The sequence below is a fragment of the Dactylosporangium sp. CA-233914 genome (assembly GCF_050942935.1).
Taxonomy (GTDB): Bacteria; Actinomycetota; Actinomycetes; order Mycobacteriales; family Micromonosporaceae; genus Dactylosporangium.
In genome coordinates this window covers 11,527,095-11,583,657 of the sequence record NZ_CP192030.1, presented here as the reverse complement: position 1 = coordinate 11,583,657, position 56,563 = coordinate 11,527,095, and the positions used below count along the sequence as shown (strand labels likewise).

Here is a 56,563-nt window from a genome sequence, read left to right as displayed (position 1 = left end):
TGGGCCGGCGGCTCGACCTCAGGGTGGACGTTCCCGGCTACGGCGCCGGCAAGATCTCGATCGCCCTCGCCGGCTGACGTGGCGGCCCGGGAAATTCGCGCATTTTCCGGGCACCGCGCCGGTCGTGCGCCGGCAAGATCCAGTGTCGAATCGTTGCGTGGGCGACATCGTGCAAAAAATTGCGTAGTCATGCACTACGCTTGCGGGCATGACTCGACGACTCGCTGAGGTGGCGAAGTACGCCGGCGTGAGCGAGGCGACCGTGAGTCGGGTGCTCAACGGCAAGCCAGGCATCTCCGACGCGACCCGCACGGCGGTGCTCACCGCGCTCGACGTGCTCGGCTACGAGCGGCCGACCAAGCTTCGCGGCGAGCGGGCCCGCCTGGTCGGCCTGGTGCTGCCGGAGCTGCAGAACCCGATCTTCCCGGCCTTCGCCGAAGTGGTCGCCGGGGCGCTGTCCAAGCGCGGCTTCACCCCGGTGCTGTGCACCCGGACCGCGGACGGCGTCTCCGAGGCCGACTATGTCGAGATGCTGCTGGACCAGCACGTCTCCGGCATCATCTTCTGCGGCGGCCTCTATCACCAGGCGGCCGCCGAGCACGAGCACTACCACCGCCTGCACGACCGCGGCCTGCCCGCGGTGCTGGTCAACGCCGCGATCGACGACCTGGGCTTCCCGCGCGTGTCGGTCGACGACGGCCACGCGGTGGACCAGGCCTTCAACCACCTCAGCTCGCTGGGCCACAAGCGGATCGGGCTGATCCTCGGCCCGGCCGACCACGCGCCGTCCAACCGCAAGCTGGCCGCCTTCAAGGCCGCCGCGGCGGACTCGAGCACCGTCAACGAGGACGACGTCGAGCGCGTCATCTTCTCGATGGAGGGCGGCCGCGCGGGCGCCACCCGGCTCGTCAAGCACGGCGTCACCGGCATCATCTGCGCCTCCGACGTCCAGGCGCTCGGCGCGATCCGGGCCGCCCGCCGGCTCGGCCGCGAGGTGCCCGACGACGTGTCGGTGGTGGGCTTCGACGACTCGCTGTTCATGAACTGCACCGACCCGCCGCTGACCACGGTCCGCCAGCCCATCCAGGCGATGGGGCAGGCTGCGGTGACCCTGCTCGTCAGCCAGGTCGCCGGCACGCTCGTGCCGAGCGAGGAGATGCTCTTCGAGCCCGAGCTCGTCGTGCGCGGCTCCACGGGTGCCCTGCAGGAGGCCCGGGCCACGACGGCCGCATAGACGCCCCCACCGCATCGCCGAAAACCGGATAGTCCGGGCATATCTACCGAGCGCCACGACTCCTGCGGGAGTTGTGGCGCTCTTTGCAACTTCCGCGTAGGCCGATTGCCGGACATGGCGCTGCGCAACGTGGGATCGACTCGGGTTCGCCGACCCGGCCGCTGCGCGGTTTCGGCCGGTTCTGTGCAAGTTGTGGGCTCCTGGGAGCGCGCCTGTGCAAACAGGTAGCCGTTGATCATTAAAATTTTGCAACGAGCCATGGACTTCTTGTGCGGCGTGAGCCTAATCTCTTGCCTACGCCAGGCCGAAACCCTGACGCGATGCGATGGAAATCGATCAGTAACGCGCCTAAAGCACCCCCGGCGGACACCGCCGTCCGGCTCCCGCTCTGACGGCCGGCTCCTCGCCCCGGCGATTCCCCCATCCGATCCGCACCACGCGGGGCCGGATGCCTACACCCCCAACAAGGAGCGACGATGAAGTACTCACGTACCACGCTGGCATTCGCCATCGTGGGTACGCTCGCGCTGGGCAGCACGCTCGTCGCGTGCTCCTCGAGCGACAGCGGCAGCGGCGGAGACTCGAGTTCGACGACGCTCGACCCGAACACCAAGGTCACGCTCAACGTCGTGGGTCTGCTCCCCGGGGCCAAGCCCGAGGCGCAGCAGGCACTCGCCCAGGAAGTGACGGACTTCCAGAAGGAAAACCCGAACATCACGGTCAAGACGCACGACTATGAGTGGAAGGCCACCACGTTCGCGGCCGACCTCGCGGGCGGCACGCTGCCGACGGTGTTCGAGATCCCCTTCACCGACGCCAAGACGCTGATCGCCAACCAGCAGATCGTCGACATGCAGGCCTACCTCGGCCAGCTCTCGTACGCGTCGAACTTCAACAAGAACCTGCTGCAGTACGGCCAGGGCCAGGACGGTCACGTCTACGCCATTCCGGCGAAGAGCATCTACGCGGTCGGCCTGCACTACAACCGGGACCTGTTCACCAAGGCCGGCCTCGACCCGGACAAGCCGCCGACCACCTGGGACGAGGTCCGCGCGGACGCCAAGGCCATCGCGGAGAAGACCGGCCAGGCCGGGTTCGCCCAGATGGCCAAGGACGGCACCGGCGGCTGGCAGCTGACGGTCGACACCTACGCCCGCGGCGGCCGGATGGAGGACGGCAAGAAGGCGACGGTCACCAACGGGCAGACCAAGGCCGCGCTGCAGTTCCTCAAGGACCTGCGCTGGAGCGACAACTCCATGGGCGCGAACTTCGACTACGACTGGTCGAGCATCAACCAGGCGTTCGCCGCCGGCAAGATCGGCATGTACACCTCGGGCCAGGACGTCTACACGAGCCTGGTGCAGACGAACAACATCGACGCGAAGATGTACGGCCTGACGATGATCCCGCTCTCCGGCGGTGACTCCGGCGTGCTCGGTGGCGGCACCATGGCGGCCGTGTCCAGCAAGGCCACGAACAACGAGAAGGCCGCGGCGATCAAGTGGATCGACTTCCACTACCTGCGTAAGTACACCAACCAGGCCGCCGCCGCGAAGAGCGCCGAGACCCAGGTGGCGAGCAAGCAGCCCGTGGGCACCCCCGAGCTGCCGATCTTCTCCCAGTCGCAGTACCAGCAGTACCAGGAGTGGATCAAGTCCTACGTCAACGTGCCGCTGAACCAGATGACCACGTTCACCAGCAAGGTCTTCGACGCCAAGCTCGTCAACGAGCCGGCCGTGGCCACCCAGGACGTCTACAAGTCGCTCGACACGGTGGTGCAGTCCGTCCTGACGAACAAGGACGCCAACATCGACCAGCTGCTCACCGAAGCCAACGCGAAGGCGCAGCGCGCCATCGACGCGGCCGGCTGACGCTCACCTCGCCATCGACAACCCGCAAGGTGTGGGCCGCCGGGTGGACCGGCGGCCCACACCTGGGGCCGCTGCCAGAACCAGAACGACGAGGAGTGATGTGTGGTGAGTGCTCCGGGCACCCTGCGGCAGGCCGGCGACCAGGGCGGGCGGGTCCGCCGGCGCAACCCGGTGACCTGGGTCCAGCGCGGCGGGCTGAGCTCGATCGTGTTCGCGCTGCCGCTCCTGGTCATCTTCGGCGTCTTCTCGTGGTGGCCGATCGTGCGGTCGGTCATCATGAGCTTCCAGAAGACCAACCTCGTCGGGACGCCGAGGTGGGTCGGCTGGCACAACTTCCAATACGTGCTCACCGATCCCGACCTGCCCACGGCGATCGGCAACACCCTCTACTTCGCGCTGCTCGCCCTCGTGATCGGCTTCCCGGTCCCGCTGGCGACGGCGGTGCTCATCAGCTCGGTCCGGCGGCGCAAGGGCCTGTACTCCGTGCTCGCCTACCTCCCGGTGGTCGTGCCGCCCGTCGTCGCCGTGCTGCTGTGGAAGTTCTTCTACGACGGCGCCGCGGACGGCGTGTTCAACACGATCCTGGGCTGGGTCGGGCTCGGCCCGTACACCTGGCTGTCGAGCCCGGCCCTGGCCATGCCGTCCCTGGTCGTCGAGGCGACGTGGGCCGCGGCCGGCGGGACCGTGATCATCTACCTGGCCGCGCTCATCGGCGTTCCGGACGAGCTGTACGACGCCGCCGAGGTCGACGGCGCCGGCATCTGGCGCAAGGTGTGGCACGTGACCATGCCGCAGCTGCGCGGCGTCCTGCTCATCACCTTCATCCTGCAGATCATCGGTACTGTCCAGGTGTTCCTGGAGCCCTACCTGTTCACCGGCGGCGGCCCGGCGAACGCCACGCTGACGATCCTGCTGATGATCTACAACTACGGGTTCGGCAGCTCCCTGGGCGCGAACTACGGTGCGGCGACGGCCCTTTCCGTCATGCTCGCCGCGTTCCTGGCGATCCTGTCGCTGGTGTACTTCAAGCTCACGTCCCGCTGGAGCAAGCAGTGACCGGCCAGCACAGTGTGACCGGCCGGCACGTCCCCGAGGGGGAGAGGACCACCATGGCTGTCATCGATCCCACCAGACAGCGGCCGGACGACGGGCGCGTCGCGACTCCGGCCGGTGCGGCCACGGTTGTCCGCCCGGCCCGCAAGCGCCGGGAATCCCAGTTCGAGGGCGCCCGCGGCTACGTCTCCGTCCAGGACTGGCGCAATCCCCGGGTCGGCGCGGTCATGAAGACCCTGCACACGATGCTGCTGGTGCTGCTGGTCGTGGTCGGCGTCGGGCCGGTGCTGCTGCTCGCGAAATACGCGATCACTCCCACGCAGGACATCATCCGCTCGCCACTGGCGATCTTCCCGCACGGCGTGCGCTGGCAGAACCTCAGCGAGGCGTGGAACGACGTCCAGATCAGCAAGTACTTCCTCAACACGATCTGGCTCGCGGCCGGCTCGTGGTTCGTGCAGCTGCTCGTCGCGACCACGGGCGGCTACGTGCTGTCCGTCCTGCGGCCGGCCTGGGGCAAGATCGTCAACGGCCTGGTGATCGCGACCCTGTTCGTGCCGAGCGTCGTGCTCCTCGTGCCGCTGTACCTCACGATCCTCAACCCGCCGCTCGTCGGTACGTCGCTCGTCAACAACTTCTTCGCCGTTTGGCTGCCGGCGGGCGCGAGCGCGTTCAACGTGGTGCTCGTGACCCGATTCTTCGACAGCCTCCCGCGCGAGGTGTTCGAGGCGGCCAAGGTCGACGGCGCCAGCTCGTTGCGGCTGTTCTGGTCGGTCGTCCTACCGATGTCCAAGCCGATCCTCGGCGTCGTGTCGGTGTTCGCGGCCATCGCGAGCTGGAAGGACTTCCTGTGGCCGATGCTCGTGCTCAAGGACCCGTCCAAGCAGCCGCTGTCGGTGCGCCTGCCCGCGATCGCATCGCAGACGGACCTGGGCGTGTTCCTCGCGTCCCTGGCGATCTCGACGCTGATCCCGGTCGTGTTCTTCCTCATCTTCCAGCGCATGTTCCTCTCGAGCGCCGGATTGGGCGGGGCCGTCAAGGGCTGAGCTCACACCCCTTTGCCAGATCGGGCCCGGGTCTCACCCACAGCCCGCGCCCCGACAGTCACCAACGCGTTCAATCCGAGTGCGAGAAAGCAGGTTCCACGTGGCCGACCAACACCACCAAGCTTGGTGGCGCAGCGCCGCTATCTACCAGGTGTACTTGCGAAGCTTTGCCGACGGCAACGGCGACGGCGTCGGGGACCTGGCGGGCCTGCGCTCGCGCCTGCCGTACCTGGCCGGCCTGGGCATCGACGCGATCTGGATCGTGCCGTGGTACCCCTCGCCGCTCGCCGACGGCGGCTACGACGTCGCCGACTTCCGGGCCATCGACCCGATCTTCGGCACCCTCGCCGAGGCCGAGAAGCTCATCGAGGAGGCCCACGCCGCCGGCATCCGGGTGATCTGCGACATCGTGCCGAACCACTGCTCCGACCAGCACGCCTGGTTCCGGCGCGCGCTCGCCGCCGCGCCCGGCTCGCCCGAGCGGGACCTGTTCTGGTTCCGCAAGGGCCGCGGCGAGCACGGCGAGCTGCCACCGACCGGCCTGCAGTCCATCTTCGGCGGCCCGGCCTGGACCCGGGTCGCCGACGGGGAGTGGTACCTGCACCTGTTCGCGCCCGAGCAGCCCGACTTCAACTGGGACCACCCGGCCGTGCGTGAGGAGTTCGAGGAGATCCTGCGGTTCTGGTTCGACCGCGGCATCGACGGCATTCGCATCGACTCGGCCGCCGTGCTCATCAAGGACCCGCTCGTCAGCGACACGTACGAGGACAACGACGGCATCCACGAGGTGTACCGGTCGTGGCGGAGCATCGCCGACGCGTACACCCCGCCGCGGGCGCTGATCGGCGAGGTCTGGCTGCCCGACCACGAGGCGTTCGCGCGCTACCTGCGCCCGGACGAGCTGCACACGGCGTTCAACTTCGCGTTTCTGGGCGCGCCGTGGGAGGCCGGCGAGCTGCGGTACGAGATCGACATGACCCTCGAGGTGCACGCCCCGGTCGCCGCGCCCGCCACCTGGGTGCTGAGCAACCACGACGTGACCCGCGAGGTGACCCGCTTCGGCCGCGAGGTCACGAACTTCGCCTTCGCCGACAAGCGTCGCGACGTGCCGTCGGACCTGGCGCTGGGCACCCGGCGGGCCCGGGCGGCCGCGCTGCTGACCATGTCGCTGCCGGGCGCCTACTACCTCTACCAGGGCGAGGAGCTCGGCTTGGAGGAGGTCGAGGACCTCGACGACGCCCTGCGCGAGGACCCCATGTTCCACCGCTCCGGGGGTGTCAACCCCGGCCGGGACGGCTGCCGCGTGCCGCTGCCCTGGTCGGGGACCTCCGCCCCGTTCGGCTTCAGCCCGGCCGATGCCGCCGGCGAGCCGTGGCTGCCGCAGCCGGCGCACTGGGCCGGGCTCTCCGTCGCCGCCCAGCAGGGCGTGCCGGGTTCGGTCCTGCAGTTGTACTGCGATGCGCTGCGCATCCGCCGCCAGGAGCCCGCGCTCGGCGACGGGCCGATGCGCTGGCTCGAGTCCGCGCCGCAGGTGCTCGCCTTCGCCCGCGGCGACTCGTTCGCCAGCGTGACGAACCTGGGCATCGAGCCGGCCGCCCTCCCGCCACACCGCGAGGTGCTGCTCAGCAGCGTCCCGCTCGACGAGGACGGCACGCTGCCGCCCGACGCCTCGGCCTGGCTGCGCCTGGCCTGACGGCACGCATTCACGGGGACCAAGACGCCGGACGGTCGCACAAGTTGGCGGGTGCGACCGTCCGGCCTTTTCTTACTCTTAACTGTTAATGACGGCCGATCCCCAGAGCGTTAACTGTTAAGGCGATCCACAATCTTGAGGCGGCGCGCGTCGGCCAATAGGTTCCTCCACAAGGAAAATGACTTCCTTGTGGAGGCGGTACATGCGTTCCACCCTGACCGTCGCGGCGACATCCCAGCCGTTCCGATGGTGACGCCGGGTTGCACCGGGAACAGAGGCGGGGCGCTGGCCACACCGGCGCCCCGTTGTTCTTCCCGGCCGTCCAAGCTGTTGCGATCGACGCTTTCGAAGGTGTTGTAGAGATGCCGTCGAAAATCTTGTGAGCAGCGCGAACTACTCCCAGTCCCAGCGCAGGCCATAGCGTCCGGGGCCGTAGTCGAGTGCGATCGCGTGGACCGAGTGGCCCACGTCGACCTCCATTGACACGACCTGTTCCGCCTGGCCGTCCATCTGCTGGTACTGATACACGGCCCGCGGTAACGCGGCGGGGTCGAAACACACCTCGACCACGTATTCGCGGACCGGAAGCCGGAACTTGCGCTCGTACTGTGTCGCCAGCGGAAACGGCGGATAATTGTGCAGCGCGTGCTCGGTGATCACCGTCTCACCCTTGGCGAGCGGCCGGTCGAACAACAATTCGGCCAGCAGCAGGCCGCTCTCCGGGTGCTCCACCACCCGGCCCAGGCGGCAGTTGCGCACGGGGGTCAGCAGCGGCAGCGGGTTGCCCGGCACGTCGAGGCGGATGATCGCGACCCAGCGGTCGGGCCCGTCGGCCTCGGCCCGCAGCACCTGCCGGACGAGAAACGACACCTCGCCGCGGTCCGGCCCCACGTTGACCCGGTCGTGCTGGCTGAGCCGGGTCAGCCGCTCGTCCCACCGGGTGTCGATGCCCTGGGCCAGGTCGACGATGAGGTCGCGCTCGGACCAGAACGCGCCCAGGTCCAGCGTGTCCGGGCTCTTGTGCAGGTGGCGGCCGCGCGGGCGCGGCGGGCCCACCAGCGCCGCCAGCGACCCCGGCTCGACCTCCAGGATCTTCTCGAGTTCGGCCAGCGCCGCGAGCGACTCGCGCCGCTCCGGCCGGCTGCGCCCGGTCTGCCAGTAACTGAGTGTGGCGAGGCTGACCGAGTAACCCTCCGCGCGCAACCGCTCCTGGATGCGTTCCAGCCCCAGGCCACGTGCCTGGATTGCATCTCGTAGCGCGCCAGCGAAGTCGACCATCAGCCCCCCGGAAGCCATCCTCGCGGTCGGGGCCGTAGACATGCAAGCGCGCGTTTGAGTGGAAGCCGTTTCGGTCACCCGGACCACATGGGCGAGCGGTGGTACACCGAGAGTGTCATCTATTGCCTGGACGTCGGGACGTTCCCGGACTCCAACGGCGACGGCATCGGCGAATTCCAATGTCGTATCGGCCTTCTGGACTATCTGACCAGGCTCGGAGTCAACTGCCTGTGGCTCAGTCCGATCCATCCGACCCCGGGCGGGACGACGGCTACGATGCCACGGACCGCTCCGGCGTCGATCCGCGGCTGGGCACCCTGGGTGACTTCGCGGAGTTGCCGCACCAGGCGGCCGGCCGCGGGATCAAGGTCATGATCGATCTTGTGGTGAACCACACGTCCGCGGGGCGCGGCCGGCCGTTCGGCGACAAGGAGTATCCGGACTGGATCAGGCTGAAGCGGCAGACCGGCCGGCGGGGATGTGGTGCGGGGCCACGGGCCGGCCGAAGTGCCAGCCCTGGCCCAGGTCGCAGCCCAGCGCGGCCAGGCGCGCGGCCTGGTCCGCGGTCTCGATCCCCTCGGCGGTGACCGTCATCTGCAGCGTGTGCGCGAGGCGGATGACGGTCTCGACGATCTGCTCGTCGACGTGGTCGCTTTCGAGTTTGCGGATGCCCGCCATGAACGCGCCGGCCAGCTTCAGCCCGTGCACCGGCAGGTGGCGCAGGTAGGCCAGGTTGGAGTAGCCGATGCCGAAGTCGTCGATGACGATCCGCACGCCCAGGTCGGCGATCGTGCGCAGGGTCTGCACCGGGCGCCCGGTCGACTGCATGAGCACCGTCTCGGTCAGCTCCAGCTGCAGGTTGGCCGGATCCAGCCCGGAATCGGCCAGGGCCTCGCGCACGTCGTCGAGCAGCCGCGGGTCGGTGCACTGCCGCGGCGAGACGTTGACGCTGATCAGCAGCGGGTCGCCGGGGTGGTCGCGCTGCCACGCGGCGGCGGCCAGGCACGACTCGCGCAGCACCCACCGCCCCAGCGGGAGGATCATGCCGGACTGCTCGGCGACCGGGATGAACGTGTTCGGCGACACCGTGCCGAGCTCGGGGTGCTGCCAGCGCAGCAGCGCCTCGGCCCCGCGCAGCCGGTTGTCGGCCAGCCCCACCAGCGGCTGGTAGACCAGCTCGAACTCGCCGCGGTCGAGGGCGCCCGCGAGCCTTCCCGTGAGGCCGTACTGCAGCAGCTGCTGGGCGTTACGCTGCTCGTCGAAGACCGCGTAGCGGGCCCGCCCGTCGGCCTTGGCCAGGTAGAGCGTGGCGTCGGCGGCCCGCAGCAGCTCCTGCGGCTCCGCGCCGCGCGCGGCCCGCTCGACGATGCCGATGCTGGCCGACACCGTCAGCTCGTGGCCGTCCAGCCGCACCGGCTTGGCCAGCGCCGCCAGCATCGCCTCGGCGAGCTCGGTCAGCTCGTCGGGCCCCTTGGCGTCACGCACGACGATCACGAACTCGTCGCCGCCGACCCGCGCCACGAAGTGCCCAGCCGCGTTGACGCAGCCGCGCAGCCGGTCGGCGAGCGCGACGAGCAACTGGTCGCCGTAACCGTGCCCGAGCGTGTCGTTGATGGTCTTGAACTCGTCCAGGTCGAGGAAGCACACGCCGATGCGCCGGCCGTCCTCGGCGTCGCGCAGCGCCTCGGCGAGGTGGTTGTAGAGCAGCACCCGGTTGGGCAGCCCGGTCAGCGGGTCGTGGTGGGCCTGGTGGTGCAGCTCGCGCTGGAGGCTGTGCTCGGCGTCGGTCAGCGCCCGGGTCCAGGCCCGCCGGATGCGCTCCTGGTCGTCGAGGATCTTCTGCCGGTGGGCCCGCGCGAAGCCGGCCGCGAAGCCGCCCAGCACCTCGCCGGTCGGGTCCGGCGGCTCGTCCGGCGAGGCCGGCGCCCCGCCCGTGGCGATCGGCATCAGGACGGTGATCGAGCGCTGGAGGGCCTCGGGGTTGTTGAGGCCGACCCCGACCAGCGCGGCCCCGACCTCGGCGGCCGCGGCGGCGTCGCCCTGCCGCAGGGCGCCGGTCAGCCGGACGGTCTGCTCCTCGAAGAAGCGCTGGAGGGCATCGGCGGTGAGATCGAGGTAGCTGGTCTGCCGCACCGCGGCGAGCCACTGGCGGGCGAGCTGCGAGAGCGCAGGGTCGATGGCAGCATCGCCCTGGCCGTCCGAGCCCGCCACTGCATCACCCCCGGCGCAGATTACTGCACCGCGGCGCCGCATTGAATCGACGCTCAGTGCCGCTGTCCCGCCGTTTCCGTGAGCCACCGCGTCTAGCTGGGCTTTTGCCTCGCCTCCGGCCCCGTCTCGGCGAGCCCGTCGACAAATCTTGTCAGCAGCCGGGCGAACGCGGCGCGCTCCTGGGCGCTCCAGCCCGCGGTGGCGCGCGCGAATCGCCCTCGCCGCGACTCGTGGACGCGCTCGCAGAGCTCGCGGCCGGCCGCCGTGCGGACCAGCAACGCCCGGCGCCCGTCCGACTGGTCCGCCTCCCGCCGCACCAGGCCGCCGCCGACGGCCGCTGCGACGAGCTTGCTGGCCCGCGGCTGCGCCACGTCGAGCGCGGCCGCGATCTCGGTCACCGTCACGGGCTGCCCGGCCAGCTCGCCGGCCTCGACGGCGTCCACGACGTCGAACAGCGCGGGGTCGACCCCGCTTCCGCGCGCCAGCGCCCGCCGGGTCTGCCGGCGCCGGATGGCGACCATGGCCGACTCAATCGCGGCCAGCACCTTGTCGTGCTCGTCCTCGAAGTGCATAATTTTTGTTATCTACATTCTCTCGATATGTACTTGGAGTGTGTCATGCGCCCGGAAGAGCGTCCCATCGGGTACTGGCTGCGCGAGCTGGACCGGCGGCTGGAGGCGACCTTCGCCGCGGCCCTGGCGGGTCACGACGTCACGCGGCGGGACTGGCAGGTCCTCAACGGGCTCGGCCCGGACGATCCGTTCTGGGGGCCGGGGGAGCGGTCCTATGCCGAGGTGGTCGCGACGCTGGCCGCCCGGGGCTGGCTGCGGCCGGACGGTTCCGTCACCGCGGACGGCGAGGCGGCGCGGGCGTCCATCGCCGCCTCGGTGGCCGTGATCCGGCGGCGGTCCACGGCGGGGGTGGGCGACGACGCGTACCTCACGACCGTCCGGACTCTGGCCGCGATGGTGTCCAATCTGGACGGTGCCTGACTTTTCCGGATTTATGCCTTGTATCGCAGCGTCGCGCGGGCGACGGCGGCCAGGGTGTGCGCCGTCAGGCGGCCGTCGCCCAGGCCCAGCTCGATCAGGTCGTCGAAGACCCGCTGGTCGCGCTCGGCGGCCCGGACGGCCGCGTCGACGATCCACCGCCGCTGGCTCAGGCCCGCCGCGACCCGCGAGTGGCGCAGGTGAGCGCCCAGGCGGGTGCGCAGGGCCGCCCGGTAGCGGCGGGCCGGGTCCTCCCGGTGGGCGGCGGCCGCTCCCGCCAGGGCACCGGACAGGACCGCGTAGAAGATGCCCTCGCCGGTGAACGGGTTGATCAGCGACAGGGCGTCGCCGGCCAGCAGGAGGCGGCCGTGCCCCGGGGGCGGGCGGTGCGTGGACAGCGGCAGGTGGTGGGCGCGCAGGTCCGTGGCCGCGGCCGTGTCCACGTCCGGCAGCAGCTCGGCGAGGCGGTCGAGCAGGCGGGCGCGGGTCAGGGCCGGGCCGCGTAGGACCTCGCCGTAGCCGATGTTGGCGCGGCCGTCGCCGATCGGGAACGCCCAGGCGTACGCGGGCCAGCCCGACTCCGTCGTGACGATCCGCTGCTCCGGGGCGAGATCCGGGGCGTTCGCGTAGCCGCGGATCGCCAGCGCCAGGTGACCCGGGCCGTTGGGGGCGTGGCCCAGGGCCTTGCGGACGAGGGAGTACGCCCCGTCGGCGCCGACGACGGCGCCCGCCCGGATCTCGCCGTCGAGCACGACGTGGTCGCCCCGGTCCTCGACGCGCCGGACATGGTGGTGGCGCAGCACGGCGCCCGCGCCCACGGCGGCCTCGACGAGGCGATGGTCGAAGACCAGACGCGGGATCGTGTACGCCGGGCGGGCGTGCCCTCGCGCCACCGCCCCGCCGCCGGGGCCGACGAGGCGGAGGGCGGGCACCGGGGCGTACCCCGTGCGGAGATCGGCGACGCCCAGCCCGGCGGCGACGTCCAGTGCGTGGGGCGCGATCCCGTCGCCGCACGCCTTGTCGCGCGGGAACCGGGCCTTGTCCAGCAGCAGCACGCCGGCCCCGGCGCGCCGGGCGGCCAGCGCGGCCGCGGCGCCGGCCGGCCCCGCCCCGACCACCACGACGTCGTACCGGTCGCCATCGCCATCCATGAACCCGAGCCTGCCACCGCGAGCGCCCACCCGCATCGCCTCGCCCGCGTGGCGCGGCTGTGCCACGCTGTCCGGGGCGGCGATGTGGCGGAGCCGTCCGGCCGTCCGTCGGGCCGGGATCGCCCGCCCGGGGGACAGGACCGGCCGGAAGCCGTCGATGCGGGACGGCATGGCGGGTTTCCCGCGGTTGCCGCCGGTCGATACGCTCTGCCGCATGCCCTGCCCGACCTGTTTCTATCCGGGCAACGACCCCGCCGCGACGCAGTGCTCGCAGTGTGGCCACTCGTTGCCGCCCGCGGCGGGCGTATACCCGGGCTCGCCGGTGGCGTACGAGGTGAACCCGATGTCGGGCCCGGGGGTCATGCCGGGCCAGCCGGTCATGCCGGGCCAGCCGGTCATGCCGCCTCCGCCGGTCGCGCCGCCGATGGGCCCGCCGGTGCAGTATCCGCCCGGGCCGTATCCGCAGTATCCGACCGGCGGGCCGCAGCTGCCGCCGGTGTCGGGCGCGCCCTACCCGGGCGGGGTGCCGGTCTCGCCGACGCCGATCTCGGTCACGCCGATCTCCGGGTCGCCGCAGCCCGGGTACTACCAGCCGCTGAAGCCGAACCGGTCGCGGGTGCTGCTGCCGCTGACGGTCATCGTGGTCGTCCTGGTCATCGCCAGCACGGTCATCGCCGTGGTGAAGCTGACCGGGAACGGCTCGCCCGCCGCGGGCCCGACGGCGGCGGCGAGGGGTGGCCGGGACGGCGGGCCGGGGCCGGATGCGACCTCGGGCAAGCCGGCGGACGCCACCGCGACCGCGACGGCGGGGGCGGCCGGCGCCGATCCCAAGGCGCAGGCGGCGGCCGTCGACGCACTGCTGGACGCGAGCATCTCCAGCCGCACGAAGCTCAACGCCGCGATCGACCTCGTGAACAAGTGCACGCTGATCGACAAGGCCGTCGCCGACATGCAGACCGTCGGGACCGAGCGGCAGTCGCAGATCGACAGCGTGAGCCGGTTCGACCTCTCGGCGATCCCCGAGGGCGAGCAGGTGCGCGCGACGCTCAAGGAGTCGCTGGGCTTCTCGCTGGCCGCCGACCGCAGCTTCGTGCCGTGGGGGCAGGCGCAGCAGGCCAGCGGGTGCTCCGGCGGCGGGCAGAGCGACTACGACGAGGCGCAGCGGCAGTCCAAGAACGCCAGCGACGCCAAGGGCCGCTTCCTGGGCGTGTGGAACGTGGTCGCGAGCCGATACGGGCTGCGCACCCGGTCGTCCAACGACATCTGAGACCCGCTGCGCCTGGCGGTCTCAGGTGTCGCCGGCCCGTCGCTGGGGGAAGGGCTCACCGGCCACCGCCTCGGCGCGCAGCGGCTCCTCGCCGTCCTGCGCCTCCTCGCCCTCGCCCGAGGCCCGGCGCCGGGCGGGTTCGTCGGGCTTCTTGCCGTACCCCCGTGTGATCATGCGAAGGACGGCCAGCATGATCGCGGCCACCGGGACCGCGATGAGCAGGCGCAGCAGCGCGGTCCGGACGGGCAGTTCGTGGGTGACGAACCCGGCGTAGAGCGCCGGGGACGCGATCAGCAACGCCAGGAACAGCGTCGAGAACCGCGCCATCCCCAGCATCTCAGCCACCCACCAGGCTCAGCCGCTCGCAGAGCATCGCGGCCCACTGGAACGGGGTCGACGGGCGGCCGTCGAGCAGCGCCACCGGCACCCGCAGCGACAGCGGGCTCGCCGGGTCGCCGCTGGAGCCCGTGCCCCGCAGGCAGATCGCGTCCACGCGGCGCAGGCCCTGCAGGTGGTGCGCGACGTCCGAGGTCTTGCGGCTGGCGTCGACGACGACCCAGACCGCGACCGGGCGTACGGCCTCGACGATCGCCGCCGCCCAGCTCACCTCGTCCAGCGCCGCCTCGACCGCGACCACGCTCGGCGCGTCGGACTTGCGCAGCTTCTTGGCCCACAGGCGCGCGTCGTGCGGCCCGGTGATCCGCCGCTTCCCGTCGACGCCCGCGGCCGCGGCGTTGCGCCCGGCGAACAGGATCTGGTCCGCGTCGAGGCGCTGCGCCTCGGCGACGTACCGCGCCACCTCGACCGCGTGCGTCGACTCGCCGACCACGATCAGCGTCTCGCCCGGGGCGTCCGGGGCCGGCTCGGCGACGGGCAGCGCGGTGAAGGCCTCGACGATCGAGCCGTAGGTGTCGCCGTCGCTGGCCCGGACCGCGATGTCCGTGGGCACGCCGAGCGACTGCAGCTTGATCGACAGACCGGGCGCGGCCGGCGCGTGGTCCGGCTCCGCCCCTCCGGAGCGGTCCTGCCGCTCGGCGGCGGCCATTTCGGCCATGGCCGCTTGGTGCGCGTACGCGCCGGCGAGGCGTTCGCTCGCGGGAGGGGTACGCGGCTTCTCCACCGTGGCGGTCGCTTCAACGGGCATCTGGGACTCCTGCGGGGAATCGGTCGGCCGGAACTGGGCCGGCTCGCAACGGTTAGGTCCTGGTGGCGCGGGATCGGCGGGCACGTACGGCGATTCGCCGGGTCCGGGCGGGCCGGTGGTCCACCACGCCCCGCCGGCCCACGCCGGTGGCGGGGGCACCGGCCCTCGCGGGAACGCCCCGCCCAGCCGCCCGGGCGACGCTGCCCGGACCGCGCCGTGCGCCCCGTCGTGCGAGGCCGGCGCGGCCTCGAAGCCGCGCGGGGACCCGGTTCGTCCCCGCCGGCCGCGGCCTGGCTGGGCAGAGGCGCGGCGCAGGGCTTCGCCGGTGGGCATCGGGACACCGGCGGGCGGCGGCGGCCCCCAGCCGACGACGGTCCGCTGCCCCCAGGCAGCCGCCGACAATGGCGCCCCCAGCCGCACGCCAGCCCCGGCGTACGGGTGTGCCGCCGCCTGGTTCTCCATGGCAAACGGGTGGGCCGTTGCCTGGTTCTGCGTGGCGTATGGGTGTGCCGCCGGCTGGTTCTGCTTGGTGAACGGGTGTGCCGCGTTGAACGGGGACACTGGTGGCGGGGCTGCCGCGGCGAACGGGAATGCCGACCGGGCTGCCCTGGTGAACGGGGACGCGGAAGGCGGGTTGTCGCCGGTGAACGGGGAGGCCGACTGGGCCGTCCTGGTGAGTGGGGACGCGGAAGGCGGGTTGTCGGTGGTGAAAGGGGAGGCCGAACGCTGGACTGCCCCAGTGAAGGGCGACGCCGGTGGCGGGGCCGCTGCGGTGAACTGGGACGCCGTCGATTGGGCTGCCGCAGTGAACGGAAGCGCTGGCGGTGGGTTTTCGGCGGCGAATCTCGACGCCGTAGCGAACGGGGGCGGCGGTGGGTTTTCGGCGGCGTATTTGGTCGTCGCGGGGAACGGGGGTGCGGGCGGCGGAGGCCATGCGGTTGGAGTCGCCGATGGCGAGGATTCGGCCGACTCTTTGACGTCCGTCGATGGTGAGGTCGTCTCGTGTGGCGAACCGGGGAGTGCACCCCGTTGCGCGGCCCGCGGGTGGTCCGACGGCCATGTCTCTGCGGTGGCGGCGCGGGCGGCCCAGCGCTGGGCCTCGGCCCAGGCGTCCTCCGGAGACCAGCCGTCTTCGGCTCGGGGCGGCGGGGACCACTCGGAGCCGGACGGTACGTCCCAGTCCTGGGCCTCCAGCCGGCTCCAGTCCACGTCGCCGGCCGGTGGCTCGGGTGGCGATGGAGGCTTCGGGGTCGCCGAGCGGATGGTCGGCGGGTTGGCCGGGGTCCAGCCCGCCGGTGCTGACGTCGGCATGGCAGGGAACGCCGGCTCGGCGGCCGGGGTCGGCGGCTTCTCGGTGGCGGGCCGGATCGACGCGGGAGACTTGGCTCCGGTCTTCGCCGGGGGCTTGGCGGCGGGCGGTGACGAGAGCGCGGTCGTTGCGGACGATTCGGCCTTGGCCGGGGGCGGGGTCGAGGCCCGGAGCGCGGTGGTTCTGGTGGGGCCCGGGGAGCCGGTGCCGGAAGAGCCGGCGGCCTGCGCGGCGGCAGCTGCTCGGGAAGCGGCCACCGAGGCGGCGGTCGATGCGGCGGCAGCCGCTCGGGAGGCGGCCGACGACACGGTGCCCGGGCCGACGGTGGCTGGTGGGGCGGCTGCGGTGCGTGCGGCGGTGGTTGGGACGTCGGTTGGTGGTGGGGTTGCCGGGGTGCGCGTGGCGGTGGCTGGGGTGCCGGCTGGAGGCGGGGCAGCTGCAGTGCGTGCGGCGGTGGCCGGGACGCTGGATGGAGGTGCGGCGGCTACGGGGCGTGCGGGGGTGCTGGCTGGGGGCTGAGGAGCCGTGGTGTGTGCGGCGGTGGCTGGGGTGCGTTCGGCGGTGGGGGGTGGGGATGACGCGGCTGCGGCCTGGGCTGCGGCTGGTGGTGGGGGCTGGCGTTGGCCTAGTTTGGCCACTGGCTGGTCGGCGCCGGGGCGGATTGGGCGGACCGAGGGTGGCTCGGAATTGAAATCTTTCGGGGCCGAATTGTTGGTGCCCAGGAGATGGTGCAGGGCGTCGGCGGCGGTTGTGGGGCGCTCTGGGCGTACGGCTGCGGCGGTTTTCTGTTCTTGTTGTGCGGCCTCCGCGAGCAGGTCGGCGAAGGCCGACGCCGCCGTGGGGTTTTCGCCGCGGCGCTCCGCCTCGTCGGCCAACGCGGCCAGATCTTCGATCGTGATCTGGCGTTTCGGCGTGTCGGCTTGGTCGGCCTGGGGTGGCGGTGGTTCAGTGTTCTCAGCGGGGGATACGGCGTCCGGAATCTCGACCGTCAGCTCATATTTTTGGGTGCCGAAAAGGCCGCCGACACCGCCGGCCCGGACCTTTTCGGCCGAGATGATGACAGCGTCGGGACCGTGCTCGTCGCGCACCTGCGCGAGCAGTTCATCGAGGTCACGACCCTCAAGCAGCAACCGGGTAGGCACCGTTCACCACCCCAATAGTCTCAATTCGCAGCGTACTCCCGGCGATCTCTGAGTACGACAAAACCGGCAAACGCGGAAGCGCCATCTGCACCAGGCGCCGCAATGCGTTGCGCAGTTGTGGCGAGCAGACCAGCACCGGGCTCACGCCGTGTTCCTCGCCCTGTTCGGTGAGGCGCGTGAGGTCGGCGAGCATCGATTCCGCGCGACCGGTGTCGATGAGCAGCTGCAGTCCGTTGTCGGTCGGGCGCATCGATTCCAGCAGCTGCTGTTCCAGCCTCGGCTCCAGCGTGATGGCGGTGAGCGTGCCGTCGTGGGAATAACGGTTCGCGATCGCGGGGCCGAGGGAGGCGCGGGCCGCCTCCAGCAGCGCGTCGGGATCGGTGGACTGCTTCGCCTGCAGCGACAGCGACTCGAAGATGCGCACCAGGTCGCGGATCGGCACGCCCTCGTCGAGCATCGCCTGCAGGACCTGCTGGACCTGGCCGAGGCTGAGCGCCGCCGGGGTGAGCTCCTCCACGACGACCGGGTGGGTGCGCTTGACGACCTCGGCGAGCGCCCGCACGTCCTCGCGGCCGAGCAGGCGGCTGGCGTGGACGCGGACGATCTCGGCCAGGTGCGTGATGATGACCGACGCGCGGTCGACGACCGTGGCGCCGGTGAGGTCGGCCTGGTGGCGCAGCTCGGCCGGGACCCACTTGCCGGCCAGGCCGAAGACCGGCTCGACGCCCGCGCGGCCGGGCAGGAAGTCCAGGCCGTCGCCGATGGCCAGGACGGTGCCGGGCGGGGCCTGGCCGCGGCCGACCTCGACGCCGCTGATCCGCACGACGTACGTCGAAAGGGGCAGGTCCAGGTCGTCGCGCGTGCGCACGGGCGGCATCACGATGCCCAGCTCCAGGGCGACCTTACGGCGCAGGGCGCGCACCCGCTCCAGCAGGTCGCCGCCGCTGGCCTCGACCAGGTCGACGAGGTCCGGGGCGAGCGCCAGCTCCAGCGGGTCGACGCGCATCTCGCCCAGCAGCGCCTCGGTCGGGTCCGGCGGGGGCGGCTCGGCCTCGGCCGCGGCCAGGGCGGCCTGCTCCTCCGGGGTTGGTTCGGTCGTCTTCGGCAGCCGCGAGGCGATGAGCAGCACCCCGCCGCCGGAGATGAGGAACGGCAGCTTCGGCAGGCCGGGAACCAGGCACAGCGCGAGCACCGCCCCGCCGCCGATCAGCAGGGCATTGCGGTGCTGGCTGAGCTGCTTGCTCACCGTCGAGCCCATGTCGCCGTCGTTGGCCGAGCGGGTGACGATGAGGCCGGTGGCCACCGACAGCAGCAGCGCCGGGATCTGGGAGACCAGGCCGTCGCCGACCGACAGCAGGGAGTACGTCGAGATCGAGTCCTGCGGCGACAGCCCCCGCTGCAGCATGCCGATCGCGAAGCCACCGATCAGGTTGACCATCGTGATGATGATGGCCGCGATCGCGTCGCCCTTGACGAACTTCGAGGCACCGTCCATCGCGCCGTAGAAGCTCGCCTCGGCGGTGATCTCGTTGCGCCGCTTGCGCGCGGTCGCCTCGTCGATCAGGCCGGCGTTGAGGTCGGCGTCGATCGCCATCTGCTTGCCGGGCATCGCGTCGAGGGTGAACCGGGCCCCGACCTCGGCGACCCGCTCGGCGCCCTTGGTGATGACGATGAACTGGATGATGAACAGGATCAGGAAGATGACCAGGCCGACGATGAGCGAGCCGCCGACGACGAAGTGGCCGAACGCGTCGATCACGTGACCGGCGAAGCCGTTGGTCAGCACCAGGCGGGTCGCGCTGATGTTCAGGGCCAGGCGGAACAGCGTCGCGACGAGCAGCAGCGACGGGAACGACGAGAAGTCGAGGGCGCGCTTGACGTACATGCTGACGAGCACGATGACGAGCGCGAGGGTGATGTTGGCGGCGATGAGCGCGTCGAGGACGAACGAGGGCAGCGGCACGACCATCATGAGGATGATCAGCACGATGCCGATCGGCACTATGTACTGCGAAAGCCGCTTCGGCACCCCGTGCAGTTCCTTCCCACCTTCGTCGTTGTCCCCCTGATCGGTGCTGAACGGGTACTTCTGAGGGTTTTCCTTGGGTTGCGGCGCCCCGTGCCGATCGTTGTTGTGTGCAGCCCGCCGCAGCCTCCTCCCGCGCCGACTCCACCCAGCTCGTGCACATCGGCCGTCAGCCCATCTACGACTGGGGTGGCCACGTCGTGGGCTACGAGCTGCTCTTCCGCGGGGCCGCGGAGGACATCGAGGCCACCCGGCGCAGCTCGTACGCGACCAGCCAGGTCATCGTCAACGCGTTCACCGAGTTCGGGTTGGAGCAGCTCGTCGGCGGCCGCAAGTGCTTCATCAACCTGACCCGGGAGTTTCTCGTCGGGGACCTGCCGCTGCCGTTCGACCCGGACCACGCGATCCTGGAGATCCTCGAGACCGTCGAGATCGACAACGCGGTGCTGTCCGGGACCGCTCGCCTCGTCGAGCAGGGGTACGAGATCGCGCTCGACGACTTCGTGTTCGGGCTGGGGCACGAGCGGCTGCTGGGGCTGGCCGCGTACGTCAAGCTCGACCTGCTGATCCGGGAGCCCGACGAGCTGGCCGAGGTCGTGGAGCAGTGCCGGCGGTACCCGGGCGTGAAGCTCGTCGCGGAGCGGCTCGAGACCGAGGAGCACATCCTGCTCGCCAAGCGGTTCGGGTTCGAGCTGCTGCAGGGGTACGCCGTGGGGCGCCCGCAGGTCCTCAGCGCGGTCGCGCTCTCGCCCTCCCGGCTGCGCCGCCTCGAACTGCTCGGGGCCGTGACCGCCGAGGAAGCCGACCTGACCAAGGTCGTCTCGATCGTGCAGAGCGACCCCGCCTTGTCGTACCGCGTGCTGCGCGCCACCAACTCGGCGGCCACCGGCCTGCCGCGCAAGGTGGCCTCGGTGCGCGACGCCGTGGTGCTGCTCGGCTCGGCGAAGATCCGGCAGTGGGCCGCCCTCATGCTCGTGTCCGACGTCGCCGAGTCGGCCAGCGAGGAGCAGCTGTCCAGCACCATGGCCCGGGCGCGCCTGTGCCAGACCGTGGCCGAGCGGCTGGGGCTCTCGGGCGAGGCCGCCTTCACCGTCGGACTGCTGGCCGGGGTGGCCGAGCTCATCTCCGAGCCGATCGCGGAGATCGCCGCGCGGCTGCCGCTCGCGCTGGAGATCGTCGAGGCACTGGTCGACGGGCACGGGCGGCTGGGGCAGGTGCTGGCCACGGTCCGGGCCTATGAGCTGGCCGACGAGCAGGCGTTGGCGGCCTCGCCGGTTTCGTCCGGCGAGTTGGCCAAGGCGTACCTGTCCGCGGTCGGCTGGTCGATGAAGACGATCGAGGGTGCGTTGGGTACGAGCGCGGGGTAATCGGTGGCCGGCGAGAAGACCGAGCAGCCTACTGAGCAGAAAAAGCGGCAGGCGCGGCGGGAGGGCACCCGGGCCCGCACCCCCGACCTGGGCGCGTGGGGCGGCGTGCTCGTGGCGAGCCTGCTCATCCCGGCGATGGCCCGCGAGATCATGAGCCGTACGCAGGCCCTGTTCATGCGGGGCACGCAGGCGTTCACCGACCCGGAGCCCCAGGTGGCCCTGCAGCTGGCGAAGTCCGCGGCCAAGGACATGATCGTGATCGCCGCTCCGATCACGGTGGGGCTGTTCGCGTTCGCGATCCTCGCCGCCGCGGTGCAGGGCGGGCTGCGGCCGGCCACGAAGCTCTTCAAGCCGGACTTCAAGCGGCTCAACCCGATCAAGGGCCTGAAGAGGACGTTCGGCGGCCAGGCCGTGTGGGAGTCGGCGAAGTCGGTGGCGAAGGTCCTCGTGCTGGCGCTGGTCGTGTGGAACACGATGAGCAGCCTGGTGCCGGCGCTGCTGTCGGCCAACGTGATCCCGCTGCAGACCGTCATCGGCATGGTCGCGGGCACTGTGCTGCGCGTGGTGCAGATCGCTGCCGCGACCGGGCTCGTGCTCGCGTTCGCCGACTACTTCGTGGCCCGGCGGCGGGTCAACAAGCAGCTGAGGATGTCCAAGGAGGAGATCAAGGAGGAGCACCGCAAGTCCGAGGGCGACCCGCACGTCAAGGGCCAGATCCGGGCCCGGCAGCACCAGATGGCCCGCAGTCGCATGATGGCCGACGTGTCGAAGGCCGACGTCGTGGTGGTGAACCCGACCCACGTCGCGGTGGCGCTGCGGTACGAGCCGGAGAAGGGCGCGCCCCGCGTCGTGGCGAAGGGCACCGGCCTGATCGCGGCGAAGATCCGCGAGGTGGCGACCGAGCACCGGGTGCCGATGGTGCAGGACGTGCCGCTGGCCCGCGCCCTCTACGCCGCCTGCGAGATCGGCGACGAGATCCCGGCCGAGCTCTTCGGCGCCGTCGCCCGCGTGCTCGCGTTCATCATGCTGCTCAAGGCGAAGGGCTCGGCGGCCGGCCTGCACACCAACGTCCTCGGCGCCGCTCCCGAATAGGCCGGCCAGGCACGGATCGGCCGGCGGCGTGCCGTCCAGCGCCACGACCTGTCCGCGGTCACGCCCCGGCCCGGCGGGTGCGCACGACGACGAACGGGATCACGGCGAGGGCGAGCAGGCCGCCGGTGATGGCGAGGGCGGCATAGCTGGTGGCGGTCATGACCAGGCCGCTGGCGATGCCCCCGCCGGCGCCGGCGAGCGCGATGCACAGGTCGACGTTGCCCTGGATCTTGGCGCGCCGTTCGACCGGCGCGGCGTCGGTGATCATGGCGGTGCCGGAGACGAGGCCGAGGTTCCAGCCGAGGCCCAGCAGGATCAGGGCGAGGGCGAGCAGTGGTACGGAGCCGTCAGGGGCGATGGCCGAGACGATGCCGGCGGCGAGCAGGGTGACACCGGAGGCGAGGGCAACCGGCACGCGGCCGATGCGGTCGACGAGGATGCCGGTGACCAGCGACGGCAGGTACATGGCGGCGATGTGCAGGGAGATGACCAGGCCGGTGGCGGCCAGGTCGTGGCCATGGGCCCGCATGTGGACCGGGGTCATGGTCATCACCGCGACCATGACGAGCTGGGTGAGGATCATGGTCGCGGCGCCGGCGGTCACGCCGGCGGACACCGGCCGCGCCCGCGGCGCCCCGGTGGCCGCGGCGGCCGGTGATGCGTGGGCCCGCAGGGCGCGGGAAACCTGGAGCGGGTCCGGGCGTAGCAGCAGGAACAGCATGATGCCGGCGACCGCGTAGGCGATGGTGGCCAGCGCGAACGGTCCGGCCAGGGCGGGCAGGCCGAAATGCCCGGCCATCCGGCCGGTGGTCGCGACGAGGTTGGGGCCGATGACGGCGCCGACGGAGGTGGTGACGAGCACGGAGCTGACGGCGCGACCCCGGCGGCTCGGCCCGCTGAGGTCGGCGCCGGCGTAGCGGGCCTGCAGGTTGGTGGCGGTGCCGGCGCCGTAGCCGAGCAGGGAGATCAGCAGCAGGGCGACGTTGTCGAGGGCCGCGGCGGCGACGACGCCGGCGCCGCCGAGCGCACCGGCCGCGTATCCGGCGCTCAGGCCGGCACGGCGGCCGAGGCGCTGCGACAGGCGCCCGACGGTGAGGGCGGCGACGGCGGATCCGCCGGTGTACAGGGCCGCCGGCAGGCCGGACAGTGCGCCGGCGCCGAGCATCTGCTCGGCGAGCAGGGCGCCGACGGTCACGCCGGCGGCCAGGCCGGCACCGCTGAACACCTGCGAGGCCATCACCACGCTCAACGTCCGGTGGTGCAACGCCTGCCGGGCCTCGGGGTTGTCGACGTATCCGGTGAGGGTCACGGCGTATTGTATACATCATGTATCCTAGCGGCGTGAAGCGTTCGAAACGATCGGTCCGAATCCAGCCGGCGAAGCGGCGCCGTAACCGGCGCATCGCGGTCGCGGCCGGCGCGGTCGTGGCCTTCCTCGGCGTGGTCCTGGCCGCTCACCTCACCGAAGGGCGGGGCGGCCCGGTCGCCGCCCCGTCGACCTCGGCGAGCGCGGGCGGTGCCAGAACCGGCGAGTTCGCCTTCGTGCGCCGCCGGCCGAGCGACCCGATGGCGGTCGGTGCCGTGGACGCGCCCGTGGTCCTGGTGCAGTGGACCGACATGCGCTGCCCGTTCTGCGCCGTGTTCAACCGCGAGACGCTGCCCGTGCTTCAGCGCGAGTATGTGGAAACGGGAAAGGTCCGCATCGAGGTACACGACGTCGCGTTCTTCGGGGAGCAGTCCGAAAACGGCGCCGTCGCCGCGCGAGCCGCGGCACAGCAGGGCCGGTTCTTCGAGTTCCTCAGCGCGGTGTACAAGGAGGCTCCCGAGAAGGGGCACCCCGATCTGCCGCGGGAACGCCTGATCGCGTTCGCCGAGAAGGCCGGCGTACCCGACATCCAGCGGTTCACCACGGACCTGGACGACGCCGGCTTGCGCGCCGCGGCGCGGGCCGGCAACAGCGAGGCCGAGCGGTTGGGCGTCACCACCGTCCCGTTCTTCGTCGCCGGTAACAGCACGCTGTCCGGCGCGCAGCCGACCTCGGTGTTCCGCCAGTACCTGGATGCGGCGATCGCCAAGGCCGGCTGACCGTGGACGTCGGCCTTCTCGGTGCGTTGCTCGGGGGCGTGCTGACCCTGCTCAGCCCCTGTTCGGCGATGCTGCTCCCGGCGTTCTTCTCGTACGCCTTCACCAGTGCGAGCCTGCTGATCAGCCGCACCGCGGTGTTCTACCTGGGGCTGATCACGACCCTCGTGCCGTTGGGCGTGCTCGCCGGGACGGTGGGAGCGTTCGTCAACCAGCACCGGTACGTGTTCGTCACGGTCGCGGCGGTCGTCGTGATCATGCTCGGGCTGATCATGCTGGCCAACGTTCCGATCCCGGGCCTGTCGCGCGGCGGGGCGGAGGGCACCTCGGCGGCCTCCGTCTACGCGCTCGGCACGATCTACGGCCTCGCCGGGGTCTGCGCCGGCCCGCTGCTCGGCGCGGTGCTGACCGTCGCCGCCGTCGGTGGCAACGCCCTCTACGGCGGCATCGTGCTGCTCGTCTTCGCCGCCGGCATGACCCTTCCGCTGCTGGTCCTGGCCCTGCTGTGGGGACGGCTGCCGTTCGTGCGCGGGCTGGTCCGCCCCCGGGGGATCCGCCTCGGGCGATGGAGCAACACCTGGACCGGAGTCGTCGGCGGCGCACTGACCGTGGCGATCGGGGTCCTGCTGCTGGCCACCGACGGCACCACGGCGCTGAACGGCATGCTCGGCGCCTCCGACCAGGCCGCGCTCGAGGACCGGGTACGGCGGGCCACCGACGGCGTGCCTGACCTTCTCGTGGCCGCGATCGTGATCGGCGGCGCCGTCGTGGCTTGGCTGTTCATCCGCGTCCGCGCGGCCCGCCGGTGATCGCGTCGCGGCGGGCCGGATGGATACTTGGTGGGGCGTACGTCGCCTCACCTGGAGAGAGAGTCGTTGGACGGTAGCGCAAGCGCGGCGGAACGGGCCTATCAGGCCATCCGTGACGGCATCCTCAACGGTGTCCACCCGGCGGGCACCATGCTGGGCGAGGAGGCCTTGGCCACCGAGATCGGGGTCAGCCGCACGCCGGTGCGCTCCGCGCTCAGCCGGCTGCAGGACGAGGGGTGGATCGTCATCTACCCCAAGCGTGGCGCGCTCGTGCAGGGGCTCAGCGAGCGGGCGGTGGCCGATCTCGAGGATGCCCGCCTGATGCTGGAGTCGACCGGGGCGAGCCGGGCGAGTCCCGAGGTCCGGGACGAGCTCGCCGAACGGCTGCGCAACTCGATCGCGGCGCAACGCGAGGCCTTCCGGACCCGCGATGTCCGGCGTTTCATCGAACTGACGATCGGCTTCCACCGCGCCTTCGTGGAAGCCGCGGGCAACGCCATCCTGCTCGAGCTGAACGATCGACTCGCCGACCGGCAGCGGTTCCTGCTGTTCAGTAAGGGCGACCGTCTCCTCGCCCGGTGCGATGACATCGTCGCCGAGCACGAGGAACTCGTCGAGCGCCTGCGCACCGGTGACGCTGCCGGATTCACGGACGCGCTTCGACAGCATCTGGCCGACAACTACGCCCCGCCGACCGCGACCATGGGCCGGAGCTGAGGGCGACCCGGCCTCGATCGAGCGCTATCCGTTGTACAGCTGCAGGACCAGGTTGATCGCGCGGGTTGTCAGGTTGGCCATCGCGTTGGGGAGCAGCATCATGGCCGTGCCGGCGATCGACAGTGTCAGGAAGATCTTGGCGGGGTAGCCGAAGGAGAACGGGTTCAGGGCCGGGGCCGCTCGGGTGAGCAGGCCCAGCGCGACGTCCACGGCCAGCATGATGGCGATCAAGGGCGCCGCGATCTGCAGGCCCGCCAGGAACATCTGGCCGGCGCCCGTCGTCACGATCTGGGTGAAGTGGGCCATCGACATCGTGCCGTTGAGGGGGATGGCCCGGAACGAGCTGGTGAAGCCGCGCAGGATCAGTTGGTGGGCGTCGGTGGCGTACATGATCGCCATCGTGATGAGGCCGTAGAAGCGGCCGAAGACCGCGTTGCCCTGCAGGGAGAACGGGTCCATCGCGAAGGCCAGGGTGAAGCCGCCGACCAGGTCGATGAGGTTGCCGGCGATCTGGGTCGCGGCGAAGATCAGCATCGTCAGGAAGGCCAGTGCGGCGCCGACCGCGGCCTGTTCGACCGCGTTGGCGATCAGGAAGCCGGTGGACATCTCCGGCGGGACCTGCAGGGCGAGCTTCGGTGCCAGCGGCAGGGCGATCGCGATCGACAGCAGGCCCTTGACCGTCGCCGGGGTGCCGCGGTTGTTGAACGGCGGGCACAGCGCGAGCCAGACGCCGGCGCGGATCGAGGCCAGCAGGATCGCCATGACCGTGCTGAGCGACAGGTCAAGCGCCATTGATCAGGTCGGGGATCGAGGCGTAGAGCTGCTGGGTGTACGCCACCATCTCGTGCAGCATCCAGTTGCCCGCGATGACCAGGGCGGCGCCGATCGCGGCGGCCTTCGGCACGAAGCTCAGCGTGCTCTCCTGGATCTGGGTGACGGACTGGAACAGGCTGACGGCGAAGCCGACGATCAGCGACGTGAGCAGGATCGGGGCTCCGAGCTTGGCGGCGATCGTCATCGCCTGCAGGCTGAGTTCGATGATCTTCGTGTCGGTCATGGCAGAGGTACCTCGGATCAGCTGCGGTAGCTGGCCACCAGCGCGGTGAGGATCAGCCCCCACCCGTTGACGAGCACGAACAGCAGCAGTTTGAAGGGCAGGGCGATCGTGACCGGGGGCAGCATCATCATGCCCAGGCTCATCAGGGCGGCCGAGACCACCATGTCGATCACCAGGAACGGGATGTAGATGACGAAGCCGATGAGGAACGCGGCCCGCAGTTCGGAGAGCACGAACGCGGGGATGAGCGTCGTCATCGGCACGTCGTTCTTGTTCTTCGGCGCGGGCCGGTCCGCGATCTTGGTGAAGAGGGCGATCTCGTCCTTGCGCGTCTGCTTGAGCATGAAGTCCCGCAGCGGCGCCGAGCCCTCCTTGAACGCCACGGCCTGCGTCTTCTCGCCCTTGAGGTAGGGCTGCACGCCGTCTTTGTTCACGTCGGAGAGCACCGGCGACATGATGAACAGGCTGATGAACAGCGCCAGGCCGGCGATGACCTGGTTGGGCGGGACGTTGCTCAGCCCCAGGGCGTTGCGGGTGATGCTCAGGACCACGAAGACCTTCGTGAACGAGGTCATTGTGAGTAGGAGGGCGGGCGCGACGGACAGCAGTGTCAGGGCGACCAGGATGGTGATCGACTGGCTGGGCTTGACGCCGTTGACGTCGATGTTGACGGTGCCGTCCGGGTTTCCGTCGATCACCGGCGCGCTCGGGGGAGCCGGCGGCTTGGGCGTCGGCACAGCCTCCGCCACGCCGGGGGACGCCAGCAGCGCCAGGGCGAGCATCAGCAGTACCAACGCGAAGGCCCGCCTCATCCGGCACCCTTGCGGAACAGTCTCATCGCCTGCCCGACGACCGGGTTGTCGACCGGCTGCGGCTCGGGGAACAGGGCGGCGTCCGCGTCGGCCAGCAGTGACACGCCCTGGTCGCTGACGCCGAGCACGAGCGCGCGGTCGGCGACCTTCACGACCGCGACCGACGCTCCCCGGCTGAGCTGCTGGCGTGCCACCACGGTGACGGGTCCTCCGCTGCGGCCGCCGAGCGGGCGTCGGGCGAGCCGCATCAGCGCCCACAGTATCGCGAACACTACGGACAGTGAGCACAAAACGCGCAGTACGAGTTCCATCGTTCTTCGCCCGTGCCGCCGCTACGCCCGGTCGCCCGGGCCGACGATCTCGGTGATGCGGATGCCGAAGTTCTCGTCGATGACGACCACCTCGCCGCGGGCGATGAGCCGGCCGTTGACGAGCAGGTCGGCCGGGCCGCCGGCGGCGCGGTCGAGCTCGATGACCGCCCCCGGGGCCAGCGAGAGCAGCTCGCGCACGCTCATCCGGGTCCGCCCGAGCTCGGCGGTGACCTCCATCTCGACGTCGTGCAGCAGGTCGAACGCGGGCGGCGCGCCGCGGCCGCGCTCCGCGGGGCGGCTCGGCTCCGCCTCGTCGCCGCCGGTCACCTCGGCCGCGACCGAGAGGCCGACGAGGGCCTGCACGCCGAGGGGGTTGGCGATCAGTGGTACGAGCACACCGCCGGCCCCGGCGATCTCCTCCAGCACCTGCGGCGGTTCGAGCAGCTCGCCCGGGTCGACCACGACGGGACCGAGCACGGCGGCGGCCGCCTCGAGCGCGGGGCGGACGGCCTGGCTGAGATCCAGGCTGCCCATGGGCGAGTTGGCCAGCGCCTCGACGAGGTCCCGCGTGACGATGATCGCGACCTCGCCCTGGGCCGCCCCGGCGAAGCGGGCCCGCACGGCCTGGCCGGCGATGGCGACGTCGTCGACGTTCTGCGTGGGCGCGCCGACCGACAGCGGGGAGCTGGCGGGCAGCAGCGCCACGGCGGCCTGGGCGGCCGCCTCGGCCCGGGCCAGCGAGGCCTCGTTGGTACCGATCGTCATCGGCTGGTCTCCTCAGCGCGGTTCTTCATGCCGAGTTGTCCGGCGGGGGCGGGCCGGTGGGTGGGGCCTTGGCCCGGCTGGGGGCTCGGCACCACCAGGCAGGCCATGCGGTTGCCCTGTGCGCCGGGCACGGCGTAGGCGAACGTGATGTCCGCGGTGACGACGGCCAGCGGCGTCGAGGTCGAGTGGGCCAGCGGGACCACGTCGCCCGGCTGCAGCCCGATCAGGTCGGCCGGGTGCATGCGGACCGGCTGGAAGCGCACGGAGACCTCGATCGGGGCGCTCTCCAGGCCGGCGACGACATTGCGGTACGCGGCCTCGCGCGCCGCCCGCTGCGCCTCGGTCAGCACTCCCTCGCCCCGCTCGCCCTGCAGCTTCGCGAAGATCGACCCGAAGGGCAGGCAGATCGTGGCCATGCACTCCTCGGCACCCACCTTCATCTCGAACGACGACACGATCATCGGGTCCGAGGCGGCCCCGGCCTGGGCGAACTGGGGGTTGTACTCGATCGTCGTCATCTGCGGCCGCAGCGCCACGATGCCCTCGAACGCGTAACGCAGCTCGCCGAGCGTGCGCTCGATGAGGCTGTGCAGCAGTGGCGTCTCGATGTCGCTCAGGGCGCGCTGCGGCTGGGGGCCGCCGGGGCCGCCCAGCATGTGGTCGATGCAGGCCATGGCGGTGCTCAGGGAGAACTCCAGGATGGCGGTACCGGGCAGGGGGTCGAGGGTGAACATCGCGACGATCGTCGGGCTCGACAGGCCGCTGATGTACTCGTCGTAGGTGAGCTGTTCGATGGAGACCAGGCTGATCGACGACACCGCGCGCAGGCTCGAGGTCAGCAGCGTGGAGTACTGGCGGGCAAAGGTCTCGTAGGCGATCTGGAGCGTGCGGACGTGTTCGCGGGACAGCTTGGTCGGGCGACGGAAGTCATACGGTTCGGGACCGGAGCTCTTGTTGCCGCGCCGGTGCATCTTGCCCGGCGTGCGGCCGCTGCCGGTCGCGGACGTTGACTGCGTCACTCTCTTACCATCGGTCTTTTCGGGTGCAGGTTGACGTAAAACGGCCGAAACGGACCCGAAGGTTTCCTCACAAACCCCTCAGGCCCGCCCGGCGTCGGTGTCCCTTACTGAATCACAAAGGTGGTGAAGTAGATGTCCATTACCTCTTTCTTCTTGTCGACCGTGTACGCCGTGACGACCTTCGCGACCAGGTCCTGCTTGGCCTTCTCGCGCCCGTCGGTGCTCAGCAGCGTGTCCGGGCTCTGGTTGCTGAACAGCTCGATGGCGATGTCGAGGGCCTTGCTGCCGTCCGGGGGCTCGGCGGCCTCGGTGGTGGCCTGGAGGGTCATCTTGAGTTTCAGGTAGTGTCCGTCGGCGAGGTTGATCGTGATGGCGTCCAGTACCGAGACGACGCCTGGTGTGGGTTTGGGTTCGGCGGTGGCTTTCTTGGGTGCGAAGATCATGTAGCCGCCGGCGCCGCCGCCGATCAGGGCGATCAGGGCGATCGCGATGATCATGATGAGCTTCTTCTTGCCGCCTTTGGTGGGGGTCGGTTCGGTGGTCTTGTCGTCCTTGGCCATGGCGGTCTCCTCAGGTTCAGTTCGTGGAGGCCGAGGGCAGCAGTGCCCGGGTGTCGGCCGGTAGGCTGGACAGGACGATGACCTCGACGCGGCGGTTGAGGGTTTGGGCGCGTGGGTCGGTGGTGGGGTAGAGGGGTTTGGTGTCGGCGTAGCCGGTGGCTTGCATGCGGGTGTCGGTGATGCCGGCGTTGGTGTGCAGCATGCGTACGACGGCGGCGGCGCGGGCGGAGGACAGTTCCCAGCCGGTGGGGTAGTTGCCGGTGCCGCCGGTGAGCTGGTTGGTGTGGCCGTCGACTTCGATGCTGTTGGGTAGGGGGGCGATGGCGGGGCCGATGGCGTCGATGATGGTTCTGCCGGCGGGCAGGAGGGCGGCTTCGTTGCCGTTGAAGACGATGCCGGTGGTGACGATGGTGACGACGAGGCCGCGTTCGTCGATGGAGTATTGGACCTGGTCCTGGAGGCCCTGTTTGGTGAGGGCGTTGGTGATCTGGGTTTTGATCTGGTCGAAGTTGTTGACTTCGGCCTGGGCGGCGGCTTGGCGTTTGGAGGCTTGGGCGCGTTCTTTGGCTTGGACGGCGTCCTGGACGGCGGTGGCGTCGGAGGTGGTGCCGCCGATGCCGGAGGCGAGGTCCATGGGGCTGTTGGAGTCGGAGGATTCCAGGAGGTTGGTTTCGCCGCCGTTGAAGGCGACGGAGGGGGCGCCGAAGCCGACGGCGAGGCCGTTCTTGAGTTCGGCGAATTTTTTCTGGTCGACCTGGGAGATCGCGAACAGCACGATGAACAGGACCATGAGCAGGGTCATCATGTCGGCGTAGGAGACCAGCCACCGCTCGTGGTTCTCGTGGTGCTCTTCCTCGTGGCCGCCTTTCTTGTGCTTGGCGTGCGCGCCGGCCTTCGCCGCGTGTCCACCACCACTCATGCGGCGGCCCCCTTCAGGTCGTTGTAACGCCGTCGGGGGTTAGATCGGGCCAACCGCCCGACACGTGAGTGCCGGACGGTTGCCGAAGCGGTGTGGCGCGGTTACGCGGCCTTCTCCTTCTCCTTGGAGGCGCCGGGCGGCAGGAGACTCCGCAGCTTCTGCGCGACGAGGCGCGGGTTGGCGCCCGCCTGGATGTTGATGATGCCGGCGATGACCAACTCCATCTGCCCGCACTCGATCTCGGACAGGCGTTTCATCTTGGCGCCCATCGGCAGCCAGATCACGTTGGCGGACAGCACGCCCCACAGCGTGGCCACGAACGCGCCCGCGATCAGATGGCCCAGCTTCTCCGGCTGGCTGAGGTTCTCCAGCACGTGGATCAGGCCGATGACGGTACCGATGATGCCGATCGTCGGCGCGTAACCGCCCATGGCCGTGAAGATCGCCGCGGCCTGTTTGTCCGCCTTCTTCTTGGCCTCGACCTCGGCCTCGAGGATCGCGGCGAGCTCCTCGGAGTCGGTGCCGTCGATCGCGAGCTGCAGGCCCTTCTTCAGGAAGGGGTCCTGCACCTCCTTCATCGCGTCCTCGAGGGCCAGCAGCCCCTCGCGGCGGGCCTTCTCGGCGAGCTTGACGATGTCGTCGACGAGGGTGTCGTACACCGCCGACTTGCTCAGCAGCACCCGCTTCAAGGAGTCGATCAGCCCGATCGTGTCCTTGAGCATGCCGCCCGCCATGGCCGCGCCGAGGGTGCCGACGAACACCAGCACCAGCGGTGGTACCAGGAAAATCGAGCCGGGGCTGCCGCCCTCCAGGATCATCGCCGCGAAGACCGCGACGAAGGCGAGGACGATGCCGACGATGGTTGCCGGATCCATGGTACCTAGCGCTCCCGACGGTGCAGACGGACGACATTGGTCTCTTTGATCCGTTCGGCGGCGTCCTCGGCCCGCTCGTCCGGCGTCTGTCCGACCAGGTTCTGTGCCTCGACGACGACCGAGGCACGGTACTGCCGCACGAGCGCGACCAGCTCCGGCAGCGACTCGGCGACGAGGTACTTGGTGCCGTCGACGAGGGTGATGACGGTGTCCGGGGTGCAGTCGGCCCGCTCGACGAGGTCGGGGTTGAGCGCGAAAACCGGACCGTTGAGGCGGGTCAGAAGAATCACGGCGCCCTCCTAGGACTTACCGCTTGAGGTTCACCAGCTCCTGCAGCACGTCGTCCGAGGTGCTGATGACCTTCGAGTTCGCCTGGAAGCCGCGCTGCGCGACGATCAGGTTGGTGAACTCCTGGGCCAGGTCGACGTTGGACATCTCGACCGCGCCGCTCTGCAGGGTGCCGAGCCCGCCGGTGCCGGGAGCGCCGATCTGCGCCAGGCCCGAGTTGACGGTGAAGCGGTACAGCGAGTCGCCGGTCTTCTCCAGACCGGGCGGGTTGTTGAAGTTCGCGAGCGCGAGCTGCGCCACGGTCTGCTTGTTGCCGTTGGAGAACACGCCGACCAGCTGACCGTCCGGGTTGATGCTGAACGACTGCAGCGTCGCGGCCGGCGCGCCGTCCTGGCTGAGCGGCTGGACCGTGGTGTTTCCGGTGTACTCCGTGAGGCCCGCCAGGTCGATGCCGATACCCGTGCCGGTGCTCAGCGGGTCGTACAAGACGCCGACCTTGGTGGCGCCCTTGCTGTCCGTGAACGTCGGGCCGGTGATCTGCCCGTTGGAGCCGAACGTGAGCGCCGTGGGGCCCGAGCTGTTCGTGCCGTCGGAGACCGTGACCGACCAGGTGCCACCCGTGTACGAGAACGTCTCCGCCAGGTTCACGGTCGCGCCCGTGACGTCGTACGTCTTGATCGACCGCGTGATCGTCGAGGGATCGGGCGCGTTCGCCGGCAGGTTACCCGCGATGACCACATTGGTCGTCGCCGTCGGGGCGATCAGGGTGCCCATCGGCAGCCGGATGTCGCCCACCTGGGCGTTGCTGTTGACCACGCCGTTGACCGCGGGCCAGCCCTGCACGGCCGCGCCCGTCGGGGTGACCAGCTTGCCCTCGGCGTCGAAGTTGAACGCGCCCGCCCGGGTGTACAGCTGCTCGTTCACCGAGTTCACGACGAAGAAGCCGTCGCCGGAGATCATCACGTCCGTGGGCCGGCCGGTCGTCTGGGCCGAGCCCTGCACGAAGCTCGTGTTGATCGCGGCCAGGCGCACGCCCAGGCCGACCTGGGCCGGGTTGGTGCCGCCGAGCTCCGGCTGGGGCGCGCCGGCGGAGCGCATCATCTGGCTCAGCGTGTCGGCGAAGACCGTCTGCGCGGCCTTGTACCCCACGGTGTTCACGTTGGCGATGTTGTTGCTGGTGACGTCCATCATCTGCTGGTGCGCGCGCAGGCCGCTGATGCCGGAGAAGAGTGAGCGAAGCATGTGGGGTGGTTTCCTTTCAGGACGCCATGGCGGCGGGCTTGCTCGTCGCGCTCGTCGCGGTCTGCGGGTTCTCTACCGGCGGCAAGCCGGTTTGCACTCCCGGCTGTGTCGCAGGCCCTGGTTGCGGCGTTGGCTGCACGCCGGTCTGCGCTGCGGGCTGGTTCTGCATGCCGGCTTGCGCTGCGGGCTGGCCCTGTTGCTGGTTCTGCTGCTGGGCCCCGCCGGTCTGCGGCGGTGCGGCGACCTGCCCGTTCTGCGCGGGCGCGGTGGCCTGCGCGGCCGTGCCGCCGGCGGAGATCTCCTTGATGTCGGTGAGGGCGATGTCCGCGTTCCCGACGTGCAGCGAGGGTGTGGTACCCACGAACTTGGCCGACGTCACCACACCGGTCTGCGACTTCCCGTCCTTGTCGGTGTAGGTCACCGTTCGGCCGATGAGGTTGCTGGCCCCGAGCTGCAGCTGGGCGTTGAGCAGACTCTGCTCGACGGTCGCGAGATCGGTCAGCTTCTCGACGGTGGTGAACTGCGCCGTCTGCGCCAGGAACTCGGTGTTGTTCATGGGGTTGCTGGGGTCCTGGTACTTGAGCTGCGTGACGAGCAGCTTGAGAAACGCATCCTTGCCCAGCTCGCCACCCGGCTTGGCGGGCGCGTCCGAATCCTGCTTCTTGGTCGGTGCGCTCGTCTTCGGCACGTAGTCGGCGACGTTCCCACTGACCGGCGTCGGGGCGGTGATGGCAGCACTCCCTTGTTCGGTCCGGTTTCGGTTCTGTTCTGTCCGCTGGATCCGCTCGGCTTCCGAGTACATCCGTTCAGTTCTGGTCCTGAGCCGCTCTTGCTGTCCGCTCAGAGCCGTACGTCGAGCAGCCCGTCACCGGTCGCTGCCTCGGCCGAACCGGACGGTTCAACCGCGACGACCGTTTCGACGCGTTCCGGCGCTCGTCGTTGAGATCGTCCCTGCGGCTCCCAACCTGAGAAATGTTGCGAACCGTTGCCCGCGAGGGAGGACTGCTGGTTCAGTTCGAGTGCACACTGCGCGAACCCGGCATCGGTGAGGTCCTGCCGCAGCTCCGGCAGCGCGGCCAGCAGTGCGGCCTGCCCCGACTCCTGGTCGGCGTGCAGCCGTACGGAGATCGCCCCGTCGCGCACCTCGGCCACGATGCTGACCGGCCCGAGCTCGTCGGGGCGCAGGCGCAGCGTCATCCGATGCACGCCGTCGGGCCCCTTGCGCAACGGCGACAAGACGCTCACCAGCTGCGGCACCACACTCGGCCAGCCCGGCTGCCCGCCGAACGAACCATTCTGCAAGGCCCCACCGGCAATCCCCGCCGCGCCGCCGCTGCCGCCCACGCCGAACACGTTTGTCCCGATTGCGTTCGTCGAGCCGCCCCGGTCCACGCCGGCGCCCCCGACCCCGCTCGCGCCGAGCCCACCGGCCCCGGCGGCCGAGACCCCGTTCACGCCGAGCCCACCCGCCGCGACAACGGCCGCGAACGCGTTCGGTCCGAGGGCGTCCGCGCCGTTGAGTACGAACGCGTTCCCGGCGCCAAGCGCACCGCTTCCGCTCCCGCTCCCGTCAGCGCCGGCTCCCTGACTGCCGGAGCCGCCCGAACCGAGCCCGCCGAATCCGGCGCCCGGCCCCGGACCGTTCAGATCACCGCCGCCCAGGCCGATGCCCTGCGGCCCCATGTCCCCGAGCCAGGATCCGCTCGGGTCACGACGGTCGGAGCCGGCGTCGTTCGAGCCCGCGCCGTCAGCCCCGGTTCCGCCCGGAGCGACGGCCGATCCCAGCCCGTTGAGACCCGCACCGTCCGAGCCCCACCCGTAGGCGCTCGCACCGTCGGGGCTCAACCCGTTGGGGCCGGCGTCGTTCGACCCCAGCCCGCTGGCACCGGCCACGTTCGAGCCGGACCCGTTGGGACCTGCCCCGTTCGAGCCCGACCCGCTAGCACCTGCGATGCTCGAGCCAGACCCGTTGGTGCCGTCGTCGTTCGAGCCGGACCCGCTGGCGCCTGTCCCGTTCGAGCCGGACCCGCTAGCGGCTGCCATGTTCAGGCCCGAGCCGTTGGCACGTGTCCCGTTCGAGCCCGACCTGCTGACACCTGCTCCGTTCAGGCCCGATCCGTCAATGCTCGAGCCGGACCCGCCAGCGGCTGCCCTGTTCGAGCCGGACCCGTTGGCACCTGCCATGTTCAGGCCCGAGCCGTTGGCATCTACTCCATTCAGGCCCGATCCGTCAATGCCCGTGCGGTTCAGGCCTGACCCGTTGGCACCTGCTCCATTCAGGCCCGATCCGTCAATGCCCGTGCTGTTCAAGCCCGACGCGTTGGCGCCCACGACGTCTGAGCCCCATCCGCCGACCCCCATACCGGTAGAGCCCGACCCGTTCGAGCCCACACCGTTCAAGCCCGGTCCGTTCGCGTTCGCGGCCGTGCCGATCGAGGCTGGCCCGTTCGCGCTCGTGCCGTTGATGCCTGTGCCGATTGAGGCTGGCCCGTTCCCACTCGTGCCGTTCATGCCCGCGCCCATTGAGTCCGGCCCGTTTGCGTTCGCGCCGGCTGAGGCCGGCCCGGTCGTGCCCGCGTCGGCTGAGCCTGGGCCGTTTGTGGTCGAGCCCGGGCCGTTCGTGCCGGCAGTGTTCAAGCTCGGCCCGTTCGCGCTCGTGGCGTTCGGTCCCAGGCCGTTGGGATTGGCTGTACCTGCGCCGATGCCATTGGAGCCTGCGGCGTTCAGGCCCAAGCCGTTGGAACTGGCCGCACCGGGGGCGAGGCCACTGGGGTTTGTGAGGGCCGGGCTCAGACCGTTCGGGTCCGGATGGGCTGAGTTCGGGCCAACCGGGTTCGAGATATTGGTCGCCGGTAGGCCGCGTTGGCCGGGCCGGAGCGGGGCGTGGTTCAGGGTGTTCCACTCGCCGGTCGAAATCGACGCCGTGAAGCCTCGAATCGTGATGCCTCCGGCCGAGGCGAGCGGTCCGGAGCCGGTTGACGCGCCGTTGTGGCCATCGGGACCGGCTGCCTGTCCGCCCGTGCTGCGGGCGGCGGCGATCTGGGCGGCGAGCATGGCGTCCGTCGTGGCGGAGCCGGTGTTGAAGGCGCTGGGCACGGAGTTCTGCGGGACGGTGCTGGACGCCGTGTTCGGGGCGGAGGTGCCAGCTGCGCCGCCCTGTGCGTTCGTTCCGGGAATGCCGTTGGCGGAACCGGGCGCGCCAGGCGTGGTTCCGATCGCTCCGGCGGCAGATACCGTCGCGCTGTTGGCGGCTGCGGCCGTGCTGGCGGCAAGACTGGTTGTGCCGTTCGCGTTCCCGGCCGTGTTCGCCGCCAGTCCGGTTGGGCTGTTGACGGTTCCCGTCGTGCTGGCGGCAAGTCCGGTTGTGCCGTTTGCGTTCCCGGCCGTGTTCGCCGCCAGTCCGGTTGCGCTGTTGGCGGATCCTGCCGTGCTGGCAGCTAGCCCGGTTGCGCTGTTGGTGGCTCCGGCTGGGCTGTTTGTCAGGTCGGTCGCGGCGTACGCGATCATCGTTGCGCCGTTGGGGAGCCCGGTGGCGTTGATTGCGCTTCCGGCCGCGCTGTTTGCAGGCCCGGTTGGGCCATTTGCGAGGCCAGTTGCGCCAAGCCCGGGAACCGTTGCACCAAGCCCGGGAACTGCTATGCGGGCGGCGATTCCGGTTGCGGTGTTGGCGATGCCAGGAGTGCTAGCTGGGATTGTGGCTGCGGTGTTCGAGGTGCCGGGCGGGCTTCCGGCGAGGCCGGTTGCGCTGTTCGTGGTGCCCGTGGCGTTGGCTGAACGGCTGGTTGCGCCGTTGGCGAGATCGTTGCCGTCCGGGTTTACGGCGGTGTCCGGTCGTGGCAGGGTGCCGGGCGTGGTGCCCGTGGCCGCGGCGGGCCGGCCGGCCGGATCGGCACCTGCGGAACCTCCGGGATTTGCAGGGGCCGGGGTCCCTGCGGCAACTTGGGCGCCTGCGGCATCCGCCGCACTGGCGACGGCATCGGTTGCGGGGCCGGGGGCGACAGCGGCGGAGGACTGGGCGGCGGTGGCGGACGCGGTGAGCTGCGGGTCAGTAGTGGAGACGGTGATTTGTCGGGTGGCCACGCGTACGGTTCCGTCGGCGCTGATCCATTCGGTGCTCTGGATGAGCGACGTGCCGGAGGGTAGGTTGCGTGGCTCCAGGCCAGTCACGGCCTCGGAACCCAGGGCGGCGGCTGTCCGGAGTGTGCGTTCGGTGGTGTCGTTCGCGGCACTGTCGACGATGGCGGGCGGTGAGGTGGGTTTGCCGGCGGGGGAGGAGGCCGCCGAGAGCGCGGTGGTCGGTGGAAGGCCGGGCCGGGCCGTCGTGGTGTCCGGGCGTTGGCTGGCTGCGGTCGGGGGCGCCATGCTTGCGGAAAGGGCCTGCTCGATGGCCAGGGCACGGGCGGTGGCGGTCTGCGTGTCGCGGGCCGCGGATTCATGGGCGGTCCGAATCCGGGCGGCATCGCGTTCGGCCTGGTTGTGGGCGTTGGTGTCGCGCACGGCCTGGCTGCGGGTCACGGCGTCGCGTGCGGCCTGATCTCGGGCGGCGTCGCGAGCGGCTTGGTCGCGGGCCATGGCGTCGCGTGCGGCCTGATCTCGGGCGGCGTCACGGGCGGCCTGGTCGCGGGCCTGCGCGTCTCGGGTCCGGGCGTCGCGGATGGCGAGGTCCCGGGCGTCGCGGGTCGCCGCCTCGCGGGCGGAGCGGTCGCGGGCCAGGGCATCGCGGGTGGCCTGGTCGCGGGTCAGCGCGTCCTGCTCGGCCCGGTCGCGGGCGTCGCGGAGGGCCTGGTCGCGCTCGCGGATCGCCTGGTCCCGGGGGGCTGCGGTGAACATGGACGTGTCGCGGGGCTGGTTGCCGCGGGACGCGGTGGCGTTGCGCAGTGCCTCGGTCAACGGGGACGTGTCGCGGGCCAGGGAGTACGGCTCGGGGGTAGCCTTTGCCAGGCGTTCGCGCAGCTCGTCGGCGGTGAACCGGGGGCGGGCCAGCAGGGCCTCGGCGTGATCCGGGGCGTCGTTCACCGCGGCGGCCAGCGTCCGGGCGAACGAATCGTCCACAGTGGAGAGTGGTGCCGCCGCTGCCGAAGCGGGAGTCGTGGAAGTCTTGGCGGTGGCCGAGGTGGGGGCGATCACTTTAGGAGACCTCCAGTCAGGCTGGCCGACTCCGTCGCAGGGGCGGTGGCCCGGGTCGTCAGTTGGGCCATGGCGGCCTTCACCTTCGGCACGTAGGCCTGGGTCTCCGGGAACGGGGGGATGCCGCCGTACCGGCTCACCGCACCCCCGCCCGCGTTGTACGCCGCCAGGGCCAGGTCCAGGTTCGCGAACTTCTTCAGGTGCTTCGACAGCAGCCGCGCGGCGCCGTCGACGGCCTCGGCCGGGTTGAGCGCGTTCACGCCCAGGCCGCGGGCCGTGGCCGGCATGATCTGCATCAGGCCCTGGGCGCCGGCCCGGCTCACCGCGTTCGGGTTGTAGCCGGACTCGACCTTCGCGACGGCGGCCAGCAGCGCGGGCGACAGGCCGTAGCGGGCGCCGGTCGATTGGAACAGTTCGGCGTACGGTACGGACTCCGGCAGTTGCGTGGTGGACAGGTTGGCCGGGCGGACCGCGGGCGCCGTCGCCGTGGGGATGATGCGGCGGATCGTCGTCGGCGTGCCGGTGACCGGCTCCGTCTTGACCACCTCGCCGGTGTGCGGGGCCACGACCATCCGGCCGTCGCCGGCGTAGATCGCGATGTGGTGCACCGGGCGGCCGAAGGCGAGCAGGTCGCCAGGGCGGGCCTGGGCCAGGGACGGCACCGGCGTGCCGGAGCTCGCCTGGTCGCGGGCGATGCGCGGCAGCTTGATGCCGATGTCGGCGTAGGCGCGCTGGACCAGGCCGGAGCAGTCCAGGCCGTTCTCGGGGACGTTGCTGCCGAACTTGTACGGCGTGCCGGCGTACTTCTCCGCGGCCGCCACGACCTGCGTGCCGGAGACCGGTGTCGTGCGGCCGTAGGCCGGCGTCGCCGTGGTGGCACTGTCCACCTCGGACTGCAGGGCGTCGCGGAAGTGCGCGGAGGCGTCGCTCCACGTCGGACGGTGCAGGCCCAGCATCGAGCGGATCTCGGTGATGCGGGACTGGGCGTCGAGTACGGTCACTGCCGCTCCTCCCGGTAGGAGTTCGACGTCGTGAGGTCGTCGACCGCCCTCTCCTGCGCGGCGGCCTCGGTCCGCTTGCGCGTGGCGTCGTGGCGCTCCTGCAGCTTCTCGATGGTGCGGCGCTGCACGGCCGCGTCCGTCAGCTCGTTCATGCGCTCCTCGACGGATGCGTCCGCGAGCTGTCGCAGGCCGACCGCGGCGGCGAGCTCGCCCGCGAGGGCCTGCCGGGCGGTCAGCGTGGCCGCGTACGCCGCGGCGGTCGCGGCCGAGGGCACCGCCCGGCCCTGCAGGTCGTGCCGGCGGGCCGAGACGCGCTGCTCGGCCTCGGCGGCGTCGACTCGTGCGCGTACGACTGCCGCTTTTGCCATGTCTTCCTGGGCCTTGCGGGCGCGCAGCACCGCGCCCAGCCGGAATCCGCTCTTGGCCATCAGCCACCTGCCAGTAACGATTCGAGCATCTGCCACGCCCGGGGCGCCGGGGTGGTGTCCTCCAGGTCCTGCCGGAGGAAGTCGTTGATCCGCGGCCACAGCTCGCGCGCGCGGTCGGCGTCGGGGTTCGTGCCCGTGACGTACGCGCCGATCTCGACCAGCTCGCGCACGTCGCGGTGCGCGGCCAGCATGCGGCGCAGCGCGGTGGCGTTGGCGCGCTGCTCGCGGGTGGTGACGGCGTTTGCGACGCGGGAGACGGACTCGAGCACGTCGATGCTCGGGAAGTGCCCGGAGGTGGCGAGGCGGCGCTCGAGCGTGATGTGGCCGTCGAGGATGGAGCGCGCGGAGTCGGCGATGGGCTCGTTGTGGTCGTCGCCCTCGACCAGGACGGTGTAGAGGCCCGTGATGCTGCCGACCGGCGCGGGCCCGGCCCGTTCCAGAAGCCGGGGCAGAAGAGCGAAGACACTCGGTGGGTACCCGCGGGTGGCGGGCGGTTCGCCGGCGGAGAGCCCGACCTCGCGCTGGGCCATCGCCGTACGCGTGAGGCTGTCCATGAGCAGCAGGACGTCCTGGCCGCCGTCGCGGAAGTACTCGGCGATGCGCGTGGCGACGAAACCGGCCCGCAGGCGTACCAGCGGCGGCTGGTCCGAGGTGGCGATGACCACCACCGAGTGGGCGAGTCCCTCGGGGCCGAGGTCGTTCTCGATGAACTCGCGCACCTCGCGTCCGCGCTCGCCGACCAGTCCGATGACGGAGATTTCCGCATCGGTACCGCGGGTGATCATCGACATCAGCGAGGACTTCCCGACGCCGGAGCCGGCGAAGATGCCCATCCGCTGCCCCCGGCCGCACGGCACCAGCGTGTCCAGCGCGCGGACGCCGAGCGAGAGGGGTTCCAGCACGCGTCCGCGCTCGAGCGCGACCGGCGCGTCGTTCTCGACCGAGACGTGCGGCAGGCCGGTCAGCGCCGGGCCGCCGTCCATCGGGCGGCCGAGCCCGTCCAGGACGCGCCCGCGCAGCTGCGGGCCGACAGGTATCCGCAGCGGGGCGCCGGTGCCGCTGACCGGGCTGCCGGCGCCGATGCCGGACAGCGGGCCGAGGGGGAGGCAGGCGAGGCGGTCGCCGGAGATGGACACGACCTCGGCCGGCACGATCGGGCTTGCGGCCGGGTCGCCGATCTCCATGAGGTCGCCGACGCGGCCCTCGACGCCGGCCACGGTGACCGACAGGCCGACGATGGAGACGACCCGCCCGGTCACGCGCGGGTGCGCGGCCTGCACGGCGGCCGCGAGCCGCTGTCGGAGCGCTGATGTCACGGTTGCAGGACCTCCCGGACCCGGTCGAGCGCGGGGCCCAGCCGGGCGTCGACGGTCGTGGCGTCGCACTGTGCCACCGCGTCGCCCGGCTGCAGGCCCGGATCGTCCACGAGCGTCACCATGCGGCCGTCCATGACCAGTTCCGTCTCTCCGATCGTCAGCCGGTCGGCCGGGTTGAGCCGTACGGTCACCGGACTTGACGACGGCGCCAGTGCCAGCGCCCGGGCGAGCGCGTCCCGGCCCGGCTCGGCGGCGGTGCCCAGCTCGCGGGTCAGCACCGCCTCGGCGATCGCGAACGCGGTCGCCACGATCTGGTCCTCGACATCGTGCGCGGCGGGCACCGCGCGCCCCTCCAGCGCGTTCGCCGCCTGCCCGAGCGCGTGCAGGGCTTGCTCGACGCGCCGGCGGTGCAGCTCGGCCAGCTGTGCGGCCTCCTGGGCGGCCCGGTCCGCATCCGCGGCGGCCGCCACGCGGGCCTCGTGGACGCCCTGGGCCCAGCCGGCCGCGTACCCGACCGCCTCCGCCTCCGATCGCCAGCGCGCGACGAGATCGGGCGGGAGCGTCTCGCGCTCGCGCAGATCGACGTCGAAGCGCGCGGACGGGGCCGCGCCCGCGCGGGCGTCGCGCAGCACGTTCTCGCCGTAGCGGACCGTCGTGGGCCGTTCGGGCGGCGGGAACGCCCGCGTCGCCGGGGTCATCGGCGGGGGAGGCGGCGGCGGGAACGCCGGGCGCGGGGTGGCGGCCGGCTTCTCCGGCGGGGGCGGGAACGCGAGAGGGTACTCCCGCGGCGCTCCGGCCACGTCGGCGGCCGGGAACTCGGCCGGGGAGAACTCAGCCGACGAACTCATCGTCCTCGCCCCTGCTGATCACGATCTGGCCGGACTCCTCGAGCGTGCGGATGGCCTGGACGATCTTGGCCTGCGACTCCTCGACCTGGCGCAGCCGGACGGGGCCGAGCATGTCGATCTCGTCGGCGAGGTTCTCGGAGGCGCGCTCGGAGAGGTTCTTCATGACCTTCTGCCGTACCTCCTCGCGCACGCCCTTGAGCGCGGTCGCGAGGTCGTTGGTCTCCACCTGCCGCAGCACCAGCTGGATCGAGCGGTCGTCGAGGGACACGATGTCCTCGAACATGAACATCTTCGAGCGGATCTCCTCGGCCAGCTCCGGGTTGCGCCCGGCGAGGCCCTCCAGGATGAGCCGCTCGGTCGCCCGGTCGGTCCGGTTGATGATCTCGACGAGGGGTTCGAGGCCGCCGACGTTGGACAGGTCGCTGGGCTGCAGGACCGAGGACATCTTGCGCTCGAGCGTCGACTCGACCTGGCGGATGATGTCCGGCGAGGTGCGGTCCATGACCGCGATGCGGTGTGCCACGTCGGCCTGCAGCTCGGGGGCGAGGCCCGAGAGGATCTGCGAGGCCTGGGTGGCGGTCATGTGGGCGAGCACCAGGGCGATCGTCTGCGGGTGTTCGTCCTGCAGGAAGGACAGCAGCTGGCGCGGGTCGGCCTGGCCGAGGAAGCCGAACGGCACGTCCAGGAAGACCGTGCTGAGCCGCCCCACGATCTCGCCGGCCCGCTCCCGGCCGAGGGAGGCCTCCAGCAGGTCGCGGGCGAAGTCCATGCCGCCCTGGCCGACGTACTTGTGCCCGGTCGCCATGTCGTGGAACTCCTCGAGCACCACGTTGGCGATGTCCGCCTCGACCTGACCCAGCCGCACGATCTCGGCGGTGAGCTCCTCGACCTCCGCCTCGCGCAGGTGCGCCATGATCTTGGCGGCCTCGTCCTTGCCCATCTGCACGAGCAGGATGGCGGCCTTCCGCAGCCCCGTCATCTCACCCGTGGACATCGATCACCGTTTCTGAGGGTCGCTGTATATCGTGATAAGTCCGATATGTCGTGGCGCGCCAGCGCCCGACATATCGCTTCCGCTGTGGCGGTTGCGTGTGCGCCTCCGCCTTTTCGCCGGGCGCGGTCGGTGGGTGCGTGCTGGGGCGACCCGCGCGGCCGGCGACCGGCGGTCGCGTTTCTGTGTGGCGAGCGCGTGGCCGGTGGCGGCTGCGGTCGCGTTGGTTCAGCTTCGGCGGTCGGCGAGCCAGCCGCGCAGCAGTTGGGCCACCTCGTCGGGTTGCTTCTCGACCATCGTGGTGAGGTCGCGGAAGCGGCCGTCGCGGTCGAACTCCTCGCCCGGGGCGCCGCCGCCCTCCAGGGCCGGCGTCCCGCCCGGGCCGCCGCCGCCCTCCAGCTGCATTTTGGCCCGGGCTGCCTCGATCGCGGCCTGCATCTCCTCGAGGGCGGCGCTCTGTTCCTCGGTGAGCTTCTGCTTCTCCGCCTTGCGCCGTTTGCGTCCGGCGAGGGCCGCGATGATGAGCAGGATCAGCAGGGCCAGCACGATCGCACCCATCTGAATGTACTGCTGCATCACCTCCGCCTGCTGCCCCTTCGCCGCCTCCTTGGCCGCGTTCTGCTCGGCGGTGGCCGCGCTGGTGTCGAACGCCATCGAGGAGACCGCGATCTGGTCGCCGCGGGTCGCGTCCAGGCCCACCGCGGAGGAGACCAGCTGCTGCAGCTGGGCGAGGTCGACCTTGGCCACGGCGCTGTCGACGATCACCGCGATGCCGAGCTTGTCCACGCGCCCGGGCGCGCTCTTCGTGGTCTCGGTGACCATGCCGACCGCGTTGTTGCGGGTCTCCGTCGTCTGCTGGTACTGCCCGTCGCCCCCGCTGCCGGTGCCGCTGGGCACCTGGATGTTGTCGGGGCCGAGCACGCCGCCGACGGGGACGCCGTTGCCGCCGGTGTACTGCTCCGACTTCTTCTGCTCCGACAGCGGCGGCACCGCCGGGTCGGCGACGTATCGCTGGGTCTTGGTCTCGGTGTTGTCGTAGTTGAGGCTGGCGGTCACGTTCACCGCCGAGTGCCCCGGCCCGACCACGGTGTCGAGCATCGTCTGCACCGCCGAGCGTAGCCGCTGCTCATAGGCGGAGGTGGCCGCGCTGCCGCCGTCGCCGGTGCCGCCGCCGGCGTCGCTGGTGGACAGGACCTTGCCGCCGGCGCTGACCACGGTGACCGCGCTGGGCTCGAGCCCCTCCACGCTGGAGGAGACCAGGTGCACGATCGAGGTGACCTGGTCGGCCGTGAGCGTCTTGGTGCCCGTGTTCACCAGCACCGAGGCGGTCGGGGCCTGCCGGTCGTCGCTGAACACGTCCTTCTCGGGGATCGCCAGGTGTACCGACGCCGAGTTGACGTTGCTGATCGAGTGGATGGTCTTGGCGAGCTCGCCCTCAAGCGCGCGGCGGTAGGTCACCTGCTGCATGAACTCGCTGGTCATGATGCCCTGCTTGTCCAGCAGGGCGTAGCCGGCGTCGCCCTGGGCGGGCAGGCCGGCGCCGCTCATCTCGATGCGCAGCGCGTACACCTGGTCGGCGGGCACGTTGATGGTCGTGCCGCCGTCGGAGAGCGTGTAGGAGACCCCGTCGGTGTTGAGCTTGTCGACGATGGCGCTGGCGTCGGACCCGCCGAGGTTGGAGAACAGCGGCGCCATCTGCGGCGTGCCCGACCAGCTCGCGAAGAAGTAGCCGCCGATCGCCAGGGCGAGGACCGCGGCGATCGTGACGGCCTTCTGCCCGGGGCTGAACGACTTCCAGCCGTCGAGGCCCCGCTTTCCCAGCGCGGTGAGCCGGTCGCGCATCAGGCCTGCATCCTCATGATCTCGTTGAAGGCGTCAAGGGCCCGGTTGCGCACGGCGACCGTGAGGCTCGTGGCGAGGTTCGCCTCGGTGGCGGCGATGATGTAGTCGTGCACGTCGGTGAGCCGGCCGGTGGCCGCCTCGACGGCGAGGTTGTCCGCGGTGTTCTGGGCGTCCTGCAGCTTCTGCAGCCCCTGGGCGACCATGCCGCCGAAGTTCGCCCCGGCCGCCGGGTCGGCGGCCGGGTCGGACGTGTTCGTGGCCGCGGTGAGCGGGGTGAGCGAGGAGAGCGGGGAGATGCCGGCTAGGGAGGTGACGGGGTCGATGCTCATCCTCAGCCCTTCCCGACCTGGATCGCCGCCTGGTAGGCGTCCTTGGCGCGGTCGACGACGGTCAGGTTCGCCTGGTAGGCGCGCTGGGCCATGATCAGTTGCGTCATCTGCGAACCGAGATCGATGTCCGGGTACCTGACGTAGCCCTCGCGGTCGGCGACCGGGTTGGTCGGCTCGTACACCAGCCGCCCCTTCGGATCCCCGAGCGCCGTGCCGGCGACCACCACGCCGCCGTCGCCCTCGCCGTAGCGCACCGCCCGCGCCTGGACGTACCGCGCGCGGAACGCCTCCGCGCTCGTCGGCACGGCGTCGTTGATGTTCGCGATGTTGTCCGAGACCGCGTCGAGCCACTTGCGATACACGGTCACGCCGGTGCCGGCGATGCCGATCGCGCCGAAGATGCTCATCGCGGTCAGCCCCGGATCACCGTGCGCAGCAGACCGAACTTGTCGTCGGTCGCGCGCAGCATCGTCTGGTACCGCAGCCCGGTGTCGATGTTGGAGAGCACCTCGTGGTCGAGGTTCACGTTGTTGCCGTCCTCCCGGGTCGGCTCCAGCGACCGGGCCGTGGTGATGGCGGTATCCTTCGGGTCACCCGCCCGCACCGCCAGGCGCAGCGCGTCCTCGAAGTCCACCCGGCCGGCGAGGAAACCGGGGGTGTTGATGTTCGCGATGTTGTCGGCGATCACCCGTTGCCGCTTGGCCAGCCCGGTCAGGGCGCCGTGCAGGGTGACCTGCGTGATGTCCTCGAGCACGAACCAACCCCCGTCGGTGTGTCGCCGGTCCGTGGCGGGTCTGGATGAGCGATCCTTGCTCATTTGGGGCATCGGCGCCGTCACAGCGATGTTGAGGCAGAACGGTGCTTTCTTCGGTTGCCGGTCGGTTGCAGCGGGTGGCGCCGAGTGGGTCCTGAATACTCAGGGAAACCCCCGGTCCGTGATTCCGGGTGCGGGCCGGGTGCAGCCCGGATGTCCGGGGCGCGCCGAGTCCATAGCGTCGTGGCCGTGGAGAAGAGACCGATCAACGCCCAGCCTGGCTCGACGGTGCTTCGCGCTGATCGACCCAGGCCGGCCACCGTCCGGGTCGCGCGCTGGAGTGCCGAGCATCCGTGGCGCGCCATCGCACTGTGGGTCGTGTTCGTCGCCGTGTGCTTCGTCGGCGGGAGTATGGCGGGAACCGTCGAGGCCACCAACCGGGACTCGGCGATCGGCGAGTCCGGCCGGGCCGACGTCATCGTCAGCGACGGTCACTTCGACAACCCGGCCACCGAGAGCGTCCTGATCACCGCGCGCTCCGGCGCGCTGGACACCGGCGCGGCGATGCGCGCCGCCACCGACGTCACCGCCGCCATGCGGGCGCTGCCGGACGTCGCCGCGGTGGGCGACCCGCTACCCTCGCACGACAAGAGCGCGCTGCTGGTGCGGGTCACCCTCAAGGGCGACCCCGACACCGCCTCGGACCGCCTCGCCCCGCTGACCAAGGCGACCGCCGACGTGCAGGCCCGCCACCCGGACCTGCGCGTCGAGGAGACCGGCGGGCCGTCCATCTCCAAGGCGATGGACGACACCCTCGGCGCGGACTTCAAGCGGGCGGAGTACCTCAGCCTCCCCGTCACCTTCGCGATCCTCATCGTGGCCTTCGGCGCGCTCATCGCCGCCGGCGTGCCGGTGCTGCTGGCGCTGTCCTCGGTCGCCGCCGCGCTCGGCCTGTCCACGCTGGCCTCACACCTCGTGCCGTCGACCGACACCACCTCCAGCGTCATCCTGCTGATCGGTATGGCCGTCGGCGTCGACTACTCCCTGTTCTACCTGCGCCGCGAGCGCGAGGAGCGGGCCCGCGGCCGCAAGCACCTCGACGCGGTCGAGATCGCCGCGGAGACCTCGGGGCACGCCGTGGTCGTCTCCGGCATCGCCGTGACGATCGCGATGGCCGGGCTGTTCCTCGCCGGCGACATGGTCTTCTCGTCCCTGGCGATCGGCTCGATCCTGGTCGTGCTCGTCGCCGTCCTCGGCTCGCTGACCGTCCTGCCCGCGCTGCTGTCCAAGCTCGGCCGCTGGATCGACCGGCCGCGCGTGCCGCTGCTGTGGCGCCTGACCCGGCCCCGTACCGATGAGCAGGGCTCCCGCCTGGTCCGGGCCGATTCCCGCGAAGCCACATCGGGCCAGACTGGGCGGAGGGTCTGGTCGGCCATCCTGCGCCCGGCCCTGCGCCGGCCCGCCGCCACCCTGGCGGTCTCGGTGCTCGCCCTGCTGGCCCTCGCGGCGCCGGCGCTGAGCATGCGCCTGACCTTCCCCGGCATGGAGGACCTGCCGCGGACCACGCCGGCGATGCAGGCGTACGACCGGCTGGTGAAGGCGTTCCCGAGCAACGGCACCGTGCACACGGTCGCGGTGCGGGTCCCCGCCGGGCAGCTCGACAACGCCAGGGCGGCCCTGACCCGGCTCGCCCAGAAGGCGGCGGCCGACCCGCTGTTCGCGCCCCTGGACCAGGAGCCGGACATCCAGGTGTCCAAGGACGGCACGGTCGCCGTGCTCGACGTCGCCACGCCGTTCGAGGGCCGCTCGGACCAGGCCAAGGAGTCGCTGACCCGGCTGCGGGGGACGCTCGTGCCGCAGACGCTCGGCGCGGTGCCGGGCGCGGAGACCGCCGTGGGCGGGTTCGTCGCCGCCGACGTCGACTACGCCTCGCACGTGAAGCACAAGCTGCCGCTGGTGATGGGCTTCGTGCTCGTGCTGACCTTCGTCGTCATGGCGTTCACGTTCCGCTCGGTGGTCGTGGCGCTCACGTCCATCGCGCTCAACATGCTCTCGGCGGCCGCGTCGTACGGGCTGGTCGTGCTCATCTTCCAGGGCACCTGGGCCGAGGGAATTCTGGGCTTCAAGTCCATGGACGCGGTGGTGTCCTGGCTGCCGCTGTTCCTCTTCGTCGTGCTCTTCGGCCTCTCGATGGACTACCACGTCTTCGTGGTCAGCCGGATCCGCGAGGCGGTGCGCCGGGGCATGAGCACCCGCGAGGCCGTCCGGCACGGCATCTCCGGCTCGGCCGGCGTGGTCACCAGCGCGGCCGTGGTCATGGTGGCCGTCTTCGCCATCTTCGCCACGCTGAGCACGATCGACATGAAGCAGCTCGGCGTCGGCCTGGCCGCGGCGATCCTGCTCGACGCGACCCTCATCCGCGCGGTCGTGCTGCCCTCGCTGATGACGCTGCTGGGCGACGCGAACTGGTGGGCGCCGCGGTTCATGCGGGGCCGGCCCCGACCGGCGCACCGGGCCGGGGCGGACCGCGACGCGGCCGGGGAGCTGGTCGGGAGCCGCTGAGTTTTCTCAGGGGTGCCCGACGGGTGCCGATGGGGCCGGTGTGCGTAAGAACACACGCCGGCCCTGTGCGGCCGTCATCCTGCCCTCCCGCGACTCCATCGCGTATCGGCGCTGCGCCACCCTCGCCCGCCAGGTGGCCGCCCGCGGCTGGGACGTCCTGGCGATCGAGCCAGCACCCGCCGGGGACGCCGGGGCGGCCGCGCTGCGGGAGATCGGCCTGGGGCAGGGCGTGCGGCAGTACGTCCTGGAGGTCGCCGGCCCCGCGCCGTTCTTCGGCGACACGCCGTCGGAGCGCCTGCTGGCCGAGCTGCTGGCCGGCCACGACGTCGACGTCGTCCACGTGCACCTCGCCGGCGAGCTCGCCGACGCCGCCCTGCCCGAGCGCTGCTGGCTGCTGGGCCTGCCGCTGGTCGTGAGCGTCCACGCCGGGTGGCAGCCGCCGCCGGGCGAGGCCGCCCAGGTCTTCCTCACCGACCAGTTCACCCGCGCCGACCTCGTCTGCGTCGCCGACCACCGCGGCCTGCGGGCCGACTGGCTCGACCCGGGCAGCCCGGTGCTGGACCATGCAAGCCCCCGCGCCGGCAAGGGGTGGGCCGACGTGTACCGCGAGCTGGCCGGCGAGCTCGACCCGCCGGACACCGACCTCACGCTGAGCGTCATCGTCACCACCTACGAGCGCCCGGCCGCCCTGCACGACTGCCTCGCCGCGCTGTGCGAGCAGACCCTGCCCCGCGAGCGCTTCCACGTCGTGGTCGTCGACGACGGCTCCGCCGAGTCCGCCGAGCTGGTCGTCCTGCCGTTCCTGGACCGCCTCGACCTGACCTTCATCCGGCTGGAGACCAACGCCGGCCCCGGCGCGGCCCGCAACGTCGGCATCGAGGCCGGCCGCGGGGACATCCTGTACTTCCTCGACGACGATGACGAGCCCGCGCCCCGATGCCTGGCCGAGCACCTGCGCACCTACGCCGAGCACGGCCAGGACGTCGACGCGGTCGTCGGCTGGACCGGCCCGAGCGCCGATCGGGCCTGCGGCGTCGATGCGTGGCTCGCCTTCCGCGGTACCGTCTACCGCAGCCACGAGGGGTTGCGCCACTTCGGCATCGGCGACTGGCACCAGTTCTGGGGCGGCCGCTGCAGCATCCGCCGCTCGGTGCTGGGCGACTCCCGCTTCGAGGTGCCCTTCGCGGAGGACGCCGACCTCGCCTACCGCCTGTCCCGCCGGCCGCGCGGCCTGCGCGTGGTGCACAACCGCCACGCGGTGCAGCGGGTGCGGATCGGCCTTTCCGCCGACGCGCTGATGCGCCGCGCCGGACGCGTCGGGCAGGCCCGGGCCCACCTCGCCGAGCGGCATCCGGCGCTGCGGACGTACCCGGCGTACCGGAGCACCACCTATGAGGCGACGGCCCGCAAGGCCGGCCGCCGCACCGACGCCCGGCTGCGTCTCATGACCGCCGGCCGCCCGGCGACCGTCGAGGACCTGCGCCGGATGCCCGACCCGCACGGCAAGGGCACCCTGCTCGACCGCCTGCACCAGGACCTGGTGACGGTCAGCTCCATCGAGGCGAGCCTCGGCTGGCTGCTCGTCGCCCGCCGCGCCACCGCCCGCGAGGAGGGCCGCCCGCTGCGCATCGGCGTCAGCGCGCTCTCGCCGCTGCTGCCGGACGTCGCCCGGGAGATCGCGCAGGCGCCGCAGGGCGCGGCCGTGCTCGTGGTCGGCGTGCCGCCCGGGCGGCGGGCGAGCGTCGGGGACCTCGGTGCCGGCGTCGAGGTCGAGCTGCTCGCCTGCGACGCCGAGGACGACCTGTGGCGCACCTGCGACCTGGTCGCCTCGTTCGCGCCGGTGGACGGCCACGACCCGGCCCGCCACGCACTGCCGCTGCCGCGCGGCCCGATCGCCGAGACCCTGCGGCGCCTGCTGGGCGTCCGCGACCTGGTGGGGAGCTTCCGTTGACGGCCGTACTCGAACGCCTGCTGATCCCGCGGGTCTTCCACCGCATCTGGCTCGGCGGGCCGATGCCCGAGCGTGAGCGCGCCTACGGGGAGTCGTGGCGGCGCCACCACCCGGACTGGGAGCTCAAGCTCTGGACCGACGACAACCTCCCGGCCCTGCGGCACCAGGCGCTGTTCGACGCGGCCGGCTCGGTGGCGCGGAAGACGGATATCCTGCGGTACGAGCTGCTGCTGTCCCAGGGCGGCGTCTTCATCGCCGCCGACCTCGAGTGCACCCGCGGCATCGAGCCCCTCCTGGCCGGCGTCGAGGTCTTCTGCGTGCGCGAGGACGGCCACCGCATCGCCGACGGCATCCTCGGCTGCCCGCCCGGGCACCCGCTGCCGGCCGCGGTGCTGGCCGCGATGCCGGACTCGCTGGCCTGGCGGGCCGCCCGGCCGCGCGACGAGCAGACCGGCGCCGAGCTGCTGACCCGGGTCGTCGCCGAGCAGGACGCGCTCGGCCTGGTCTCGCCGGTCGTGTTCGGGCCGGAGCTGTTCTTCCCGTTCCACTGGACCGAGCCGCCCCGCGACGGCGCGGCCTTCCCGTCCGCCTACGCGATCTGCCACTGGACCCAGTCCTGGCCGGGCGGCACCTCCCAGCCCCCGGTCGCCGCGGCTTCCCCCGGCGCCGCCGCTTCGCCCGGCGCCACCGCTTCGCCCGGCGCCGCCGCTTCGCCCCCTGCCGAGGAGGTCGTCGCGCCGCCGGCCAACTCCGCGCGCGTGCTCGTCACCGTCGATCCCGATCTGGTGGAGTCCGCGGCGGTCGTGCTCGCCGGTGCCATCGAGGTCGCCGCGGCCCGGCCCGGGACCGAGCTGGCGCTGGTGGTCAAGGGCGTTGCGCAGGTCACGGCGGCGGTCGGCGACGCGATGGCGGGCCTCGTGCAGCAGCTGGCCGGCGGCGGCGAACTGCCGGACGTCGTGGTGTACAGCGAGCCCGAGGGTGCCGCGCTGGACGCCACCGTGCGCGTGGCGATGAGCGGCAGCCCGGCCGAGAACGCGCGGCAGCTGCTCCGGCTCGCCTCCGGCCACACCCCGGCTCCCGCGCCGCCGCCACCCGTCGCCGCCGCGGAGCGCCAGGGGATGCGCGGGACGTACATCGGCAACAACCGCATGCTCGTCGACGTGGTGTACGGGGCCATGCTCGTGGTGCCGTCCGACGACTACAGCCTCATGCCGTCGCTGGTCACGTGGGGCGCGATCGAGCCGCCGCTGACGAGGTACTTCAGCACCGAGGTCCAGCCCGGCCAGACCGTCGTGGACGTGGGCGCGAACATCGGGTACTTCACGGTGCTGGCCACCCGCCGGGTCGGCGAGACCGGGCGGGTCATCGCGTTCGAGGCCAACCCCACCACGGCCGGCATCCTGCGCGACAACCTCGCCGTGAACTGGCTGACCGAGCGCGCCGTGCAGGTGCGCGACGAGGCCGTGTACTCGCAGAACACCAGGGTCACGTTCAACGCCTCGGCGAAGTGGATCGGCGACTCCTCGATCCGCCACCGGCCCGGCAACGCCAACCGGGTCGACGAGATCACCACGGTGGAGGTGCCCGCGGTCCGCCTCGACGACGCGCTCCAGGACGTCCCGGTCGTCGACCTGCTGAAGATCGACATCGAGGGCGGGGAGTACCACGCCTTCCTCGGCATGATGGGCCTCATCCGCGCCCGCCGCATCCGCCGCATCGTCTTCGAGTGGAACGCGGTGATGCTCGGCGAGGACCGCGACCGCTTCGCCGGCCTGCTGCGCTGCGTCCGCGACGACTGCGGCGGCCGGTTCGCCGTCCTCGACGCGCAGGGCCGCCCGTCGCCGATCGCCGTGGAGGACCTGGAGCGCGTGGCGTTCTACCCCTTCGCCGTCATCGATCTGTGAGGCGGGCCCGCCGATGAGACTGCGGCTGAAGGACACCGCGCCCGGCGTGGCGGTAACGCTGCGCCCCGACCTGCCGGCGGCCGTCACCGCGGCCCGGCGCGTCGAGTTCACCGCCCGCCGGCAGCTGCCCGCGGCCCGGCCCGGCGCCCGCGCCGACGGCCGCGAACCGCCGCACCGGCTGCGGCTGTGCTACCTCGCCCCGCGCACCGACGTCGGCGGCGGGGCGCGGGTGCTGTTCGAGCACGCGAACCGGCTCACCGCGCGCGGCCACGAGGTCACGGTGCTCAGCCACTTCCCGCGCCCCGACTGGTTCGACCTGCGGGCCGCCTTCCGGACGGTGCCGTTCGGCATCGAGCTGAGCGCCCTCGTCCCGGACTGCGACGTGATCGTCTGCGGGTACTGGGACCAGGTCCTGGCCGCCCGCGGCCTGGGCGTCGCGCCGGTCGTGCACTTCGAGCAGGGCGACTTCCACCTGTTCGAGGACATCGACCGGTCCGTCTTCGACGTGGCCGCGCGGAACCTGGCCGCCGCCGACGCCACGATCACCGTCAGCGGGACGGTCGCCGAGGTGCTGCTGGAGCGCTACGGCGTGCCGGCGACGGTGGTGCACAACGCCGTCGACCGGAGCGTCTTCACGCCCGCCGGTTCCGCGGTGCCGCCGGTCGGCCGGCCGTACGTGCTGTTCGTGGGCTGGGACGGCAACGCGTTCAAGGGCATGGACGAGATGCGGCGGGTCTGGTCCTCGCTGGCCGGCGAGGGGCGCGCCCTGGACCTGGTGTGGGTGACGCCACGGCCGCCGCTGCAGTCGCTGGGCCGCGTGGTGGTCTCGCCGGACCAGGCGACGCTCGGCGCCCTGTTCCGCGGCGCCTCGGCCTACGTGTGCTGCTCCCGGTACGAGTCGTTCTCCCTGCCCTGCCTGGAGGCGATGGCGTCCGGCACGCCGGTGGTGGCGACGCGCAACACGGGCGTGCTGGAGTACGCCCGCGACGGCGTCAACGCGCTGCTGGCCGACGTCGGCGACGTGAACACCCTGGCGGCGCAGCTGCGCCGGGTCCTTGACGACCCGCGGCTGGCCGCACACCTGCGCGAGGCGGGCCTGAACACGGCGGCCGGCTACTCGTGGGACGTCATCATGGGGCGCCTGGAGGACGCGTACCGCACGGCCGCCGCGTCCTGGACCCCTCCGGAGCCCGGCGGCTGGACCTTCGACCTCACCGGCGTCGAGTCTTTCGCCGATTTTGCGGACCGCCTGCGCCGGCACGCGGCCGCGGCGACGCTCATGGGCGCGGACGCGGTCGCGGTGCCGGTCTCGTTCCCGGCGTTCGAGGGCCATCGCGCCGTGCGCTGGCAGGTCGTCGCCCGCCGGACCGGCGGGCGGGACGACGGCGTCGTGATGCGGGCCTACCAGCCGGCGCGGGCCGATGCGCCGCCCGCCGGCCTGCCGTACGCGGGCGCGCTGCGCGCCTTCGCCGAGGGCCGGATCGAGGCGGCGCTGGCCGGGTTCGAGGAGGCGTCCGGCCGCGGCGGGGGAGCGCGGGCGGCGGCGGGGCGGTGGATCGTGCTGTCGCTGCTGGAGCTCGGGCGCGACGTCGAGGCGGCCGAGACGGTCGCGGCGATGGTGCGCGAGTTCCCGGACCACAGCGACTACCAGTACCTGCAGGCGATGGTCGGGCTGCTGACGGGCCGGCGGGTGGACGCGGACGCGTACGTCGCCGCGATCGAGCTGCTCGGGCCGGCCACGCACTACGACGAGTGGTTCGACGACCCGGCCGGTCTCCTACGCCGGCGGCTCCTCGCGCCCGCCCGCTGAACGCGTACTGAAGCCGGCCCGGACCTCCGCGACACGATCCCGGCGGAGGTCCGGGTCCCGCCGCTGCCTTACGCGTCCGCCAGTTCGATGCTGGCCGACACCCTCGGCGCCAGGATCCGGATCTCTTCCAGGACGCCGGCGCCCTGGTCGTCCGGTACGTCCGTCAGGGCCTCGTTCAGCAGCGGCAGCGCCGCCTCGTCGTGGAACATCTCCAGGGCGATGGCCGCGGCCAGGGTTCGTTCCCGGGGGGTGCGGCGCTGGTCGCCCGACAGGGCCAGCAGGGTGCACTGCTCCGGGAAGCCGTGCTGGCGCAGGCGGGCCGACCATTCCATCGCGCGGATCAGCGGCACGCGGCGGCCCACCCGCGCGGCCAGGGTCAGGACCGTGGCCTCGCCCGGGTAGCGGCGCCACAGCGCCTCCAGCAGCTCGTCGGCCGCCTCCGGCGGGGCCTCGGCGACGCTGAAGAGCAGGCCGCGCACGGCCGTGCTCGGCAGCAGCTCCGCGACCTCGGCCAGGCTGCCGTCGGCGGCGCCCAGGACCTGCGCCATGCGGGCCACCGGGATCGGGACCTGGCCGTCCTTGAGGGCCTCGCGCAGGTGGTACGCGGCCTCCTGGTGGCGGTCCAGCCGGCTCAGCGAGTTCACGTGCAGGCCGGCGAAGCGGCTCTTGCCCACGCCGTAGAGCAGGTCGTTGGCGCCCGAGTCCGGCAACCCCTCGATGATCTCCAGCGTGCGCTGGTAGTCGCCCTCGGCGAAGCGGAGCTTGACCTCGTGCTCGTCGACCGTGAAGGACGTGTTGGCGATCTTGCGGAGCTCGTCGATCGCGTGGTTGGCGTCGGCCAGGCGCCCCACCGTGATGTACGCGTCGGCCAGGATCTTCAGGAACAGCACGCGGTGGGTGTGCTCCTCGGCCTCGTTCAGGCCGCGCTGGGCGGTCTCGATGGCCTCGCCGTGGTGGCCCGAGCCCAGCTGCGAGCGGGCGAGGTTGCCGATCGCGGTCAGGCCGCTGATGTCCTCGGCGGCCAGGCGGGCCAGGTGCAGGTTGCGGGCCGCCTTGTTCTTCACGGTGCCGCGCAGCCGCGTGTAGCCGACGTGGTCCAGGACCAGGTCGCTCAGCAGGGAGCCGGTGAGGGAGCGGCCGGTGATGCGGTCGACCACCTGCTCGTGGAGGCGGCCGTAGACGCGGCCCCGGCAGCGGCGGAACATGCGAGGGAAGTAGATGGTGCTCGAGCCGGCGCCGCCCTCGTGGCCCTCGTGGTTCTCGATGGTGGCGAAGAAGGCGCCGTTGTCGCTGTACCGCAGCGCGTCCCGCACCATTCGCGCGTCGCCGGTGAAGGTCTCGTCGGCGTCCACCCACAGCACCCAGCGGCCCTCGCAGTGCGACAGGCTGCGGCTGCGGGCGTCGCCGAAGTGGTCGCTCCAGTACCCCTCGATCACCCGGGCGCCGTGCTCGCGGGCGATCTGCACGCTGCGGTCGGTGGAGCCGGTGTCGTAGACGACGATCTCGTCGGCGAGCTCGCGCAGGGCGCCGAGGCAACGGGGGAGTACGTCCTCCTCGTCCTTGACGATCAGGCTCGCCGAGAGCAGCGGGGTGTCCTGCGGCGGGTCGGGCTGGCGCAGGCCGCAGGCGGCCGAGGCGACGTGGGCGACGAGGGCGGCGTGCGCGACGACGATGCGGCCCTGGGCGGCGAGCTCGTCGTAGGGCAGGTCGAGGCTCGGACCCCCGGCGATCATGAGCGCGTCGCGGCGGATGGCCACGCAGACCGGGCCGAGCCGGTCGACGTCGGTGAACTCGTCGCGGTGCTGGGTGCGCCATTCGCGGGCGTACGCCTTGAAGGCCGCGGCGCTGGCCATCGCGGCCTCGGGCGGGTCGGCCTGCTGCGGGCCGTAGCTGTGCTGCACGCGGGGGCCGGCCGCGACCACCGACGGGTCGCCGAACGCCTCCAGCACCGGGTCCAGCCAGTGGGCGGACAGGACGACGTCGCCGTCGAGGAGGACGACGACGGGGTGCCGGGTCGCCGCCAGGCCGTCGGACCAGGGCAGCGTGCCGGTGCCGTCCACGACCCGCAGCCAGGACTGCCCGCGCAGCTCGGCGCGCAGCTGCGGGCGGTCGGCGGGCATGACGCAGACCACCTCGTCGCGCATGCCCAGGGTGGGCCGCAGGGACTCGAGGCAGGCGTGGAAGTCGTCGGGGCTGCCCCCGGCGGCGATGATCACGGAGACCGGGATGTGGGTCATGCTGCCCGAATCGGCACGTTCGAGTGCTTTTCAAGGACTTTTTGGGTGCTTTTCAAGAACTTTTCGGGTGCAAGACTCAGGTGCGGTTGTCCAGGTACACCGGCGGCGCCTGCCCCGTGCCGCTCTCCCGCTGG

General features: G+C 71.6%; 50 protein-coding genes and 1 pseudogene (2 of these 51 only partly in view). 19 read left to right on the top strand and 32 right to left on the bottom strand.

Annotation, left to right across the window (positions count from 1 at the left end; translation table 11 throughout):
• The 6 genes from ACQPY0_RS51560 to ACQPY0_RS51535 all read left to right on the top strand — a co-directional run.
• Positions 1–77: the 3' end of a hypothetical protein gene (locus tag ACQPY0_RS51560; RefSeq protein ID WP_432978818.1), read on the top strand. Its footprint begins 406 nt before the window's first position; the window shows 77 of its 483 coding nt (coding positions 407–483); the start codon falls outside the window, past its left edge; its stop codon occupies positions 75–77.
• 131 nt (positions 78–208) lie between these two features.
• Positions 209–1,234 carry a LacI family DNA-binding transcriptional regulator gene (locus ACQPY0_RS51555; protein WP_432978815.1) on the top strand — a complete coding sequence of 342 codons (1,026 nt, stop codon included), beginning with the start codon at positions 209–211 and terminating at the stop codon, positions 1,232–1,234.
• A gap of 476 nt (positions 1,235–1,710) precedes the next feature.
• Positions 1,711–3,105, top strand: coding sequence for an ABC transporter substrate-binding protein (locus tag ACQPY0_RS51550; protein ID WP_432978812.1), 1,395 nt, complete (start codon positions 1,711–1,713; stop codon positions 3,103–3,105).
• A 102-nt stretch (positions 3,106–3,207) separates the two neighbouring features.
• On the top strand, positions 3,208–4,161 hold the full coding sequence (locus tag ACQPY0_RS51545; protein ID WP_432978809.1) for a carbohydrate ABC transporter permease: 954 nt from the start codon (positions 3,208–3,210) through the stop codon (positions 4,159–4,161).
• A 53-nt stretch (positions 4,162–4,214) separates the two neighbouring features.
• Positions 4,215–5,204, top strand: coding sequence for a carbohydrate ABC transporter permease (locus ACQPY0_RS51540; RefSeq protein ID WP_432978806.1), 990 nt, complete (start codon positions 4,215–4,217; stop codon positions 5,202–5,204).
• 151 nt (positions 5,205–5,355) lie between these two features.
• Positions 5,356–6,897 carry a glycoside hydrolase family 13 protein gene (locus tag ACQPY0_RS51535; protein ID WP_432995759.1) on the top strand — a complete coding sequence of 514 codons (1,542 nt, stop codon included), beginning with the start codon at positions 5,356–5,358 and terminating at the stop codon, positions 6,895–6,897.
• 393 nt (positions 6,898–7,290) lie between these two features.
• On the opposite strand, the gene ACQPY0_RS51530 is transcribed toward ACQPY0_RS51535, so the two are convergent.
• Complete coding sequence (locus tag ACQPY0_RS51530) at positions 7,291–8,175, bottom strand: helix-turn-helix domain-containing protein (protein WP_432978803.1); 885 nt, start codon at positions 8,173–8,175, stop codon at positions 7,291–7,293.
• An 87-nt stretch (positions 8,176–8,262) separates the two neighbouring features.
• Here ACQPY0_RS51530 and ACQPY0_RS51525 point away from each other — a divergent pair.
• Positions 8,263–8,621, top strand: a pseudogene (locus ACQPY0_RS51525) (alpha-amylase family glycosyl hydrolase); the annotation flags it as partial.
• A 1-nt stretch (position 8,622) separates the two neighbouring features.
• Here ACQPY0_RS51525 and ACQPY0_RS51520 read toward each other — a convergent pair.
• Together ACQPY0_RS51520 and ACQPY0_RS51515 are read right to left on the bottom strand one after the other, a co-directional pair.
• The gene (locus ACQPY0_RS51520; protein ID WP_432978800.1) at positions 8,623–10,386 is read right to left on the bottom strand and encodes a putative bifunctional diguanylate cyclase/phosphodiesterase; all 1,764 of its coding nucleotides are present in this window, start codon (positions 10,384–10,386) and stop codon (positions 8,623–8,625) included.
• A gap of 92 nt (positions 10,387–10,478) precedes the next feature.
• Positions 10,479–10,958, bottom strand: a complete 480-nt coding sequence (locus tag ACQPY0_RS51515; RefSeq protein WP_432978797.1) for a MarR family winged helix-turn-helix transcriptional regulator — start codon at positions 10,956–10,958, stop codon at positions 10,479–10,481.
• Positions 10,959–11,003: 45 nt separating this feature from the next.
• Between ACQPY0_RS51515 and ACQPY0_RS51510 the strand changes: the two genes are divergently transcribed.
• A complete protein-coding gene (locus tag ACQPY0_RS51510; protein ID WP_432978794.1) occupies positions 11,004–11,378 on the top strand; it encodes a hypothetical protein in 375 nt (124 codons plus the stop codon).
• 11 nt (positions 11,379–11,389) lie between these two features.
• Here ACQPY0_RS51510 and ACQPY0_RS51505 read toward each other — a convergent pair whose 3' ends face one another.
• Complete coding sequence (locus ACQPY0_RS51505) at positions 11,390–12,562, bottom strand: geranylgeranyl reductase family protein (protein ID WP_432995757.1); 1,173 nt, start codon at positions 12,560–12,562, stop codon at positions 11,390–11,392.
• Between the two features lie 178 nt (positions 12,563–12,740).
• On the opposite strand from ACQPY0_RS51505, the gene ACQPY0_RS51500 reads away from it, so the two are divergent.
• A complete protein-coding gene (locus ACQPY0_RS51500; protein ID WP_432978791.1) occupies positions 12,741–13,793 on the top strand; it encodes a hypothetical protein in 1,053 nt (350 codons plus the stop codon).
• A gap of 21 nt (positions 13,794–13,814) precedes the next feature.
• Here the strand turns inward: ACQPY0_RS51500 and ACQPY0_RS51495 are convergent, their stop codons facing one another.
• Both ACQPY0_RS51495 and ACQPY0_RS51490 read right to left on the bottom strand, forming a co-directional pair.
• Complete coding sequence (locus ACQPY0_RS51495; protein WP_432978788.1) at positions 13,815–14,138, bottom strand: hypothetical protein; 324 nt, start codon at positions 14,136–14,138, stop codon at positions 13,815–13,817.
• Positions 14,131–14,937, bottom strand: a complete 807-nt coding sequence (locus ACQPY0_RS51490; RefSeq protein WP_432978785.1) for a hypothetical protein — start codon at positions 14,935–14,937, stop codon at positions 14,131–14,133. Before ACQPY0_RS51490 ends, ACQPY0_RS51495 begins: the two co-directional genes overlap by 8 nt.
• 2,034 nt (positions 14,938–16,971) lie before the next feature.
• Between ACQPY0_RS51490 and ACQPY0_RS51485 the strand changes: the two genes are divergently transcribed.
• Positions 16,972–17,406 carry a hypothetical protein gene (locus ACQPY0_RS51485; protein WP_432978782.1) on the top strand — a complete coding sequence of 145 codons (435 nt, stop codon included), beginning with the start codon at positions 16,972–16,974 and terminating at the stop codon, positions 17,404–17,406.
• Here ACQPY0_RS51485 and flhA read toward each other — a convergent pair.
• Positions 17,366–19,417 carry a flagellar biosynthesis protein FlhA gene (gene flhA / locus ACQPY0_RS51480; RefSeq protein WP_432978779.1) on the bottom strand — a complete coding sequence of 684 codons (2,052 nt, stop codon included), beginning with the start codon at positions 19,415–19,417 and terminating at the stop codon, positions 17,366–17,368. The genes ACQPY0_RS51485 and flhA overlap by 41 nt on opposite strands.
• Positions 19,418–19,524: 107 nt before the next feature.
• Between flhA and ACQPY0_RS51475 the strand changes: the two genes are divergently transcribed.
• Together ACQPY0_RS51475 and ACQPY0_RS51470 are read left to right on the top strand one after the other, a co-directional pair.
• Positions 19,525–20,781, top strand: a complete 1,257-nt coding sequence (locus ACQPY0_RS51475; RefSeq protein ID WP_432978776.1) for an EAL and HDOD domain-containing protein — start codon at positions 19,525–19,527, stop codon at positions 20,779–20,781.
• A gap of 3 nt (positions 20,782–20,784) precedes the next feature.
• Positions 20,785–21,873: an EscU/YscU/HrcU family type III secretion system export apparatus switch protein gene (locus ACQPY0_RS51470; protein ID WP_432978773.1), complete on the top strand. Its 1,089-nt coding sequence runs from the start codon at positions 20,785–20,787 to the stop codon at positions 21,871–21,873.
• Positions 21,874–21,931: 58 nt separating this feature from the next.
• Here the strand turns inward: ACQPY0_RS51470 and ACQPY0_RS51465 are convergent, their stop codons facing one another.
• Positions 21,932–23,182: an MFS transporter gene (locus ACQPY0_RS51465; protein ID WP_432978770.1), complete on the bottom strand. Its 1,251-nt coding sequence runs from the start codon at positions 23,180–23,182 to the stop codon at positions 21,932–21,934.
• Positions 23,183–23,214: 32 nt separating this feature from the next.
• Between ACQPY0_RS51465 and ACQPY0_RS51460 the strand changes: the two genes are divergently transcribed.
• The 3 genes from ACQPY0_RS51460 (at position 23,215) to ACQPY0_RS51450 (ending at position 25,481) form a co-directional block, all read left to right on the top strand.
• Positions 23,215–23,958: a DsbA family protein gene (locus tag ACQPY0_RS51460; protein WP_432978767.1), complete on the top strand. Its 744-nt coding sequence runs from the start codon at positions 23,215–23,217 to the stop codon at positions 23,956–23,958.
• A 2-nt stretch (positions 23,959–23,960) separates the two neighbouring features.
• Complete coding sequence (locus ACQPY0_RS51455; protein ID WP_432978764.1) at positions 23,961–24,764, top strand: cytochrome c biogenesis CcdA family protein; 804 nt, start codon at positions 23,961–23,963, stop codon at positions 24,762–24,764.
• Between the two features lie 66 nt (positions 24,765–24,830).
• A complete protein-coding gene (locus ACQPY0_RS51450; RefSeq protein WP_432978761.1) occupies positions 24,831–25,481 on the top strand; it encodes a GntR family transcriptional regulator in 651 nt (216 codons plus the stop codon).
• 24 nt (positions 25,482–25,505) lie between these two features.
• On the opposite strand, the gene ACQPY0_RS51445 is transcribed toward ACQPY0_RS51450, so the two are convergent.
• The 22 genes from ACQPY0_RS51445 to ACQPY0_RS51340 form a co-directional block, all read right to left on the bottom strand.
• The gene (locus ACQPY0_RS51445; RefSeq protein WP_432978758.1) at positions 25,506–26,273 is read right to left on the bottom strand and encodes a flagellar biosynthetic protein FliR; all 768 of its coding nucleotides are present in this window, start codon (positions 26,271–26,273) and stop codon (positions 25,506–25,508) included.
• Complete coding sequence (locus ACQPY0_RS51440) at positions 26,263–26,538, bottom strand: flagellar biosynthetic protein FliQ (protein WP_432978755.1); 276 nt, start codon at positions 26,536–26,538, stop codon at positions 26,263–26,265. The genes ACQPY0_RS51445 and ACQPY0_RS51440 overlap by 11 nt, the downstream gene beginning before the upstream one ends.
• 17 nt (positions 26,539–26,555) lie before the next feature.
• Positions 26,556–27,350: a flagellar type III secretion system pore protein FliP gene (gene fliP, locus ACQPY0_RS51435; protein WP_432978752.1), complete on the bottom strand. Its 795-nt coding sequence runs from the start codon at positions 27,348–27,350 to the stop codon at positions 26,556–26,558.
• Positions 27,347–27,598 (bottom strand): flagellar biosynthetic protein FliO, encoded by a 252-nt coding sequence (locus ACQPY0_RS51430; protein WP_432978749.1) that lies wholly within the window; start codon positions 27,596–27,598, stop codon positions 27,347–27,349. Before ACQPY0_RS51430 ends, fliP begins: the two co-directional genes overlap by 4 nt.
• Before the next feature lie 84 nt (positions 27,599–27,682).
• Positions 27,683–28,426: a flagellar motor switch protein FliN gene (gene fliN / locus ACQPY0_RS51425; protein WP_432978746.1), complete on the bottom strand. Its 744-nt coding sequence runs from the start codon at positions 28,424–28,426 to the stop codon at positions 27,683–27,685.
• Positions 28,423–29,445: a flagellar motor switch protein FliM gene (locus ACQPY0_RS51420; protein ID WP_432978743.1), complete on the bottom strand. Its 1,023-nt coding sequence runs from the start codon at positions 29,443–29,445 to the stop codon at positions 28,423–28,425. Before ACQPY0_RS51420 ends, fliN begins: the two co-directional genes overlap by 4 nt.
• Positions 29,446–29,549: 104 nt before the next feature.
• Positions 29,550–30,005, bottom strand: coding sequence for a flagellar basal body-associated FliL family protein (locus ACQPY0_RS51415; RefSeq protein WP_432978741.1), 456 nt, complete (start codon positions 30,003–30,005; stop codon positions 29,550–29,552).
• Between the two features lie 16 nt (positions 30,006–30,021).
• Complete coding sequence (locus tag ACQPY0_RS51410; RefSeq protein WP_432968307.1) at positions 30,022–30,924, bottom strand: OmpA/MotB family protein; 903 nt, start codon at positions 30,922–30,924, stop codon at positions 30,022–30,024.
• A 101-nt stretch (positions 30,925–31,025) separates the two neighbouring features.
• Positions 31,026–31,799, bottom strand: coding sequence for a flagellar motor protein (locus tag ACQPY0_RS51405; protein ID WP_432978738.1), 774 nt, complete (start codon positions 31,797–31,799; stop codon positions 31,026–31,028).
• Between the two features lie 5 nt (positions 31,800–31,804).
• On the bottom strand, positions 31,805–32,089 hold the full coding sequence (locus tag ACQPY0_RS51400) for a flagellar FlbD family protein (RefSeq protein ID WP_432978735.1): 285 nt from the start codon (positions 32,087–32,089) through the stop codon (positions 31,805–31,807).
• Positions 32,090–32,105: 16 nt separating this feature from the next.
• Entirely contained in the window at positions 32,106–33,329 is a 1,224-nt protein-coding gene (locus tag ACQPY0_RS51395; protein ID WP_432978732.1) for a flagellar hook protein FlgE, read from the bottom strand.
• A gap of 16 nt (positions 33,330–33,345) precedes the next feature.
• Positions 33,346–34,131 carry a flagellar hook capping FlgD N-terminal domain-containing protein gene (locus ACQPY0_RS51390; RefSeq protein WP_432978729.1) on the bottom strand — a complete coding sequence of 262 codons (786 nt, stop codon included), beginning with the start codon at positions 34,129–34,131 and terminating at the stop codon, positions 33,346–33,348.
• 38 nt (positions 34,132–34,169) lie between these two features.
• Positions 34,170–38,381, bottom strand: coding sequence for a flagellar hook-length control protein FliK (locus ACQPY0_RS51385; RefSeq protein ID WP_432978726.1), 4,212 nt, complete (start codon positions 38,379–38,381; stop codon positions 34,170–34,172).
• Positions 38,382–38,452: 71 nt separating this feature from the next.
• Positions 38,453–39,457 carry a transglycosylase SLT domain-containing protein gene (locus ACQPY0_RS51380; RefSeq protein ID WP_432978723.1) on the bottom strand — a complete coding sequence of 335 codons (1,005 nt, stop codon included), beginning with the start codon at positions 39,455–39,457 and terminating at the stop codon, positions 38,453–38,455.
• The gene (locus ACQPY0_RS51375; protein WP_432978720.1) at positions 39,454–39,885 is read right to left on the bottom strand and encodes a cell envelope biogenesis protein TolA; all 432 of its coding nucleotides are present in this window, start codon (positions 39,883–39,885) and stop codon (positions 39,454–39,456) included. The genes ACQPY0_RS51380 and ACQPY0_RS51375 overlap by 4 nt, the downstream gene beginning before the upstream one ends.
• Positions 39,885–41,201 carry a FliI/YscN family ATPase gene (locus ACQPY0_RS51370; RefSeq protein WP_432978717.1) on the bottom strand — a complete coding sequence of 439 codons (1,317 nt, stop codon included), beginning with the start codon at positions 41,199–41,201 and terminating at the stop codon, positions 39,885–39,887. Before ACQPY0_RS51370 ends, ACQPY0_RS51375 begins: the two co-directional genes overlap by 1 nt.
• Complete coding sequence (locus ACQPY0_RS51365; protein ID WP_432978714.1) at positions 41,198–42,049, bottom strand: FliH/SctL family protein; 852 nt, start codon at positions 42,047–42,049, stop codon at positions 41,198–41,200. Before ACQPY0_RS51365 ends, ACQPY0_RS51370 begins: the two co-directional genes overlap by 4 nt.
• Positions 42,033–43,043, bottom strand: coding sequence for a flagellar motor switch protein FliG (gene fliG, locus ACQPY0_RS51360; RefSeq protein ID WP_432978711.1), 1,011 nt, complete (start codon positions 43,041–43,043; stop codon positions 42,033–42,035). Before fliG ends, ACQPY0_RS51365 begins: the two co-directional genes overlap by 17 nt.
• 225 nt (positions 43,044–43,268) lie before the next feature.
• On the bottom strand, positions 43,269–44,882 hold the full coding sequence (gene fliF, locus ACQPY0_RS51355) for a flagellar basal-body MS-ring/collar protein FliF (protein WP_432978708.1): 1,614 nt from the start codon (positions 44,880–44,882) through the stop codon (positions 43,269–43,271).
• Complete coding sequence (fliE, locus tag ACQPY0_RS51350; protein WP_432978705.1) at positions 44,882–45,211, bottom strand: flagellar hook-basal body complex protein FliE; 330 nt, start codon at positions 45,209–45,211, stop codon at positions 44,882–44,884. The genes fliF and fliE overlap by 1 nt, the downstream gene beginning before the upstream one ends.
• A 2-nt stretch (positions 45,212–45,213) precedes the next feature.
• Positions 45,214–45,618, bottom strand: coding sequence for a flagellar basal body rod protein FlgC (locus ACQPY0_RS51345; protein ID WP_432978702.1), 405 nt, complete (start codon positions 45,616–45,618; stop codon positions 45,214–45,216).
• A gap of 5 nt (positions 45,619–45,623) precedes the next feature.
• Positions 45,624–45,965 carry a flagellar basal body rod protein FlgB gene (locus ACQPY0_RS51340; protein ID WP_432978699.1) on the bottom strand — a complete coding sequence of 114 codons (342 nt, stop codon included), beginning with the start codon at positions 45,963–45,965 and terminating at the stop codon, positions 45,624–45,626.
• 249 nt (positions 45,966–46,214) lie between these two features.
• On the opposite strand from ACQPY0_RS51340, the gene ACQPY0_RS51335 reads away from it, so the two are divergent.
• From ACQPY0_RS51335 to ACQPY0_RS51320, 4 genes are read left to right on the top strand one after another with little or no spacing between them, the layout of a single operon-like run.
• Entirely contained in the window at positions 46,215–48,527 is a 2,313-nt protein-coding gene (locus ACQPY0_RS51335) for an MMPL family transporter (protein WP_432978696.1), read from the top strand.
• A gap of 40 nt (positions 48,528–48,567) precedes the next feature.
• The gene (locus tag ACQPY0_RS51330; protein ID WP_432978693.1) at positions 48,568–50,478 is read left to right on the top strand and encodes a glycosyltransferase; all 1,911 of its coding nucleotides are present in this window, start codon (positions 48,568–48,570) and stop codon (positions 50,476–50,478) included.
• Complete coding sequence (locus ACQPY0_RS51325) at positions 50,475–52,382, top strand: FkbM family methyltransferase (protein WP_432978690.1); 1,908 nt, start codon at positions 50,475–50,477, stop codon at positions 52,380–52,382. The genes ACQPY0_RS51330 and ACQPY0_RS51325 overlap by 4 nt, the downstream gene beginning before the upstream one ends.
• A gap of 13 nt (positions 52,383–52,395) precedes the next feature.
• The gene (locus ACQPY0_RS51320; RefSeq protein WP_432978687.1) at positions 52,396–54,192 is read left to right on the top strand and encodes a glycosyltransferase family 4 protein; all 1,797 of its coding nucleotides are present in this window, start codon (positions 52,396–52,398) and stop codon (positions 54,190–54,192) included.
• 68 nt (positions 54,193–54,260) lie between these two features.
• Here ACQPY0_RS51320 and ACQPY0_RS51315 read toward each other — a convergent pair whose 3' ends face one another.
• Both ACQPY0_RS51315 and ACQPY0_RS51310 read right to left on the bottom strand, forming a co-directional pair.
• Entirely contained in the window at positions 54,261–56,429 is a 2,169-nt protein-coding gene (locus ACQPY0_RS51315) for a tetratricopeptide repeat-containing glycosyltransferase family 2 protein (protein WP_432978684.1), read from the bottom strand.
• 76 nt (positions 56,430–56,505) lie between these two features.
• On the bottom strand, positions 56,506–56,563 hold the 3' portion of the coding sequence (locus ACQPY0_RS51310) for a hypothetical protein (protein ID WP_432978681.1). 269 nt of this gene lie beyond the right edge of the window; only the last 58 of its 327 coding nucleotides appear in the window; its start codon lies beyond the right edge, outside the window; the stop codon is at positions 56,506–56,508.

What these genes read in the sequence shown, in the direction of transcription:
- fliN (WP_432978746.1), bottom strand. Translation starts at nt 28,426, where the DNA reads ATGACGATCGGTACCAACGAGGCCTCGCTGGCCCGGGCCGAGGCGGCC.
- ACQPY0_RS51315 (WP_432978684.1), bottom strand. Translation starts at nt 56,429, where the DNA reads ATGACCCACATCCCGGTCTCCGTGATCATCGCCGCCGGGGGCAGCCCC.
- ACQPY0_RS51345 (WP_432978702.1), bottom strand. Translation starts at nt 45,618, where the DNA reads ATGAGCATCTTCGGCGCGATCGGCATCGCCGGCACCGGCGTGACCGTG.
- fliG (WP_432978711.1), bottom strand. Translation starts at nt 43,043, where the DNA reads ATGTCCACGGGTGAGATGACGGGGCTGCGGAAGGCCGCCATCCTGCTC.
- ACQPY0_RS51490 (WP_432978785.1), bottom strand. Translation starts at nt 14,937, where the DNA reads ATGCCCGTTGAAGCGACCGCCACGGTGGAGAAGCCGCGTACCCCTCCC.
- ACQPY0_RS51540 (WP_432978806.1), top strand. Translation starts at nt 4,215, where the DNA reads ATGGCTGTCATCGATCCCACCAGACAGCGGCCGGACGACGGGCGCGTC.
- ACQPY0_RS51440 (WP_432978755.1), bottom strand. Translation starts at nt 26,538, where the DNA reads ATGACCGACACGAAGATCATCGAACTCAGCCTGCAGGCGATGACGATC.
- ACQPY0_RS51550 (WP_432978812.1), top strand. Translation starts at nt 1,711, where the DNA reads ATGAAGTACTCACGTACCACGCTGGCATTCGCCATCGTGGGTACGCTC.
- ACQPY0_RS51515 (WP_432978797.1), bottom strand. Translation starts at nt 10,958, where the DNA reads ATGCACTTCGAGGACGAGCACGACAAGGTGCTGGCCGCGATTGAGTCG.
- ACQPY0_RS51365 (WP_432978714.1), bottom strand. Translation starts at nt 42,049, where the DNA reads ATGAGTTCGTCGGCTGAGTTCTCCCCGGCCGAGTTCCCGGCCGCCGAC.
- fliE (WP_432978705.1), bottom strand. Translation starts at nt 45,211, where the DNA reads ATGAGCATCGACCCCGTCACCTCCCTAGCCGGCATCTCCCCGCTCTCC.
- ACQPY0_RS51530 (WP_432978803.1), bottom strand. Translation starts at nt 8,175, where the DNA reads ATGGTCGACTTCGCTGGCGCGCTACGAGATGCAATCCAGGCACGTGGC.
- ACQPY0_RS51390 (WP_432978729.1), bottom strand. Translation starts at nt 34,131, where the DNA reads ATGTACTCGGAAGCCGAGCGGATCCAGCGGACAGAACAGAACCGAAAC.
- ACQPY0_RS51510 (WP_432978794.1), top strand. Translation starts at nt 11,004, where the DNA reads ATGCGCCCGGAAGAGCGTCCCATCGGGTACTGGCTGCGCGAGCTGGAC.
- ACQPY0_RS51430 (WP_432978749.1), bottom strand. Translation starts at nt 27,598, where the DNA reads ATGCGGCTCGCCCGACGCCCGCTCGGCGGCCGCAGCGGAGGACCCGTC.
- ACQPY0_RS51485 (WP_432978782.1), top strand. Translation starts at nt 16,972, where the DNA reads ATGGTGCAGGGCGTCGGCGGCGGTTGTGGGGCGCTCTGGGCGTACGGC.
- ACQPY0_RS51405 (WP_432978738.1), bottom strand. Translation starts at nt 31,799, where the DNA reads ATGGATCCGGCAACCATCGTCGGCATCGTCCTCGCCTTCGTCGCGGTC.
- ACQPY0_RS51500 (WP_432978791.1), top strand. Translation starts at nt 12,741, where the DNA reads ATGCCCTGCCCGACCTGTTTCTATCCGGGCAACGACCCCGCCGCGACG.
- ACQPY0_RS51375 (WP_432978720.1), bottom strand. Translation starts at nt 39,885, where the DNA reads ATGGCCAAGAGCGGATTCCGGCTGGGCGCGGTGCTGCGCGCCCGCAAG.
- fliP (WP_432978752.1), bottom strand. Translation starts at nt 27,350, where the DNA reads ATGAGGCGGGCCTTCGCGTTGGTACTGCTGATGCTCGCCCTGGCGCTG.
- ACQPY0_RS51445 (WP_432978758.1), bottom strand. Translation starts at nt 26,273, where the DNA reads ATGGCGCTTGACCTGTCGCTCAGCACGGTCATGGCGATCCTGCTGGCC.
- ACQPY0_RS51415 (WP_432978741.1), bottom strand. Translation starts at nt 30,005, where the DNA reads ATGGCCAAGGACGACAAGACCACCGAACCGACCCCCACCAAAGGCGGC.
- ACQPY0_RS51410 (WP_432968307.1), bottom strand. Translation starts at nt 30,924, where the DNA reads ATGAGTGGTGGTGGACACGCGGCGAAGGCCGGCGCGCACGCCAAGCAC.
- ACQPY0_RS51505 (WP_432995757.1), bottom strand. Translation starts at nt 12,562, where the DNA reads ATGCGGGTGGGCGCTCGCGGTGGCAGGCTCGGGTTCATGGATGGCGAT.
- ACQPY0_RS51395 (WP_432978732.1), bottom strand. Translation starts at nt 33,329, where the DNA reads ATGCTTCGCTCACTCTTCTCCGGCATCAGCGGCCTGCGCGCGCACCAG.
- ACQPY0_RS51320 (WP_432978687.1), top strand. Translation starts at nt 52,396, where the DNA reads ATGAGACTGCGGCTGAAGGACACCGCGCCCGGCGTGGCGGTAACGCTG.
- ACQPY0_RS51555 (WP_432978815.1), top strand. Translation starts at nt 209, where the DNA reads ATGACTCGACGACTCGCTGAGGTGGCGAAGTACGCCGGCGTGAGCGAG.
- fliF (WP_432978708.1), bottom strand. Translation starts at nt 44,882, where the DNA reads ATGCGCGACCGGCTCACCGCGCTGGGAAAGCGGGGCCTCGACGGCTGG.